Consider the following 47,781-nt stretch of genomic DNA (forward strand, 5'->3'; position numbering starts at 1 on the left):
GCGCGAATCCGACCTGATCTGTGCGCTTGAGGCAGGCCGGTTTGGCCTGTCGATCGACAAACGCCAACGCGCGGATCTGGAAGCCACGTTGCAACTGGCCGCCCGCCTTCAAGCCACGGTCAGCGAACCGATTTCGCTGGAACAGACACGCGTCCTGCTGTCGTCCTGCATTGGCTTCGCATTGCCCGGACGCGCACCCGGGGCAAGCGGCGATGCGCTTCTGGCCGCTGCCGAAAGCGCGCTGTCCGTCGCAACGCAGGCTGGGCCGGGGTCGATTCGCGCCTATTCCAACGGCATGGCGCCACGTGTCGGGCGCGTCGAACACAATCGCGAAGCGTTGCTTCGCGCTTTGGATGAAGGCCAGATAGCACCCTGGTTTCAGCCCCAGGTCTGCGTGAAAACCGGTCGCCTTACCGGGTGCGAAGCGCTGGCTCGCTGGCAGCACCCGACAATGGGATTGATCGCCCCCGGTGCATTTCTGCCAGCGATCGCCAAGGCGGGTCTGTTGGAGCGACTGGGTGAAGTCGTACTGTACGGCGCGCTGTCCGCCCTGCGTGACTGGGATCGGGAAGGGCTGACCGTTCCAACCGTGGCAATCAATGTCTCGGCCGAAGAACTGAACAATCCCTGCCTGAGCGACAAGATCAGGTGGGAACTGGATCGATTCGACATCGCCTCATCGCGTCTAGTGGTCGAGATTCTCGAGGATGTGATCACCCAAACCGAAGACGATATCGCGATCCACAACGTCAACGCCCTGGCCGAGATTGGATGCAAGATAGACCTCGACGATTTTGGCACCGGCAACGCCGCCATCGCCAGCATCGCCCGGTTCAACGTGCACCGGATCAAGATCGACCGCTCGTTCGTGACCCATATCGACAGCGATGCTGACCAGCAGAACATGTTTTCGGCCATCCTGACCATTGCGAACCAATTGAAGGTCGGCACGGTGGCCGAAGGCGTCGAAACACATGCCGAGCACGCGATGCTGGTCAAACTGGGTTGCGATCACGCGCAAGGTTATTCGATTGCCAAGCCGATGCCGGCCGCCGCGTTTCCGGAATGGGTACTTGGGCGGGGCCAAAACCAGGCGACAGAACAGGACATCCCCAAACTTGCCTGAGGCAGCGATCCTCAAGATTGCGCGCGCCCTGCGCCCTAAAACTGCTTGACCTTTTGCGCCCTGCCCTGTTGAACCACTCTGACCGAAATTGATGAGTGGTAGGCCCCGATGGACGACCAGAACAAGAACCTGATCCTCGCAACAGTGCTGAGTTTTCTCGTCATCACTGGATGGATGATCATGTTTCCACCGGCGGATCCCATCGAAAGCCCCGCACCGACCGAACAAACATCCGCCGAAGGTCAGGTCGTCCCGACATTGCCCGACAGCGACGGCGCATCGGCCCCGGCGGCGACCACCGCTGATGTTTCCGCCGAACAGGCCAATGTCGGTCGTGTCGAGATTGACACGCCGGAACTGTCCGGGTCGATTTCGCTTCTGGGTGGGCGACTGGATGATCTGAAGCTGAAGGATTACCACGTCGAACTGTCGAAAGAGAGCGATATCGTCAAACTGCTGCGCCCCACCGGCGAGGCGGAAGCCTACTATGCGCTTTATGGCTGGACGCCCGGCGGACAGACCGCTTTGGAAGACGTGCCGGGTCCGACGACGGTCTGGTCGGTTGAAACCGGCAACACGCTGACCCCCGAAACCCCGGTGACCCTGCGCTGGGACAATGGCAAAGGCCTGATCTTCCGCCGCACCATATCGGTTGACGAGAACTTCATGTTCACCATCAACCAGTCTGTCGAAAATACAAGCTCCACCCCCCACCGCATGGCCCCTTATGGCGTGCTTGCGCGTCATGGCGAACCCTCGAACCTCAAGGGGTTCTTCATCCTGCACGAAGGCGTCATACGCCAGGTCGACAAAGAGCTTGAGGAAACCGACTATTCCGACGTCGCCGACCTGTCCTTCGACGAGCGCGAAGGCGCAAAAGCCGATGTGGCACAGGTCGAGGAAAACGGCTGGATCGGGTTTACCGACCATTACTGGATGACCACGCTGATCCCCGAACCCGGCCAGGGGTTTACATCGGTGGTGCGCTATGCCGAGAAATCGGACATCTATCAGACCCAGATCAGGATGCCGACACAGGATGTTGTCCCCGGTGCGACAGCCAGCGTCGAAACCCGGCTATTTGCCGGTGCCAAGGAATGGGAGACCATTCGCGCCTATCAGAACGAGGATGGCATCCATCGCTTCATCGACTCGATCGACTGGGGCTGGTTCTTCTTCCTGACCAAACCTATTTTCGCGGTGCTGCATTGGTTGAACGCCGTGATCGGCAATATGGGCTGGGCCATCATCGGCCTGACCCTCGTGATCAAGGCGATCCTGTTCCCGCTGGCGTACAAATCCTATGTCTCGATGGCGAAGATGAAAGAACTTCAGCCCGAGATGGAAAAACTGAAGGATCGTGCCGGTGACGACCGTGCTAAGCTTCAGCAGGAAATGATGGAGCTTTACAAGAAGGAAAAGGTCAATCCGGCCTCGGGCTGTCTGCCGATCCTGCTGCAAATCCCGATCTTCTTCTCGCTCTACAAAGTGATTTTTGTCACGCTGGAGTTGCGGCACGCGCCCTGGATCGGTTGGATCAAGGATTTGTCGGCGCCCGATCCAAGCTCGATCCTGAACCTGTTCGGTCTGTTGCCCTATGCCGCGCCCAGCCCCGACAGCCTGTTGGCCATCGTGTCACTGGGTGTGTTGCCGATCATCCTTGGTATCTCGATGTGGCTGCAACAGAAGCTGAACCCGGCGCCCACCGATCCGACGCAGGCGATGATCTTTGCATGGATGCCATGGGTGTTCATGTTCATGCTGGGCCAGTTTGCCTCGGGTTTGGTGATCTACTGGATTGCGAACAACACGATCACCTTCGTGCAGCAATACACGATTATGCGCAGTCACGGTCACAAACCCGATGTGCTGGGTAACGTGCTGAAAACCTTCAAGCGCAAGTCGAAGGATGCGGGCTGATGGCGTATGTCGCCGAAATCTGGCGACATCCGATCAAGTCGCACGGGCGTGAGGCGCTGTTGAACGTAACCCTGAGGGCAGGCGAATGCCTGCCCTTTGATCGTCACTGGGCTGTCGCCCATGATGCCGCACGGATCGAAGACCCCGATCAATGGGCATCCTGTTCAAATTTCTCGCGCGGGGCAAAAGCACCGTTGCTGATGGCGCTTGACGCACAGTTTGACCGTGCAAGCAACACGATCACGCTGACCCACCCGGCCAAACCTGGCATCACTTTCAACCCCGACCGCTTGGAAGACCACCCGCGCTTTATCGAGTGGATCACACCGCTTTGTCCGACAAATCGCGCCGCACCCGCACGTATCGTCAAGGCCGACCGGGGGATGACGGATACCGGTTTTCCTTCAGTCTCGTTGATCAACCTGGCCTCGCACGCCGCCGTTGAGGCCCAGATTGGGCAGGCATTGTCGCCGTTGCGTTGGCGCGGGAACCTGTGTCTTGCCGGGTTGAGCGCATGGGACGAGAAAGGCTGGATCGGCAAGCGCATCCGCGTGGGCGAGATTGAAATGGACATCCGCGAGGAAATCACCCGCTGTCTTGCCACCACCGCCAATCCGAACACCGGGGAGCGTGATGCCGATACACTGGGCGCGCTCGAACAAGGTTGGGGCCATCAAGAATTTGGCGTTTACGGCTACGTGACCAAGCCGGGTGCCATTCACATCGACAGCCCGGTTGAGGTTATCAAATGAACCAACTTCCCTTCCCCCTTGCAGAAGACCCTGATCCGCAGGAACGCGAGGCCGGGCGCCTGCTGTTTGCCGCGGAAACCGACTTTCTGAAAGGCGTCGTGGCGATGGACGGGTTGCCCGCGCCCGACCGGGTCGAGGTTTGCTTTGCTGGCCGGTCAAATGTAGGTAAATCCAGCCTTATCAATGCCTTGACCGGGCGAAAAGGGTTGGCGCGTGCGTCCAACACCCCAGGCCGCACGCAAGAGATCAACTTTTTCACCACCACCAACGGACCCTATCTTGTGGACCTTCCGGGCTATGGCTATGCCAACGCCCCCGTGAAGGTGGTCGAGAAATGGCAGCGGCTTCTGAAGTCCTATCTTTCAGGTCGCCAGAACCTGCGCCGCGCCTTCGTTCTGATCGACGCGCGTCATGGTGTTAAAACCGTGGACGAAGACATCATGACCCTGCTGGACAAGTCCGCCGTGACCTTCCAGGCGGTGCTGACAAAGGCCGACAAGGTGAAAGAGAAAGACCGCGAGAAGGTGCTGGCGCAGGTGCGCAAGGCCTTGTCGAAGCACCCGGCAGCCTTTCCCGAACTTGTGCTGACCTCGTCTGACAAAGGCGACGGGATCGAAACCTTGCGGGCCATTATCGCAACGCTGGACTGATCCGACGGTCAGACGTGTTGCGCGCCGTTCACCTCAATCTCGGCGCCCGATATATACGAGCTTTCCGGCGAGCACAGGAAATAGATCGCGGCGGCAACCTCTTCCGGTTGGCCAAGGCGCTGCAGCGGCAGTTTGCGCACAATCTTGTCGGTGCCGGGTGACAGGATCGAGGTTTCGACCTCACCGGGCGCAATCGCGTTCACCCGCACGCCCATGGGGCCGAAATCATGCGCCATCTCGCGGGTCAGGGCCGCCAGCGCCGCTTTGGATGTGGCATAGGCCGCGCCGGCAAAAGGGTGCACCCGCGACCCCGCGATCGAGGTGACATTGACGACCGCCCCTTTCGCCGCGGCCAGTTCGTCTTTCAGGCCCCGGGCCAACACGACCGAGGCGAAGAAGTTTACATGGAAGACTTTGCCCCAATCCATCAGGTCGGTGTTCAACGTGTTCAGCCGCGATCCGTTTGGCCCCTTGGGGGACACGCCCGCATTGTTGACCAGCGCATCCAGCTTTCCATCCAGCTTTTCCTGAATGACCCCAACCGCGTTGATCGTATCGGCAGGGTCGGACAGGTCCAGTTGCACATGATCCTTGCCGGTTCCGCCCCAGGGGCATTCTTCGGGGATGGCATGGCGTGAACAGGTGATGACCCGCCAACCTTCGCGGTTGAACCGGCGCACAGTGGCGTGGCCGATGCCCCGGCTGGCCCCGGTCAGCAAAAGGGTTTTTTGTCGCTCGGCCATGGTGGGTATCCCGTTGGTTGGTTTCGCCGCAACCCTATCAGCCCACGGGCAGCGTGCAATGGGCCTTGGCATGGGATGGGCAACACTCTAACACGGTGGGGCACGAGGAACTAGGAATGAAGACCCAGAACATGAACCGCGATTGGATCGCCACCGCCCGCACTCTGTCTCAGGCTCTGCCCTATTTGCAGCGCTATACCGGCGCAACCGTCGTCATCAAGTTCGGCGGAAATGCCATGGGCGACGACGAAGAGATGGCCAGTTTCGCCCGCGACATCGTGCTGATGCGACAGGTGGGTGTGAAGCCCGTGGTGGTGCATGGTGGCGGGCCGATGATCAACAGGATGCTGGATCGTCTGCAGATCAAAAGCGAGTTCGTGAACGGCAAGCGCGTGACGGATGCAGCCACGGTCGAAGTGGTTGAAATGGTCTTGTCCGGTGCCGTCAACAAGCGGATCGTCCAGGCCATCAACGCCGAGGGCGGCAAGGCCGTTGGTCTGTCCGGCAAAGACGCCCGCCTGGTCACATGCGACCAGACCAACCCAGACCTCGGGTTCGTCGGAACCCCTGCCGAGGTCGACGTGTCCATTCTTCATGACCTGGCGGCGACGGAAACCATCCCGGTGATCGCCCCCTTGGGTGTGGGCCGTAACGGCGAGACCTATAATATCAACGGCGACACAATGGCGGGCGCGATCGCCGCTGGCCTGAAGGCGGATCGCCTGCTTCTGCTGACGGATGTCGAAGGGGTGAAAAACGCCGAAGGCGCGGTTTTGACCCAGCTGACCCCGACGCAAATTCGCGAGATGACCGCTTCGGGCGTGATCGCGGGCGGGATGATCCCGAAAACCGAGACCGCTCTGGCAGCGATCGAGGGCGGCGTGCGCGCCGTGGTCATTCTGGACGGGCGCGCGCCCAATGCCTGTTTGCTGGAACTTTACACAGATCACGGTGCCGGATCGTTGATCCGCGCCTGAACGCGGACCCGTGGCGTGGGGCCATGTCGCGCGAATGTGTCTTGCGCTTGGCGGGACAGACCATAAATTCACCGCATGGAATACGAGCTTCTTCTTCGGCTGGGCAGTTTTCTGGGCCTGTTTGCCCTGTTCGCAATCATCGAGGCCAAAGCGCCCCGTCGCGCCCGCACCCAGCCCCGCCAGACGCGCTGGTTCACCAACCTGTCGATCATCGTGATCGACAGCCTGACCCTGCGTCTGATGGCGCTGGTGATGCCGCTGCTGGCGGTTGGTGCCGCACTGGACGCCGAGGCGCAGGGATGGGGCTGGTTCAACAATGTCGACCTGCCCGTCTGGGTCGAGGTGATCGCCGCTATCCTGATCCTTGATCTGGCGATCTGGGCGCAGCATGTGATGTTTCACAAGGTGCCCATCCTGTGGCGCCTGCACCGGGTGCATCATGCTGACCGTGATTTCGACGTGACCACCGCGCTCAGGTTTCACCCGGTCGAGATCGCAGCCTCGATGTTCATCAAGATTGGCATGGTCTATCTGCTGGGCGCACCTGCGCTGGGGGTGATCCTGTTCGAAGTGATCCTGAACGGATCAGCCATGTTCAACCATGCCAATATGCGTTTGCCACTGGGATTGGACAAATGGCTTCGTCTTGTGTTGGTCACGCCCGACATGCACCGGGTGCACCATTCCATTCACAGAGATGAAACAGACAGCAACTATGGCTTCTGCTTGTCGGTCTGGGATCGTATGTTCAGAACCTATACGGCACAACCCCGCGACGGGCATGACGACATGGTGATCGGGCTGCAATGGCAAGACGACAATCCATCGAAACTGGGCTGGAGCCTGATGCTGCCGTTTCGACGGAGATGACCCTTGCGCACCTGACACAAGAGGCACGGGCACGCCAGTTGGACGTGTTCGGCGCTTTGCATGACGGGTCGGATACCGTGATCCTTCTCGGGCCGTTTGAACCGGGGTTCTGGGCACGATTCACCGATAGCGCAGAATTTGGCGACGGTTTGCCGGACCCGATGGATCGCTGGTCAAAATCCGTGATCTCGGACCTGGCCGCGCGTTGGGGGGGACAGCCGGTCTTTCCCTCGGACGGGCCGCCTTATCCTCCGTTCTTCGATTGGGCCTTGCGGTCAGGTCGCGCGTGGCGATCGCCGGTGACATTGCTGGTTCATGACACCGCCGGTCTGTGGGTCAGCTTTCGTGGCGCTGTGCGCCTGCCGGGGCGGCTGGCCCTGCCCCCCGCGCCGAACTGCCCCTGCGACACGTGCGAAGCCCCCTGCAAAACCGCCTGCCCCGTCGATGCGCTGAGCGACGCTGGCTATCACACCGAAAAATGCATCGACCATTTGAACAGTGCGGACCGCGCCGGTTGCATGGGGTCGGGTTGTGCTGCGCGTCGCGCTTGCCCCGTCAGCCGAAACTATGGCAGGTTGGCCGCTCAGTCTGCATTTCACATGAAAGCGTTTAACCCAAGATGACACTGACCCTGATCCTGACCCGACATGCCAAATCCAGCTGGGGGGATGCCGATCTGGATGACCATGCCCGGCCGCTGAACAAGCGCGGGCGCGCTTCGGCGAAGGCAATCGGGCGCTGGTTGGCCGAGCGTGGATATGTACCCGACACCGTCCTGTGTTCGGACGCAGAACGCACCCGCGAAACCTGGGCGTTGATCGCGGACAAGTTCGTCAAGGCGCCGAAGGCTACATACTCGCGTGCGCTGTATCTAGCCAACCCCGACACGATGCTCGGGGCGTTGAAAGCGTCTGAAACCGAGACTGTGATGATAATCGCCCACAACCCCGGTTCGGCCTTTCTGGCCCGGCGGTTGGCGGTAGAACCCCATCCGCACCCAAGGTTCAACCATTACCCGACCGCTGCAACCAGTGTCATCAGGTTCGAGGCTGACCGCTGGGCAGATGTGGATTGGGGCACCGGACAGGTCATTGATTTCGTCGTGCCGCGCGAACTGATCTGAGCGCAGAGTAAAAAGGGGCCAGCCCCTCGCGGCATAGCCGCTCACCCCGGGATATTTCTCGCCAGAAGAAACGCGGGAAATGCAAAACCCCGCACGCGCCGGTGCGGGGTTTTGGTCGTGGTGTGCAGGCAGATCAAAGGATCTGGCTGAGGAACAGTTTGGTGCGTTCATTCTGAGGGTTGTTGAAGAACTCTTCCGGTTCGTTCTGTTCCACGATCTGGCCGGCATCCATGAAGATCACACGGTTGGCGACCTCTTTCGCGAAGCCCATTTCGTGGGTCACGCAGAGCATGGTCATGCCTTCTTCGGCCAGTTCCACCATGGTTTCCAGCACCTCTTTGATCATCTCGGGATCAAGCGCCGAGGTGGGTTCGTCAAACAGCATGATGCGCGGACGCATGCACAGCGAACGCGCGATGGCCACACGCTGTTGCTGACCACCCGACAACATGCCCGGATACTTGTGGGCCTGTTCGGGGATCTTGACCTTTTCAAGGAAGTGCATCGCAATCTCTTCCGCCTCTTTTCGGGGCGTTTTGCGCACCCAGATGGGGGCGAGCGTGCAGTTTTCCAGGATGGTCAGGTGCGGGAAGAGGTTGAAGTGCTGAAACACCATCCCCACTTCGGAGCGCACCTTGTCGACGTTTTTCAGGTCCGAGGTCAGCTCGGTTCCGTCAACGATGATCTGGCCTTCCTGGTGCTCCTCAAGCCGGTTGATGCAGCGGATCAGGGTGGATTTGCCCGAGCCCGACGGCCCCGCAATGACGATCCGCTCGCCTTGATAGACGGTCAGGTCGATGTCGCGGAGCACGTGGAAGGCCCCGTACCATTTGTTCATGCCCCGGATTTCGATGGCAACCTCGTCCGACACTTCCATTTTCGAGCGGTCGGCGTGGGTTTCGAGAGTAATAGACGACATAGGTCTCTCCTTTAACGGTGGTCCGTGCGAAGCCGGCGTTCGAGATACATCGAATAGCGCGACATCGAGAAACAGAAGATGAAGAACAACAGCGCGATGAAGCCGTAAAGCTCCCACACGACACCGTTCCACGCCTGGTCTGCACGGATGGCATTTGAAAGACCCAGAGGGTCCAGAAGCCCGATGATCGACACCAGCACCGTGTCCTTGAACACGCCGATGAAGGTCGACACGATGCCCGGAATCGAGATTTTCAGGGCTTGCGGCATGATGATCAGGCGTTGGGCTTTCCAGTAGTCCAGCCCGAGCGCGTCGGCCGCTTCATACTGGCCTCGCGGCAAGGCGGCCAGACCGCCCCGGATCACCTCGGCCATATAGGCTGCGGCAAACAGCGTCACCATGATCAGCACCCGAAGGATGATGTCAAAGTTCGTCCCCGGCGGCATGAAGATGTTCAGAAGCGTCGAGGCGACGAACAGAAGCGTGATCAGCGGTACGCCGCGGATGAACTCGATGAAGCCGACGCAGAGTGCCTTGACGATCAAGAGGTCCGACTGGCGGCCCAGCGCCAGCACGATGCCGATGGGCAGCGAACAGGCGATGGCGACGACACCGATGGTGATCGACAGCATGAAGCCCCCGAAATCGCGGCTTTCGACGGGTTCAAGACCAATGGGGATGATGCTTTGCATGAGGTCTGCAAAGCCGACCGTCAAAAGCAGCCACCAAACCAGCGCCACAAGGACCGCGACGATCATTCCCACAAGGCTTCCGGCGATCGGAGCCAGAAAGCGGAAGACGAAGTAGCCGATGACGAATCCCAGCGCCGCCCCTATGGGCAACCACAGCGATCCGCCCCACAACAGCCACGGGGCAATGAACGGGTAGATCGCCGAGAAGATCAGCGGGTTTGGCAGGCGTTTTGCCCCGGCTTCAATCTCGGCCGCGCGGGCTGTTTTGTCCGCTGTGAGGGCTTTGTAACCGATTGCCGCTCCGGCAGCGATCAGGGCCAAGCCGACAACGATCCCCAAGGCACCGCCAAGATAGAGGCTGGTCAGACCCAGAACGGCACACAACAAGACCCAGTTCATCCGGCGCGATATCATGTTGAACAGCACCGGTGTCACCGCCACGAAAAGCAGCAGAAAGGCCAGTATTGGGCGCCAGCGCAGGTCCGAAGTGCCTTCCTCCGACCCATTGGGATAAAAGCCGAACAGAAGCTGCTGCCAGCGGTCGTTGATGACCCCCCAGCACGCGGCGTGGTGGCCGCTTTCAGCGCCGAAGATCTCGCGGCATTCGCTGAGTGACGCGCTGTTCCAGGTGGGCGAGAATGCCCAGGACAGCAGGAACGATACGACATACCAGATGAAAATCAGCGACAGCACTGTCAGGATCGAGTTTCCGACCCCGTTGAACAGGTTTTGACGCGCCCAGCCGACGAACCCGACCTGCGATGCAGGTGGTGCGCGTTCAGGCAGCATTTCGGCGCGGACATAGGACAGATCGGACATATCAGCGCTCCTTCAGCTTCACGGATTCGTTGTACCAGTTCATCACCGCCGAGATGGTCAGCGAGATGGTCAGGTACACCAGCATCAAGAGCAGAACCGTTTCCAGCTCGCGCCCGGTCTGGTTCATGGTGATGCCACCCAAGGTGCCCGTGATGTCCATGTAGCCCACGGCAATGGCCAGCGAGCTGTTCTTGGTCAGGTTCAGATAATTCGAGATCAGCGGCGGAATGATGACCCGCAATGCCTGTGGCAGGATCACAAGGCTCATCGTGCGTTTGGGGCGCAGACCCAGGGCGCTTGCCGCTTCGGTCTGGCCTTTTGACACGGCCAGGATGCCGGCACGGACGATTTCGGCGATGAAAGCCCCGGTATAAAGCGACAGGGCAAGCCACAGGGCGATCAGTGAATTCCGCAGGTGAATGCCGTTTCGGAAGTTGAAACCCTTCAGTTCGGGATAACCCAGATGGAACCCGAGGATGGCAAGCACCAGAACAACCGGCACCACAACAACCCCAAGGCGCCAATGCCACGTGCGCGGGCGCACGCCTGTGGCCTCTTGCAAAATGTCGGCGCGGCGTTTGATCAGCACCGAAGTCAGGATGCCCCCGATCAACACCGCCAGAAGCGCCAGCAGGTCAAGGCTGACATCAAAGCGAAGGCTGGAATTGCCAAGAAGGTGAATATCCCCAAGGCTGCGTGAAAACAGCGGTTCGGGAATATAGATCCCGCGGTTGGTGACGGCCACGCTGTCCCAGAGGGACATGCTGGCCTCGCCTTTTCGAAAGGCGCTTGGCTGTGGAAGAGTCTCGATCAGGACCGCCATGGTGAACACGATCCACAACAGGACCGGAACGTTCCGGAAGCCTTCGACATAAACGGCAGACAGGCGGGATATGATCCAGTTAGGCGACAGGCGCAAAACGCCGATGATCACGCCAAGCACGGTGGCAGTGATACAGCCCATGACCGCAACAAGCAGGGTGTTGAGAAGCCCCATGAACGATGCGCGCAGGTGGGTATCTTGCGAGTTGTAGTCAAGAAGGCGCTGGTTGATGTCGTACCCCGCAGGCTCCATCATAAAGCTGAAACTGGGTTCTTTTCCCAGCTCCGCGAGGTTCTGCGCGGTGTTTGACAGAAGCCAGCCGATAAGCATCAGAAAGCCGATCAACGCGACAATCTGAATGGTCAGCGAGCGGTACCGGCTGTCATAGAGCAGCATGGATAGCCGGAACTGGCCCTGATGAGGGTCGGTTATAGTTGTCATTGATGACGTCCCCGTTGCCCTTGGCTTTGTTTGTTAGTTGCGGATCGTGCCGCGGTGCCAAGGTGCGTTCTGTTAGAAACGAAAAGGGCGTGGCAGCACCACGCCCTTTCCAAAGATATGTTTACCGGAACGGTGGCGAATAGATCAGACCGCCATCTTTCCACTGAGCGTTCAGGCCACGGGCCAGAGCGATCGGTGTGCTTTCACCAATATTCTTGGCGAAGACTTCACCATAGTTTCCGCCCGCCATGATGGCGCGCTTGGCCCAGTCGGCATCAAGGCCGAGCATTTCGCCCAGGTTGCCCTCGGTGCCCAGCAACCGGTTGATTTCCGGGTTGTCGCCAGGTGCGGCCGACAGTTCGCCGATATTGGTCGACGTGATACCCAGCTCTTCTGCCGAAATCAGGGCATTCAGCGTCCAGCGGACGATGTCAGCCCACTCGTTGTCGCCGTGACGGACCAGCGGTCCCAGCGGCTCTTTCGAGATGATTTCCGGCAGAACGACGTGATCCTGCGGGTTCTCAAACGTGGCGCGCGTTGCGGCCAGACCCGAAGCGTCGGTTGTATAGGTATCGCACGCACCGGCAAGATACTGCTGTTGACCTTCGGCGTTGGTTTCGATCGGCACCGGTTCATAGCTGATGTTGTTTGCGCGGAAGAAATCCGCCAGGTTCAGCTCGGTGGTGGTGCCGGTCTGGATGCAGACGGTCGCGCCGTCCAGATCCTTGGCCGAGCTTACACCCATCTCTTTCGAGACAAGGAAACCCTGACCGTCATAATAGTTCACGCCGACGAAGTCGAACTTCAGATCGACATCGCGCGACAGTGTCCATGTCGTGTTCCGTGCCAGCATATCAACTTCGCCCGACGCAAGGGCGGTGAAGCGTGTTTTGCCTGTGGTCGGAACGAATTCGACCGCGTTGGCATCGCCCAAGACAGCAGCGGCTACAGCACGGCAAAAGTCGACGTCGAAACCTTCCCACTTGCCGTTTGCGTCCGGCGCGGCAAAGCCGACAAGACCGGTGGTCACACCGCAGTTCAGCTTGCCGCGGGCCTTGACGTCATCAAGGGTCGCAGCCGCCGAAGCGCCAGCAGCCATGCCGGCGACAGTCAGTGCGCCAAGAAAAACGGTTTTTTTCATGTTTACCTCTTCCTGATAGTTGCCCGTAGTTTCGGGCTATTTCGCAGCCCTATCGGCCACAACCATGTTTGCGAAAGGAATGACCCCTCTCAACATGGGTGAGAGTTTGAAAGAATTGATCAGTTATCGTCAAGGGCAACATCGCCATTTGCGATGCTTAACCTAGGGGAAAGCAAGAATATTATCGTGGCTAACGCATTGGTTGCATTATGTTTCGCGGCGGCTTGCGTGAAAGAACCAGGCGGCGTTCACAATGTCGATACGTTTTTTCTCTGCAAGTTCCGAGGCTTCTTCGTCAATGCCCCATTGCTCTTCCTGCCAGGTCTCGTCGACGCGCGACAAGGCCCAGGCTTCGTCCACGGATATCCTTTCGACGGTAACGGCAAGTGCCAGAACCAGCGATCCGCTGATCGCCACCAGATCGTGAAAGCCGGCAAGTTCGAATTCTGACATCCCGTGCACCCGTTCCGACAGCAGGGCAAGCGCCGCACCATCCTGCGGTTGATGCATGATTCCCGACACCGGGCGCAACCGTGCGCCCAGCGCGTCGGCGGCCCAGTCCAACAGCGGATCCCACATCCCAGATTGCCGTGCGACCAGTTCTTGCGGGTGTGTCGCGCGATAGCATAACAGATCGCTGTCGCCATACGCCGCCAGCATATCCGCAACCTCGGTGAACTGGTGTGCGACCTTGTCCAGGGCAGAGTTTGCCGTGCGGGTGACAGGCATGGTCGCGGGGTCGATCGTGTCGGCCTGTGCGTCCCATTCCCCGGCAATCGCTTCGGCAAGCGCGAGGGTCGGAACCCGCAGCAGCGTCTTGGCGGGGGTCTTGATCGCACGGCCGTCAAGCTGGACGGTGTATCCGCCATCGCAGGCCACCGGCCTGGCCTCTTTCCAGAACCGCTTTGCCACCCAACCGCTCATGCCGTCCTCCATAAATCATCCAGCGCCGGGATCACATCGGCAAAGGAGTCGATCAGCAAATCTGCCCCCGCAGCAATCAAGCTGTCGCGCGGGTGATACCCCCAGGTCACGCCGATGGTACGAAAGCCCGCCGCGCGCCCCATTTCCATATCAAAACTCGTGTCGCCGATCATGACCGCCTGCGCAGCCTCCGCACCCGTTTCCGCCAAAGCGGCCCGCAACATCGAAGGGTGCGGCTTCGACGGATGATTGTCCGCCGTCTGGCTGGTGACAAAGAAATGGCGCAGATCATGCGCGTCATAGGCGTGGTCCAGTCCGCGCCGCGCCTTGCCGGTGGCCACCCCCAGCAACACTTCGTCACGGGTGTGCAGATGCTCAAGTGCCGCGCGTGCACCGGGATAAAGTGGTGCCGTCGCCTCGCCGCCCTTCTCGGCCCGCAGTTTGATGAACATATCCTTGTATTTTTCCGATGCCTCGGCAACCTCGGACCCGCTCAACGCGGGCACCAGGCGCTGGATCGCGTCGTGCAGCGACAATCCGACGATCGACAAAACCTCGTCGCGGCTCGGCAGCGACACGCCCATCGCCCCGAAGGCACGGTTCATCGCTTCGACGATGAAATCCTGACTGTCGATCAGAGTGCCATCAACATCGAAAACGGCAAGGCGCAGACCCGTCATTGCAACGCCTCGAACGGATCATCGGCGGCCAGATCCTCGGTCCAGCCGAAGGTCTTGAACGTATCGGCCATATGGTCAGACAGCGGCGCGGTGACGGTCACGGGCTTCCGTGTCACCGGGTGCAGGAAGGTCATCGAACGGGCATGCAGATGCAGCTTGCGCGACACCTCGCCGCCAATCATGGCACCCCAGCCATCGCCCATGTTTTCCTGACCAGACCCGCCATATTTGCCGTCACCGATAATCGGGTGACCGATTTCGGCCATATGGGCACGCAACTGATGGGTGCGCCCGGTAATCGGCTCCATCGCGACCCACGCTGCGCGCGAGGCCACGCGATACAAGGTGGCATAAAGTGTGTGGGCGCGTTTCGCGCCGGGGGTCTGGTTCATCTCGCGCGGGTGTACGCAGATCATCTTTTCGCCGGCCCCTTTGCCGCCGCCTTGCGCCTTGACAAGACCGAAACGAATTTCCCCAAGATAGGGCGTCGGCACACCGGCCACCACGGCCCAGTAAATCTTGCGCATTTCCTTATGACGGATCGCCGCCGTCAACGCCGAGGCCACCGCCTGCGTCCGCGCCAGAAGCAACACGCCCGACGTGTCCTTGTCCAGCCGATGCACCAACCGGGGCTTTTCATCGCGGTCGAACTTCAATGCCTCGGCCAGCCCGTCAACGTGACGCGTCTGCTTCGATCCGCCCTGCGTCGGCAGGCCCGGGGGCTTGTTCAGGGCAATGATGTGGTCGTCCTGATAGATGATACACGACTTGATCAGTTTCGCATCCGCATCCGACACGCGCGGCTGGGGTTTTGGCCGATCCTGCCCCTGATCGGGCACCGGAAGCGGTGGCACGCGCACCTCGTCCCCCGGCCCCACCCGGGTCGAGGTTTTGACCTTCGCGCCATTCACCCGAAATTCGCCCTTGCGGCAGCCTTTCTCGATCCGGCCCTGCCCAACATGCGGGAAATGGCGCTTGACCCAGCGGTCAAGCCGTTGCTCGGCCTCGTCCGGGCCAATGGTAATGACCTGAACGCCGCTCATGCCAGCACCATACGGGTCAGCATGACCCCAGCAATCAGGGCCAGGATGGACAGGACGACCGTCCCGACAGCATAGAGTGCCGCAGACCCCATCTGACCGCGCTCAAAAAGCGTATACGCTTCCAGCGAATAGGCCGAGAAGGTCGTGAACCCGCCCAGAAATCCGGTCATAAGCAACGGCGATATATGCGTGAGTTCCTTGCGCGCCAGAAATACCACAACGATACCGATAAGAAATGAGCCAAGCACGTTTACGATCATCGTGCCCGCCGGGAAACCTGTGCCAAAGGCGCGAATGTAAGCGTTCACGCTCAGATAGCGGGCCGAGGCGCCGATCGCGCCCCCAAGGGCAACTTGCAAAAGGGGTGTCATCATGCGGCCTGACTGCGGCCACAGGCGGCGCTTGTCAAGCGTCGGGATCGTCTTTGCGGCCCGCGGATCGAAAAGGTCACCTTATTCGACCCGCTTGGAGCGCAGGCGCGCGAAATAGTCGACCCGCTTTTTCAACTCGCGTTCAAAGCCACGTTCGACCGGTACATAATAGACACCGCGCTTGACCCCATCGGGGAAGTAGTTCTGCCCCGAGAACCCGTCGGGCGCGTCGTGGTCATAGGCATAGCCGTCGCCATAGCCCTGATCTTTCATTAGGCTCGTCGGCGCGTTCAGGATGTGTTTGGGCGGCGGTTCCGACCCGGTTTTCTTCGCCGCCGACATCGCTGCCTTATAGGCCACATAGGCCGCGTTGGATTTCGGCGCCAGCGCAAGATAGGTCACGGCCTGCGCCAGTGCCAGTTCGCCTTCCGGGCTGCCCAACCGTTCATATGTTTCCCACGCGTCCAGACAGACGCGGTGGGCCTGCGGATCGGCCAGCCCGATATCCTCGACCGCCATACGTGTGATGCGGCGGGCCAGATACCGCGGGTCTTCCCCACCGGTCAGCATCCGCGCCAGCCAATACAGGGCGGCATCCGGGTCCGACCCGCGCACTGATTTATGCAGGGCCGAGATCAGGTTGTAATGCTCGTCACCCGACTTGTCATAGATTGCGGCGCGTTTCATCAGACGGGTGGACAAACCGTCGACATCCAGCTTGCCTTCAATCTTCCATGCAAACACCTGTTCGATCAGGTTCAGAAGCGCCCGCCCGTCGCCATCTGCCATCTCCAGCAACGCATCGCGGGCGTCGCCGGTCAGGGGCAAGGGGCGGCCCAGTTCTTTCTCGGCCCTCTGGGCCAGCCGCTCCAGATCAGCGAGTGACAGGCGGGTCAAGACCAACACCTGCGAGCGCGACAGCACAGCGGCGTTCAGTTCAAACGACGGATTTTCAGTGGTCGCCCCGACCAGAAGGATGGTGCCGTCTTCCATATGCGGCAAAAACCCGTCCTGCTGGGCCTTGTTGAAGCGATGGATTTCGTCCACGAACAACAATGTTCCCTGCCCGTTCGACCGCCGATGCCGCGCGGCCTCGAACACTTTGCGCAGTTCGGGCACGCCGGTGAAGATCGCACTGATCTGGACGAAATGCAGGTCGGTTTCCCGTGCCAAAAGGCGCGCGATGGTGGTTTTACCGACGCCCGGCGGCCCCCAGAAGATCAGCGAGCCCAGACTGCCTGCTGCAAGCATCGTGCCAAGCGGTGCGTCCGGGCCAAGCACCTGCTCCTGCCCGATCACCTCGGACAGGGACTGCGGCCTGAGCCGATCGGCCAAGGGGCGCGGCGCATCCTTCCCGCCATCAGATGACTTGGACGCAGGATCATGATCGAACAGGTCTGCCATGATCCAAATCTAGGACTGCGGCCCGCCAGTTGAAAGGCGAAAACGGCCTGTCTGGGCAGGTTACAGAAGGTTATATTCCTGCGCGCGCTGAATCGCTTCGGCAGTCGTCCGCACAAACAGGCGCTCGCGCGCACTGCGCAACCGGGCCTTCAACGCACTTTCCGAAATACCAAGAAGCGCCGCGGCTTCGGCGTGACGACTGCCCTTGGCAATCAACCGCAAGGCCATGCGCTGCGCCGAGGTCAATTGCTCGGGCGGGGTCGATTTCTCATGCAGTTCAACCACCAGCGCATGGATTTCCGCAATCTCATCATCTGCAAACTCGCGATCTTCCCGCGCAAAACCGCCGATGGTGCGCGATGCGGTCGACCCATGCGACACGGCCACACCGTATTTCAGCCCGAACCCGCCAGCCTGTGACAGAATCCCGTGCGGGTCGGGCAGGTTCAGATCGCTCCACCGGATGGTGCCTTCGTTACCGAACCCCCAGAACACCATCGGATCCGCCAGCATATAGCCCTTTTCGGTGTAAATCTGGCTCCAGCGTGGGTCGTACGTCTGGATCATGATATGCGCCGAAGCATAGCGAATATGCAGCCCCAGCGCGTATCCTTTCGGCGCCAGGTCCGACAACTTGGCCAGTCCTTGATCAAGGCCAAAATCTTCGACCATGGTTTTCATCCCCAATCCCCGCACCTATCCTTTTAGACAGTTGCGCCGAAGTCAAACAACCATGAATTGTTTAGGCTGTTTTTTTGTAACTTCGAGGATATTTCTTATAAAAAAGAGGTGACCCGCAACGAAAAACCCCGCGCATGATGCACGGGGTTTCTGTTTTCCCGGAATGGGAAGGGTCATTATTCGTCGGCAGCGTCAGCAGCTTCTTCTGCTTCCAGACGGGCACGATCGGCCGCGCCTTTGGCATCGGCGTCGCGGTCGACAAATTCGATGATGGCCATGGGGGCCATATCACCATAGCGGAAGCCGGCTTTCAGAACGCGCACGTAACCGCCCTTGCGTTCGGCAAAACGGGGGCCAAGCACGTCAAACAGCTTGGCGACATGCTGGTCCTGCTTCAGACGCGCAGCGGCCTGGCGACGGGCGTGAATGTCACCGCGTTTGGCCAGCGTGATCATCTTTTCGATGATCGGACGCAGTTCCTTGGCTTTCGGTAGGGTCGTTTTGATCTGTTCGTGTTCGATCAGCGAACCAGCCATGTTGGCGAACATCGCCTTGCGGTGTTCATGGGTGCGATTCAGGCGGCGGTAACCACGAGCGTGACGCATTTTCTTAATCCTTCTTTGGTGCTCTTGAGTGAGCGGTGCTTTGTCTGTGAACCGATGCGTGTCGGTCCCTCTCCTTGGGGCAGGATTGCCCAGCTGTTCCCCGCACCAGGCGGGCATTAAGGGGCCACCGAAGCAGCCCCTGAATACTTAGAACTGGTCTTCGAATTTCTTCGCCAGCTCTTCGATGTTCTCAGGCGGCCATTCCTCGACATCCATGCCAAGGTGCAGACCCATGCCCGAAAGCACTTCCTTGATCTCGTTCAGCGACTTGCGGCCGAAGTTCGGGGTGCGCAGCATCTCTGCTTCGGTCTTCTGGATCAGATCGCCGATATAGACGATGTTGTCGTTTTTCAGGCAGTTTGCCGAACGGACGGACAGTTCCAGCTCGTCCACTTTCTTCAGAAGCAGCGGGTTGAACTCCAGCCCATCGTCTTCGTCCTGGCGACCAGCCGCTTCCGGCTCGTCGAAGTTCACGAAGATCGACAGTTGGTCCTGCACGATGCGCGCGGCAAACGCCACGGCATCTTCCGGCGTGACGGAGCCATCGGTTTCCAGCTTCAAGGTCAGCTTGTCATAGTCCAGCACCTGACCTTCACGGGTCGGCTGAACGTCATACGACACTTTCTTGACCGGCGAATAGATCGCATCAACCGGGATCAGGCCGATCGGCGCATCTTCCGGTTTGTTCTTGTCCGACGCGACATAGCCCTTGCCGGTGTTGACGGTCAGTTCCATGAACAGGTCAGCGCCATCGTCCAGGTGGCAGATCACGTGATCCTTGTTCAGAATCTCGATCCCGGCAGTTTCGGTGATGTCACCGGCGGTCACGACCATCGGCCCTTTGGCCGAAATCGACAGGCGCTTGGGGCCTTCGACTTCCATATTGATCGCGACGCCCTTCAGGTTCAGGACGATATCGGTGACGTCTTCACGCACACCCGCGACCGAGCTGAACTCGTGCAGCACGTTGTCGATCTGCACCGACGTGATGGCCGCGCCTTGCAGGCTGCTCATCAGCACGCGGCGCAGGGCGTTGCCCAGGGTCAGACCAAAGCCGCGTTCCAGCGGCTCGGCCACGACGGTTGCCTGACGTGCGGGGTCGTTGCCCGGCTTGACGTCCAGCTGCGTCGGCTTGATCAGTTCGGCCCAATTTTTGTGGATCATGCGTCCCTCCATACCAGTCCTGTCCCCATGTCCAAAGGGCAGGACGCCCGAGGTTAAAATGACGGAAACCGGGCCGCGACAACCGCAGCCCGGCGAAATAATACTGCTTAGACGCGGCGGCGTTTCGGCGGGCGGCAGCCGTTGTGGGCAATCGGGGTCACATCACGGATCGAGGTGATGTTGAACCCGATGGCCGCCAGCGCGCGCAGGGCCGATTCACGACCCGAACCGGGGCCTTGCACTTCGACTTCCAGCGTTTTCACGCCGTGCTCTTGCGCTTTTTTACCAGCATCTTCTGCTGCCATCTGGGCGGCATAAGGTGTCGACTTGCGCGACCCTTTGAAGCCCATGGTGCCAGCCGACGACCACGAGATGGCGTTGCCTTGCACGTCCGAGATCAGGATCTTGGTGTTGTTGAACGAAGAGTTAACGTGAGCAACACCGGATGCGATGTTCTTACGCTCTTTACGCTTCATGCGAGTCTTATCACGAGCCATTCGTCAAACCCTCCCTTATTTCTTCTTACCGGCAATGGCCTTTGCGGGGCCTTTGCGGGTGCGAGCGTTGGTGTGGGTGCGCTGACCGCGAACGGGCAGGTTACGACGGTGACGAAGACCACGATAGGCCCCCAGATCCATTAGGCGCTTGATGTTCATCTGAACTTCACGACGCAGATCACCTTCGACGGTATAGGTTGCGTCGATGTGCTCGCGGATGGCCAGAACTTCGGCGTCCGACAGTTCATTCACACGACGGGTCGGGTCGATGTTGACGGCTTCGCAGATGGCCTTGGCCGAAGTGTGACCAATTCCGGTGATGTATGTCAGGGCGATCGGGACCCGCTTGTGGGTCGGGATGTTTACGCCAGCAATACGTGCCACGTAGTCTTTCCTTTCGTTGCGGTTCCGTAATACCGGAACCTTTTTTCACAACGGAAGCCCGCCGGATTTTTCCTGCGGGCCGCGCTGAATTCTATGGTCTGATGCAGCGAAGGAGCGACCTTGTTTGCATCGTGATTCCCATCAGGGATGGGGTGACTTAGATGGGATTTCCGCAGGCGTCAACCCGTCTTTGTCCACAGGTCTGGATTTCCGAACCATTCGCATCACCAGGCACCGTGAAAACGGCTCATGCGTCCAGAATACCCGCGATCTCGGCCTGCACTTCGTCAATCGTGCCCAATCCGTTCACCGACCGCAGATCCCCCTTGGCATAGTAGTAACCAATCAAGGGCGAGGTCTTCTTGTAATACTCCATCAGGCGGATCTTCAGGCTTTCCTCGTTGTCGTCGGCGCGTACGGGTTGGCCCGCCTTGCGTGCCTCTTCCGCGCGACCGACGATGCGACCGACCAGCACTTCGTCATCAACCTGCATCTCGATCACCGCATCCAGCGATTGGCCGTGCTTCTCAAGCAATGCGCCCAAGGCATCGGCCTGTGCCAGCGTTCGGGGGAAGCCATCAAAGATGAACCCGCCGCCGTTATCGCCTTCCAGCTTTTCTTCGATCAGGCCGATGACGATCTCGTCAGTGACAAGTTCGCCCGCATCCATGATCGCGGCAACCTTCTTGCCCATCTCGCTGCCCGAGGCTTTCGCTTCGCGCAGCATGTCGCCGGTGGACAGTTGGATCATGCCACGTGCTTCAACGAGCTTCGCGGCCTGCGTGCCTTTGCCAGCGCCGGGCGGTCCAAGCAGAATGATGTTCATCGACGCGACGGAGCCTTCTTCGAACGCTTCTTGCCGCGCAGCTGCGACTTCTCGATCAGACCTTCATACTGGTGGGCCAGAAGATGCGACTGAACCTGTTGGATCGTGTCCATCGTCACCGACACAACGATCAGAACCGAGGTGCCGCCGAAATAGAACGGGATCGCCAACTGGCTGCGCAGGATTTCCGGCAGAAGACAAACGGCGGCCAGATAGGCCGAACCAAGGACCAACAGGCGGGTGACCACGTAATCCAGATACTCGGCGGTTTTCTTGCCGGGACGAATGCCGGGCACAAAGCCGTTCTGGTTCTTCAGGTTGTCGGCAACTTCATCCGTCTTGAACGCCACTTCTTTCGTATAGAAGAAGGTGAAGAACACGATCATTGCCGTGAAGAACAGCAGGTAAAGCGGCTGACCCGGCCCGAAATAGGCCAGGATGACCGACATCACCGGCCCCGCCTGCCCCGACGAGAAAGTCGAGATCGTGGTTGGCAAAAGCAGCAGGGCCGAGGCGAAGATCGCCGGGATGACGCCCGCCGGGTTCACCTTGACCGGCAGGTGCGACGACCCGCCGTCATAGACCTTCATGCCGACCTGGCGGCGGGGGTATTGAATGTGGATCTTGCGCAGCGCGCGTTCCATGAACACGACGAAGGCAATCACCGCAACCACCATCACCAAGACACCGATGATCACCGCAGGGCTGATCGCACCAGACCGGCCCGAAGCCAGGAACTGCGCCAAGGCGGCGGGGATCTCGGCCACGATGCCGACGAAGATGATCAGCGAAATACCGTTGCCGATGCCGCGCGCTGTGATCTGTTCACCCAGCCACATCAGGAACATGGTGCCGCCAACAAGGGTGATCACACAGGCGGCGATAAAGAACATGCCGGGGTTGGTGACAAGATCACCGGCTTGCAGGCTGTTGGCCAGCGCGAAAGCCTGCCCGGTGGCCAGCAGAACGGTGCCATAGCGGGTGTATTGGTTGATCTTCTTGCGACCTTGTTCGCCCTCTTTCTTCAGCTGCTTCAATGGTTCCCACATGGAAGACAGAAGCTGCACGATGATCGAGGCCGAGATATAGGGCATGATGCCCAAAGCAAACACGCCCATACGGCTCAGTGCGCCACCAGTGAACATGCCCAGTACGCCCGCGATGCCGGATTGCGCCTGATCCATGAATTCGCGCAGGGCGGTGCCGTCAATCCCCGGAATGGGGATATAGGTGCCAAGGCGATAGATGATCAGAAGCCCGATCGTGAAGAAAATCCGCTGACGCAGCTCGGTCGCCTTACCAAAGGCGCCCCAGCTCATGTTCGCGGCCATTTGTTCTGCTGCAGATGCCATAAGGCCCCCTCGATCCATGTAAAACACCGCCGGACCGTTCCCGGCTCCGGCGGCGCTTGAAAACGTGAGTAGACATGTAAGGGGCGGCGGCGCCCCTCACAAGGTCTTATTCAGCCGCAGCCGGAGCAGCGACGGTCAGTTTGCCGCCCGCTTTTTCGACAGCTTCAACAGCCGATTTCGACGCGCCGGTCACGGTGATGTTGGCTTTGGCGGTCAGTTCGCCTTTTCCCAGCACACGGACACCGTCCAGCTTGCGGCGCACCAGACCCGAGGCAACCAGCGTGTCCTCGGTGATCTCTTTGGCGTCCAGCTTCTTCTCGTCGATGAATTTCTGGATCAGGCCCAGGTTCACAACAGCGAACTTCTTGCGGTTCGGCTTGTTGAAACCACGCTTGGGAAGGCGCTGATAGATGGGCATTTGCCCGCCTTCAAACCCCTTGATGGCCACGCCCGAACGGGATTTCTGACCTTTGATACCACGACCACCGGTCTTGCCCATGCCCGAACCGGGACCACGGCCAACGCGTTTGCGGGGTTTGGTTGCGCCTGGATTGTCGCGCAGTTCATTCAATTTCATGTCGCTTCTCCTTGCCGGAACTGACCCACGAAGCGGAAGGGGCCAAACACGGCTTTTCTTGGTTTTGATTCTGTGGCGCAAGACGCCACCGGGGGCGTATAGACCCTTGCCGCGCTTCGCGCAAGTCTGGCGACCATCGCAATGCGCTGATGGCGGTCGTTACTTGTTGCAGCCGCGCAGATACTCGGTCCAGGTCGGAACGCAGTCCGAGGTCAGGAAACGATGTGCGGCCGATTGGACGGCGGTGATCACCTCGGCGATGGCATTGGCCAGCGGGGCGACGGGGATAACAAGGGCGTTCATGGTATTGGTCCTAATCGGGATTGATATGTTCGCGCCCTGATAGGAGGGAAGTGATCAGACAACCACCGATGAATCCGAAAGGCCGGGTTGCGGGGCGTGCATGGGTAGGGGAGGAAACGCTATCTGGTTTTGGGTGAAAATCATAGAAGCGTACACTTTGTCTATTTTTTGAGAACCTTAGTGATCTTTTCAAGCTCCCTCCATATCTTCGTGATCGGGGGACTCGACGCAGACCGAGCCGAGAACTCAACCACGTTTAGACCGTGTTGGGACTCATAGGAGTTACCTTCGATATCTTGATAAGTTAGATTGACCTTAAATGGTTCTAGTGGGTCTTCACCCAACAGTTGATGACCGACCCCCAAGGAATAAGCCACGCTCCCCCCCTGAAGTATCACCTTGAGCGGTATCTGCCCTTGAAGTACCTCTGCCTCGAATGGCCGAGATATTAGCCTTGATGGGTCTGCGTTGTTTGGACGTTCAGTTTCGACAAATACATTCATCGCCGCTCCCGCACCAACGTTCGAGACACGCATTTCAATTAACATTGGCTCATCCGGGTGTTGATCCAAATGTGCAATCAACACTGGATCTGTTCCCGCCTGACGCATTCTCGATTGTTCCCTCAACGCCAGAAAGGAAATCACTAACGATACCGCAGCTATCAGTACCGCAGCAACAGCGGGAACCGCTTCTGAAGCCTTCAAATCTGAGATCCGAATTTCCCTGAGGTCACTGGCCAACCAAACACATAACGCGATTATGAGGCCGATGGTTATCCCTAGTGCGAGACGCCCGTCCGTCAGCCAACCATCTGACTTCAAACTCTTGGTGTGCCGAAACTCTGGCCTAAGCTGGCTCATATCGACTCCGCTCTTTCGCATACAATCGCAGATTGATATTCATGTTGTGCCGAATGGACTCTTTAGGCAACCGTCATCTAACAGATAACAAAAACACCCCGGCCATTTCTGACCGGGGTGCTGCAAATCTTCAAGAGGTGGTCCAAGCCGGGGCTCAGCCTTTCTCTTCGATGATCTCCACCATGTGTGGGATCGACGCAACCATGCCGCGGACGGCGGGGGTGTCTTCCAGCTCACGGGTCTTGTGCATCTTGTTCAGGCCCAGGCCGATCAGCGTCTGGCGCTGTTTGGCGGGGCGGCGGATCGGGGAACCGATCTGCTTGACGACGATGGTTTTAGCCATGGATCAGTCTCCTTACGCGTCTGCAGCTTCGGCGTCTGCCGGAGCTTCAGATTTTGCGCCCAGAATGTCGGCAACTTTCTTGCCGCGACGTTGGGCGATCATGCGCGGGCTGGCTTCTTTTTGCAGCCCGTCGATGGTGGCGCGGATCATGTTATAGGGGTTTTGCGACCCGATCGACTTCGACACCACGTCCTTGATGCCCAGCATCTCGAACACGGCACGCATCGGACCACCGGCAATGATCCCGGTACCTTCCGGAGCGGTCCGCATCACGACCTTACCGGCACCGTGACGACCTTCGATGTCGTGGTGCAGGGTGCGGCCTTCGCGCAGCGGCACGCGGATCATTTGGCGCTTGGCTTGTTCGGTGGCTTTGCGAATGGCCTCGGGGACCTCTTTCGCTTTACCTTTACCAAAGCCGACGCGGCCCTTCTGGTCGCCGACAACCACGAGAGCTGCAAAGCCAAAGCGCTTACCACCCTTCACGGTTTTCGACACACGATTGATCGCAACCAGGCGATCTGCAAATTCCGGGGTTTCGTCGCGGTCGCGACGGTTCCGGCGGTTCTCACGTTCTGCCATCAGAACATCCTTTCATGGTGGCGCACTTGGTCTGCGCCGTTCAACTCGATCCCAGTGGGCAGGTTGCCCCCGGATCATCGGAGGGGCGTTGCCGCCCCCCACAGGTTTCTTAGAACTTCAGCCCGCCTTCACGCGCGGCGTCGGCCAGAGCCTTCACCTTGCCGTGATACAGGAAGCCGCCGCGGTCGAAATAGCATTCTTCCACACCGGCCTTCTTGGCGCGTTCCGCGATTGCGGCCCCCACCTTGGCGGCTGCGTCGATATTGTTCTTGCCAACCACGCCCAGATCCTTCTCGAGCGAAGAAGCTGAAGCCAGGGTGACACCGTTCACATCGTCGATCAGCTGTGCGCTGATGTTCTTGTTCGAGCGATGCACCGACAGGCGCATCTTGCCCACGTTGTGCTTGCGCAGGCTGTTCCGGACGCGCAGGCGGCGCTTGAGGAACAGGGTCCGTTTGCTGTTTGCCATCTGTCTGGTCCTTACTTCTTCTTACCTTCCTTGCGGAAGATGTACTCGTCTTTGTATTTGATACCTTTGCCTTTATAGGGCTCGGGCTTACGCCATGCGCGGATGTTGGCCGCAACCTGGCCGACGAGTTGTGGGTCGATACCTTCGACAACGATTTCGGTCTGCTTCGGCGCCGTTACGGTGACACCCTCAGGGGCAACGTAATCGACGTCGTGCGACAGGCCGAGGTTCAGCTTCAGGACATTGCCCTGCATCTGGGCGCGGTAACCAACACCGTTGATTTCCAGCTCTTTCTTGAAGCCGTCGGTGACGCCCGTGACCATGTTGGCAACCATCGTGCGGCTCATACCCCACTGCTGACGGGCACGCTTGGACTTGCCGCGCGGCTCGACATTGATCTGGCTGTCCTCGACGGTGATGGTGACATCGTCGGTGGCGGTGAAGCTCAACGTGCCTTTCGGCCCTTTCACTTCAACGGTCTGACCCGACTGCGTCACAGAAACGCCGCTGGGCAGTTCGACCGGTTTTTTCCCAATACGAGACATACAAAGGCCTCCTTAGAAGACGGTGCAAAGCACTTCGCCACCAACATTCTGGTTGCGAGCGTTTGCATCGGACATGACGCCTTTGGGGGTCGAGACAATCGAAACGCCAAGGCCCTGACGGACCTGCGGGATGTCTTTCACGCCCATATAGACGCGACGGCCGGGGGTCGAAACCCGTTTCAGTTCGCGGATAACCGGAACGCCGTCAACGTATTTCAGGCTGATTTCAAGGGTGGGGTGCCCACGCTCGTCAGTGCCTTTTTCGTAGCCGCGGATGTAGCCTTCGTCAGCCAAAACATCCAGAACCCAAGCACGCAGCTTCGACGCCGGGGTCGAAACAACCGACTTGCCGCGCAGTTGCGAGTTGCGGATACGGGTGAGCATATCGCCGATAGGATCGTTCATATCTGTCTCTCCCTTACCAGCTTGATTTCACCAGGCCGGGGATCTGGCCGTTCGAGCCAAGTTCCCGCAGCGCGATCCGCGACACCTTCAGCTTACGATAGTAAGCGTGCGGACGACCGGTCAGCTGGCAACGGTTGTGCAGCCGGGTCGCCGAGCTGTTGCGCGGCAGTTTTGCAAGCTTCAGGCGCGCCTTGAAACGCTCTTCCATCGACTTGCTTTCGTCGTTTGCGATTTCTTTCAGCGCGGCACGTTTGGCGGCGTATTTTTCCACCAGACGCTGACGCTTCTTCTCGCGTTCGATCATTGCTTTTTTAGCCATGTCTATTCCTTCCCGCGGATCAGCTGTTGAAGGGCATGTTGAAATGCTTCAGCATGCTCTTTGCTTCCGCGTCGGTTTTCGCGGTGGTGGCAATCACGATGTCCATGCCCCAGTTCTCATCAACTTTATCAAAGTCGATTTCCGGGAACACGATGTGCTCTTTCAGGCCCATGGCATAGTTGCCACGACCGTCGAAAGAGGTGCCCGAAACGCCGCGGAAGTCGCGGATACGGGGCATCGCAATGGTGATCAGACGATCCAGGAATTCATACATCCGGTCGCCGCGCAGGGTCACTTTCGCACCCAGCGGCATGTCCTCGCGGACACGGAAACCAGCGATGGATTTCTTGGCTTTCGTCGTCAGGGCCTGTTGACCTGCGATGATCGTCAGGTCAGCAACCGCCGACTTGGCTTTCTTCGAGTCCTTCACGGCTTCGGCGCCACAACCAATGTTCAGAACGATTTTTTCCAGACGCGGGATCTGCATGTCGTTCTTGTAACCGAACTCCTCTTTCAGGGCGGCACGGATGCTGTCCTTGTAAAGGGCTTTCAGACGGGGGGTGTAGTTTGCGGTATCAAGCATCAGACAGTCTCCCCGGTGGTTTTGGCGTAACGCACTTTCTTGCCGTCTTCCTCGCGGAAGCCGACGCGCGTTGCCTTGCCGTTCTTGTCCAGCAGGGCCAGGTTCGACAGCTGGATCGGCATCGCTTGCGGGATGCGACCACCTTGGCTGTTCTGGCTTTGGCGGGTGTGGCGGATGGCGATGTTCACGCCGTCAACGACAGCTTTGCCGGCCTTCGGGTCAACCGAGGTGATTTCACCTTGCTTGCCCTTGTCCTTGCCGGCCAGAACGACGACCTTGTCGCCTTTTCTCAACTTGGCAGCCATCTTACAGCACCTCCGGAGCCAGCGAGATGATCTTCATGAAGTTCTTCGCGCGAAGTTCGCGAACAACCGGGCCGAAGATACGGGTGCCGACAGGCTCGTTGTTGTTGTTCAGAATAACGGCCGCATTGCGGTCGAAGCGGATGGCGGTGCCGTCTTCACGACGGACTTCCTTGGCGGTGCGCACGACGACGGCCTTGCGGACGTCCCCTTTTTTCACGCGACCGCGCGGGATGGCTTCCTTGACCGAGACAACAATGATGTCGCCAACGGATGCGTATTTACGCTTGGAACCACCCAGAACCTTGATGCACTGAACCCGGCGAGCGCCAGAGTTGTCAGCAACATCCAGATTTGTTTGCATCTGGATCATGTGGTTTCTCCCGACCTTTGGGGCGCCGATGCGTGGCGTAACCCCCAGGGTTTCGACTTATGTCAAGTCGTCCGGGAAGGCAGAACTTAGCCTTCCAGAACTTCCCAACGCTTGGTTTTCGACTTCGGCGCGCATTCGATGATGCGGACGGTGTCGCCTGCCTTGTAGGCATTCTTTTCGTCGTGAGCGCGATATTTCTTCGACTTACGAACGGTTTTCTGAAGCAGCGGGTGCTTGAAGCGGCGTTCAACCGAAACCGTGACGGTTTGTTCGTTGGCGGCCGAGGTGACAACACCTTTCAGGATACGTTTGGGCATTCGTCTGGCTCCTCTTACTCAGCCGCAGCGCGGGCTTGTTCGTTCAGAATGGTTTTCACGCGGGCCGCATCGCGGCGCACTTTACGCATCTGAGCGGTGTTTTCGAGGGCGCCGGTGGCCTGCTGAAAACGCAGGTTGAAGGCCTCTTTCTTCAGCTCTGCCAGCTTTTCACGCAGCTGGTCAGGAGACTGATCACGCAGTTCCTTGGCGTTCATTCGCCTGTTCCTTTCCTTGCACCAGAAGGCTCTGCCCGGTTTGTGGCAGGTCACCCTGTGTCTGGTGGGTGAATGTCAAAACACACGAATCCCGTCGCCGGAATCCGTGAGATGTGGGTCTATATGAGACAACGGCGCTTATGGCAACAGCAAAGCGCCTGTTTTGTTCAGATAGTGCCTACGCTTCTTCCTCGCTGCCGCCACTGACGAATTTCGAGGCATAACGCTGCTCGCCGATCCGCTCGATCAGGCTAAGCTGAAGCTCAAGCCATCCGCGATGCCCGACTTCGTCGATCGCGATCTCTTCGAACAGGGCTTTCGTCGCAAGATCGTCTGCTTCATATGCGGCCTTGGACGCTTGTGTATAGAACACGATTGCTTCCTTCTCGTCCTTCAGGTCGGACTCGAACATCTCTTTCAACGTCTTGGCAGTTTTCGGCGTGGCGGCAAAGGAAATCTCGGGCTCGCCGCCCAGTTCAAGGATGCGCGTCATGAAGCGGCTGGAATGGCACAGTTCCTCCTGGAACTCGCCACGCATGGTTTCGGCCAGCTTGTCCAGCCCCCAGTCATCCAGCACATGGGCGTGCAGCTGGTATTGATGCGCCGCGGTCATTTCCATTTGAAGGGCCGTGTTCAGGTGTTTGCAAATCGTTTCGTTAGACATGTCCCAACTCCTTTTCTTCCGTGTTCGTCCTCAACGTAAGCATCTGCAAAATGCCTTCAACCAGCGTGCAAATATGTCGCATTAAGGCTCGCCCCTTTTTTACAAGTGTTCTACAACGTCCCCATGCCCAATATCTCCTCCCTCTTCGTGACCCGCCTATACCACGCTCAACTGTCCGAGTTTGACCCGAAGGTCAGCCAGGACGAGCTTTATGACAGCTGCTATTCCATCGCCGAGGATGACGAGGCCGGGCAGGAATGGTGCGAGGCCGAGGGCTATCCCGGCTACACCTCTTATGCCTCCCTGACCGACCTGCCCTGGCGTTTCCCGATCTTCAAGGATCTGGTCGACAGCTTGGACAAGCATGTCGCGGCCTTTGCCGAGGATCTGGAGTTCAATCTGGATGATCGCGAGTTGGTGCTGGAAGACATCTGGATCAACATCCTGCCCCCCGGCGGTTATCACTCGGCGCATATCCATCCGCATTCGGTCATTTCCGGCACCACTTATCTGGCCCTGCCCGAAGGTGCTGGCGCGCTGCGCTACGAAGACCCGCGCCACGCCCGCATGATGGCCGCCCCGCCCCGCCGCAAGAATGCCCGGGAAGAACTGCAAGGTTTCATCACGAAACGCCCCGCCGAGGGCGATGTGCTGCTCTGGGAAAGCTGGCTGCGGCACGAGGTGATGCAGAACACCGGCGAGGAAGAGCGGCTGTCGGTCAGCTTCAACTACAAATGGGGCGAATAGACTCGCCGGTCGGTGCGTCTCCGCCTGATGCAGACGACAACCGGGCGAAAAGCCGCGAAGCCAGCGGCAATCCCGGCGTGTGATATTGCATATCAACCCTGCCCCCGGCAGTTTCGCTTCGATTGGAACCCAGACGTTCGCAGGGTGTTTACCTAAAAGCCCAAACGAACAACGGATGGAGTGATTGATGAAAACCGCAACCAACACCGCCCTGGCGCTCGTGCTGATACCGCTGCTCGCAACCGCCGGTTTTGCCGGAAACGGCAATGGCAAGGCAAAGGGGCATGGTCAGGCAAAGCGGATGCACGGTGGCGCGATTGTCCAGAACTGCCCGCCCGGACTGGCCAAGAAAAACCCGCCCTGCGTCCCACCCGGCCTTGCGAAACCACGGGTTGGCGACCATCTGGATGACTACGATTATTATCGTTTCACTGACTATGACCGCGATCGGCTTGATCCGAACTATCGCTACTACCGCGTCGGGGAAATGATCTATCGCGCCGACCCGACCACCTTCAAGGTGATTGAAGTGATCGGATTGATGGACGATCTGTTGCGCTAAGCCCGTTGCAGGACTGCAAACCGACGACACCCCATGTCGGGAAACAGATGCCAGGCTGCACAGGTCTCGGCCCGCGCCGAACCCTGTGCTAGTCGTCATAGACACCGTTGAACAATGATGGTCGGACTGGTGGCAGCGACGAAGAAGTGCCGTAGCGAGAAATCCAGCGACAAGGCCGCGCCAAGTCTGCCCTCCGCCACATCCACAACGCCATCCATGCCGGTCATTTGACGGCCGATCACCAGGTCACCACATCGTCGACTTGGCGCGCGCAGGCCAGTCCCTGTCATAGGCCGCGCCGTCGAATGCGCCCGAAGTCAGGTCGGTCATCATCTGACCGATTGTCGGCAACCCCGCACTGTCATCCCCGCAGGACCACAGGTTTGATCGCACGATCGCGCGCGCGCACTGGGGATAGACCTCGTGAATGCGGATCACGATCACAACGCGGGGCTGCTTGCCGCCCTTGTCGAACCTCGCCCGCAGGTCGGCATCAGTTGTCAGGCGCGCCTGTCCATTCACGCGCATCACGTTCTTTGATCCCGGCACCATGAACATCAGCGACACGCGCGGGTCGCGGACGATGTTGCGAAGGCTGTCGATCCGTTCGTTTCCACGCCAATCCGGCAGGGCGAGCGTCCGCGGATCAAGCACTGTCACCACAGACCCGTCATCCCCGCGCGGGCTGCCATCGGTGCCTTCCGGTCCCACTGTGGTCAACACGCAAAACCGCGAGGCTTCGATCCAGGTCCGATACGCCGATGTCAGGTGATCCGTCACTTTCCGGAGCGCCATCTCGACCGGGGTGCCATACAGCGCTTCAAGCTCTTCAACCGTCTCCAGAAAATCCATCATGCACTCACTTCCATCCCAGCTTCCCGCATCAGCGCATTTGATCCGGTCTCGATCGTGTCTTCGAGCTGTTTCATGAAATCACTCAATTCAAGCCCCGGCTCGATGCGGGGATGGAACTCCACCACAGCAAGGCCGGGATAGCGCATAATGCCGTGGCGCTTCCAGAACACGCCCACATTGGTCGAGGCCGGCACGCAGGGTTGCCCGGTTTCGCGATACAGAACCCCCGTGCCGATCTTGTAGGGCTTGGTCTCGCCCGCCCCGACGCGTGTGCCTTGCGGAAAGATGATCAATTGCCCCGGCAGGGCAGCCCCCGATTTCACGTCCGCCAGCATCTGTTTGATCGCGGCCCCACGTTTGCCCCGGTCAACGGCAACGCAGCCGATACGATAGGCATAGTAGCCGAGGATCGGGGCCCATTTCAGTTGTTTCTTCATGATGAACTTCGGGCGCGGCACGGCCGAGGTGATCATGATGATGTCCAGAAAACTCTGGTGCTTGGAAGCGATCACCACCTCATCCGTCGGCGCCTCGCCACGAATTTCGGTCTGCAAACCCACCATCCAGCCTGCTGTCCAACGGACCCAGCGGCAATAGGTGTGGATCGCCGAAAACGCATAGTCACGCTTCAGGATCGCCAGCGGCGTGAAAAACACGGCCAGCACCGCCATCATCAGATACATCTGCACAATGAACACAAGTGACCGCAGCCATTGGAATGCGTGGCGCATCAGCGTTTCTCCTGCAACACGGTCCGGGCAGTCTGCCGCGTGGCGGCAAATGCCACAAGGGCAGCAAGTGGCGGGATCAGCAACGGCCACAACCACTGCCAGCCTTCAAACCCCAGATCTGTCAGGAAATTTCCCTGCTCGCCCGACGAGGGCATCAGAAACACGGCCAACGCCCCCAGAACCGTCCCGACAGACGCGCCGCCCAGCGCGCGCAGGGTATAGCGACGCACGAATGCATTTGCGATATAGCTGTCCTGCGCCCCCACGAGGCGCAACACGCGGATCACCTGCTCATTGGCAGCCAGCGCCGCCGACGCCGCCAGCGTGATCACCACGCCTGCTAGGGCGCCAATCAGGACGATGGACACAAAGCCCAGCGCGCGCAGGCGCTTGGCGGCCCTGACCAGCGGTTCACGCCAGCGGGTATGATCGTCAAGGATCGCCCCGGGCGCCTCGCCCGCCAATCGGGCGCGCAGCCCTTCAGCATCGAATCCATCGCCCTCTTCGATCACTTCGATCAGCCGGGGAATGGGCAACTGATCCAGTGGCAGATCAGGACCGAACCACGGGGCAAGCAGGGCGCGCTGCTCGTCATCGCTCAGGGGGCGGGCATTCCCGATCCCCGGTGTGGTGGCCAGGATGTCCATCACGGTCAGAACCTGCGCGTCCATCTGGTCAACCGGCGCGTTGATGCGGATGGTCGAGCTTTTGGCCAGCGCCTCGCCCCACCGATCCGCCACCCGGCCCGTCGCGAGCGACAAGGCCAGTGCAAAGACGGCCAGAAACGCCATCGACGCGGCGGCGAACACCGTCAGGCGGGCGGTATAGCCGGTCGGGGGCACAAGCCGGTCCGCCTGTGCGTCCCCGGCAAGAAAACGCAGGAAAGAGCCAAGCCGCGCGTTCATAGATCCGCCCCCGCCTGATGAAGCTGCTTGTTCGATATGCGCAGCACCCGGGCCTGTATCTGCGCCTTGGCAGATCGGATCAGGTTCATGTCGTGGGTGGCAATCAGTACCGTCTTGCCCATCTTGTTCAACTCGACCAGCAGGCGCAGAAGGCGCAGCGACATATCCCAGTCGACGTTTCCGGTGGGCTCATCGGCCAGGATGACATCGGGCGACATCACCACCGCACGGGCCAGCGCCGCCCTTTGCCGTTCACCACCCGACAACTCCGGCGGTTTCGCATCGCGCTGCGGGGTCAATCCGACCCAGGCCAGCAGGTCGTCCAGTTCGGACGGGTGTTCCAAGCTGCGTCCGGACACGGTCAGCGGAAGAGAGACGTTTTCGGCGACGTTCAGATGATCCAGAAACTGGCAATCCTGATGCACCACACCAATCCGCCGTCGCGCCCTGGCAACATCGTCGCGCGACATCTGTTGCGTGTCCTGATCAAACAGCGATACACGCCCCCGTGTGGCGGTCAGTTCGGCATAGCACAGCTTGATCAGAGTCGTTTTCCCGGCCCCTGACGGACCTGTCAGAAAGTGGAACGACCCCGGTGCAAGTTTCATGGAAATGTCGGATAAAAGAGTGCTGCCCCCATATCCGTAGGACACTTGTTCCAGTTCGATCACACGATGCCCTCGCCTCTGTTTGGCGACAGTTTTGCCTCAGCCATGCGTTTGTTTCAATGCACTGCTTGCAATGATTTGATTTTCGCCGGGAAACTGGCATATTTAGGTCGAAGTGGCAGGAAAAACCCGGGTCGAATGCCGGGGATCGAGGAAAGCATATGCGTCTGGTTTGCCCAAGTTGCGGCGCGCAGTACGAAGTTGATGACCGTGTGATGCCCGAAACCGGGCGCGACGTTCAATGTTCAAATTGCGGACATGGTTGGTTTCAATTGCCGCCCAGCGCAGAAAAAGCGGCTGCGGAAAAGGCCAGCGCGCCTTCCCCATTCGACGACATCGACGAACTGGACGACGTGGCGGAAGAAACGCCAACCGCACCAATCAGCGAAGTCGCGAATGCGCGCCCGGCAGACACAGCAGACGCGCCCAAGGACACGCCATCCGAAGGCAGCGTCGCCGATACCCCGCCCGCACGGCAGTTGGACGACGGCGTCCGCTCGATCCTGCAAGAAGAGGCCGAGCGGGAACGCAAAGCCCGCGAAAGTGAACGCGAGGGTCTGGAAACCCAGCCCGATCTAGGGCTGGACGATGCCCCGGCGACCACCTCCGACAACATCGACAAGATGATGGCGGATGAACAAGCAGCGGTCGAGGACGACGTTGCAACCACATCTGACGACATCAAGGCCCGCAACGTCCTTCCCGATATCGAGGAAATCAACTCGACCCTCGATGCCCCCGCGGACGATCCGTCCGAGGTCGCCACAGCCCCCGCGGACAGGGCCGAAGCGGCAAGTGGCGGGTTCCGTCGCGGCTTTATCCTTGTCGTGGCCCTGGCCTGTCTGCTGGCCATCCTTTACATCTTTGCGCCGGTCATCGGGGAGCGTATTCCCGCCATCCGGCCCGCGATGGATCAGTACGTCGCCCTCGCGGACACGGTGCGCATCGGATTGGAAAAACTCATGCGCTCGGCGATCGGCAAGATGCAGGGCCTGATCGACAAACCTGAAGCCAGCTGAGCTGACCACATCGGAAGTGTTGCATTCACGCGGCGCGACAGGTGCCGCCAAGCTCAGTTGCTGCGAAAAATTCGTGATTCCCCGATCATCTCTTCAAGGGCCGTGATCCGGTCCGTGCTGTCGCTGCGGCTTTGGATTTCGGCCACCAATGCCTCGATCAGGAAGTTGATGGCCAGCGTCGAATCCCAGCTTGACGGGACCTCGACCATGCTGCGGAAACAGAAGGTGGCATAGCGTTCGATCGGGGATCCCCACTGATCGGTGAACAACACCACATTTGCCCCCTGGTCGACCACCAGCTTCGCCAGACGCTCCAGTTCCTTTTCATAGCGGCGAATGTCGAACACGATCAGCGTTGCGTTTTCGTCCATATCCAGCAGCGATTGCGGCCAGACGCTGGGCGAAAAATCCAACTGCGCGACACCGGGGCGAATGATCTGAAGGTGGTTGAAGAAATAATGCGCGTTTGACCGGGTGATCCGCCCCCCCAGCAAATAGAGCCGCCGGTTTGGGTCAGACAACAGTGCCGCCGCCTTGTCAAATTCGTCCAGATCCAGCCTTTCAAGGCTGCGGTTGATGTTGCGGGAAACGGCTTCGGCAAAGCGGCTGACGATATGGTCCTTGCCCGCCGACAGTTCCGCGGTTTCCAACTTGGCCAGCGGCTCTTTCATCCGGGCGGCGATTTCTTCGCGGATGGCGTCTTGCAGGTCAGGAAAACCCTGATAGCCCAGCTTCCGCGCCAGCCGGATGATCGTGGGCGTCGACACCTCGGCGCTTTCAGCCAGCTTCGTGATCGACTGCAACCCCGCCACCAAACTGTCATCCAGAAGTGTTGCGGTCAGGCGCCGTTCAGCCGCCGTCAATTCGTCCTGCTTTTCCCGGATCAGATCTTTGACGAGGGGTTTCTTTCCCATTTGTTATCATTCCAATCATAGATCTCGGCGCTGTAGCAATAACTACAGAATACATCTTGACACAAGCAGACTCGGTGTAGTGATAATTACATAACGGCAAACAGGGGGGCAAGGAGAATGCTCGGAACAGCTTGGCCGGCGGCCGCGCTGATCGGTGCTGCGGGCATGGCGCCCATAGTTCTGGTCTGCGAGCACGCATCCCATTTCATTCCGCCCGAATACGGCGCGCTCGGGCTGGAGGGCGATGCTCTGCTGTCACACGCCGCCTGGGATATCGGGGCGCTGGACGTGGCCAAGTGCCTGAGCACCCGGCTGGATGCCCCCCTTGTCGCCGGTCAGGTCTCGCGCCTGGTTTACGACTGCAATCGACCGTTGGAAGCCCCCGATTGCATCCCCGCTCGAAGCGAATTGATCGACATTCCGGGAAATGCCGGCCTTAGCGATACCCAAAAGCAGCAACGTTTCGACACCGTCCACACCCCGTTTCATGCGGTGGCCGATCAGGCGATCGACCGACAGCTTGCGCGATCCGATGCACCGTTCCTGCTGGTCACGGTGCACAGTTTCACCCCCGTTTATCATGGGCAACGCAGGACGCTGGACATCGGCTATCTGCACGACAGGAACAGCCGCGCAGCCGAAGCGGCTCTGAAAATCGAACAAGAACTCGGCGTCTTTCAGACCGCGATCAACGAACCCTATGCGGCGCGCGACGGCGTGACCTATTCGCTGGCCAAACATGCCGAATCGCGTGGGCTGGACAATGTCATGATCGAAATCCGCAACGATTTGATTGACACACCTGCAACCGCCGAAACCATGGCTGATCATCTCGCCAAGACGCTGAAACAGGTCATGGAAAACCTCACCTCATCGGAAGCTGTCAAAACATGACTGCACTTCGCAAATTCATCAGCTTTGTTGACCAGATCAACTATCGTATCGGACGGGTGACCATGTATGGCATCTTCGTCATGATGGCGATCCTGCTGTGGTCCTCGATCTCGAAGACCTTTTTCAACCCGTCGCTCTGGACACTGGAAATGGCGCAGTTTGCGATGGTCGCCTATTACATTCTGGGCGGACCATACTCGATCCAGATGGGGTCGAACGTGCGGATGGACCTTCTGTATGGCGGCTGGAGCACACGACGAAAGGCCGCGGTGGATTGCGTCACGGTCCTGTTCCTGATCTTCTATCTGGCGATCCTGTTATGGGGCGGGATCGACAGCACCGCCTATTCTTTCAAATACGGAGGCGAACGCAGCCCGACCGCGTGGCGCCCGTATCTCTGGCCCATCAAGGTGATCATGTGCATCGGCATCACGCTGATGCTGCTGCAAGCAATATCCGAACTGTTCAAAGACATTCTGCGCCTGCGCGGCGAGGAGATCGACAATGTCGTATGAGATGATTGCGATCTTCATGTTCGCAACCATGATGGCGATGCTTCTGACCGGGCAGCGCGTGTTTGGTGCCATCGGCTTTGTTGCCGTGATTGCGGCGCTGGTGCTCTGGGGCGACCGGGGCGGGTATGACATCGCGTTTTCGTCCGCGATGAAGCTGATGAAATGGTATCCGCTTCTGACCCTTCCGATGTTCATCTTCATGGGCTATGTGCTGTCGGAATCAAAGATCGCCGATGACCTTTACAAAATGTTCCATGTCTGGATGGGCGGGCTGAAAGGCGGGCTGGCGATCGGCACGATTGGCCTGATGGTGCTGATCTCGGCGATGAACGGGCTGAGCGTCGCGGGCATGGCCATCGGCGCGACGATTGCCCTGCCCGAGCTACTGAAACGGAACTATGACAAGCGAATGGTGACGGGGGTCATTCAGGCCGGATCATCGCTGGGCATTCTGGTGCCGCCATCGGTGGTGCTGGTGCTCTATGCGATGATCGCCCGCCAGCCTGTTGGGCAATTGTGGCTGGCCGGTGTCGTTCCGGGCCTGATGATGGCCGCGATGTTCATCATCTACATCGCCGTGCGTTGCCACCTGAACCCGACCCTTGGCCCTGCCCTACCGAAAGAGGACCGCGACATTCCGATGTCCGAGAAACTGGCGCTTCTGCGCGCCGGGATGCTGCCGCTTGTGATCTTTGCCGCGATGATGGTGCCTTTTGTCAACGGCTGGACCTCGCTTGTCGAAAGCTCGGCCATTGGTGCGCTGACGGCCTTTCTGGCGGCGGTCGTGAAGGGACGGATGACCCGCGAGGTATTTGAAACCTCGGTCCGCATGACCCTGGGTATCAGTTGCATGTTCATGTGGATCATCCTGGCCGCGCTGGCCTTTGGTGCAGTTTTCGACGGGCTGGGCGCCGTGAAAGCGATCGAAACCCTATTCACCGAACGGCTGGGCCTGAACCCGTGGGTCATCCTGATCCTGATGCAGCTGAGCTTCATCCTGATGGGCACGTTTCTGGACGATACCGCGATGCTGGTCATCGTGGCGCCCCTTTATGTGCCGCTGGTCGCCGCGTTGGGTTTCGACCTGATCTGGTATGGTGTGCTTTATACGATCACGACTCAGATTGCCTATATGACGCCGCCCTTCGGCTATAACCTGTTTTTGATGCGTGCCATGGCACCGCCGGAAATCACGCTGCGCGATATCTACGGCTCGATCCTGCCGTTCGTGCTGGTGATGGTGCTGGCGCTGACGCTGGTCATCCTGTTCCCCGACATCGCGCTGTGGCTGCCGGGGTGGGTTTATGGAAACTAGAGGAAAGAGCCTGACGAAACAGGCCGCAACATTGCAACAAGGAGAGAAAGAAATGACGACAAGACGTAAGTTTATCGCCGGAGCCGGTGCAGGTGCGCTGGCCGCCCCGCTGGCGACCCCCGCATTGGCGCAATCCACGATCAAGTGGCGGATGCAGACCTATGCCGGCCCTGCACTGGCCGAACACGTGGTCAAACCCGCCATCGACATGTTCAACCAGATCGCGGGCGACAAGATGCAGATCGAGCTGTTCTTTGCCGACCAGCTTGTGCCCACGGGCGAACTGTTTCAGGCCATGCAGCGCGGCACGATCGACGCGGTGCAATCTGACGATGACTCGATGGCCTCGCCCACAGAAGTGACCGTGTTCGGCGGCTATTTCCCGTTTGCCTCGCGCTATTCATTGGACGTGCCGGTTCTGTTCAACCAATACGGCCTGAACGAGATCTGGGACGCAGAATACTCCGCAGTCGGGGTGAAACATATCAGCGCGGGCGCATGGGATCCGTGCCACTTTGCCACCAAGGACCCGATCAACTCGCTTGAGGATCTGAAGGGCAAACGCGTTTTCACCTTCCCGACCGCTGGTCGGTTCCTGGCACAGTTCGGTGTCGTGCCCGTGACGCTGCCGTGGGAGGACATTGAAGTCGCCGTTCAAACCGGCGAGCTGGATGGCATCGCCTGGTCCGGCATCACCGAGGACTACACCGTCGGTTGGGCGGATGTGACCAACTATTTCCTGACCAACAATATCTCCGGTGCCTGGGCCGGGTCGTTCTTTGCGAACATGGATCGCTGGAACGAATTGCCGGACGATCTGAAAACCCTGTTCCGGGTCTGCTGTGACCAATCACACTATTATCGCCAGTGGTGGTATTGGGGCGGCGAAGCCAGCCTGCGGGTGAACGGGCCGAAGATGGAACTGACCACCATCCCCGACGCCGAATGGGCACAGGTCGAAGAGGCCGCAGTGAAGTTCTGGGACGAGATTGCCGCGGAAAGCGAAACCAAAGCGAAGGTCGTGGACATTATCAAGAAATACAACGCAGATATGCAGAAGGCTGGCCGTCCGTATCGCTACGGATAAGCGCTGCATTAGCATTTTGCCGGGCGGCTCGCCGCCCGGTACCGCTTCAAAAGGTTTATGAAAAATGTCGTCCACACTTTCGTTTGATGATCTGAAATCTCGTGTTGCCACCGGCGAGGTCGACACCGTTCTGGTGTGCTTTGTCGATATGCAGGGCCGGCTGATGGGCAAACGATTTCACGCAGGCCACTTTGTTGCAGGCGCATGGGAGGAAACCCATTGCTGCAACTACCTTCTGGCTACGGATCTGGAGATGGGAACGCCGGATGGCTATGCCTCGACCAGTTGGGAACGCGGCTATGGCGACTATGTCATGAAACCCGATCTGGACACGCTGCGCCCGGTGCCGTGGCTTGAGGGCACGGTGATGGTGCTGTGCGACGTTCTGGATCACCACACACACGAAGACGTGCCCCATTCTCCGCGCGCCATCCTGAAACGTCAGGTCGCGCGTCTGACCGAGATGGGCTTTGACGCGATGTGCGCCACTGAACTGGAGTTTTTCCTGTTCGAGAAGAGCTTTGACGAAATCCGCAAAGAGGGGTTCCGCAACCTCGCCCCGATCTCGGGTTACAACGAAGATTACCACATCCTGCAAACCACCAAGGAAGAACACGTGATGCGGCCGATCCGCAATCACCTGTGGAACGCCGGGCTGCCGATCGAGAACTCGAAAGGCGAGGCCGAGTGCGGGCAGGAAGAGTTGAACATCAAATACGCGCCTGCGATGGACACGGCGGCGTATCACACGATTGCCAAACACGCGGTGAAGGAAATCGCATGGCAACAGGGCCACGCCGCCAGTTTCCTGCCGAAATGGCATCACGAAAAGGTGGGCTCTTCCAGCCATGTGCACATGTCATTGTGGACAGATGGCCAGCCCGCCTTTGCCGATCCGGACGACACGCTGGGCATGTCGGCGCTGATGAAGAACTACATGGCCGGGCTTTTGAAATACGCGCCGGACTACACTTACTTCATGGCGCCATACATCAACAGCTACAAGCGGTTCATGAAGGGCACCTTTGCGCCAACGCGGATCATATGGTCGGTGGACAACCGCACCGCGGGCTTCCGGCTGTGTGGCGAGGGCACCAAGGCGGTGCGTGTGGAATGCCGCATCCCCGGGTCTGACATGAACCCCTATCTGGCCATCGCCGGGATGTTGGCCGCTGCCATTGCGGGGATCGAGGAAGGGCTGGAGCTTCAGGCGCCGACCGTCGGCGATGTCTATCAGGGCGACAGTGGCATGATCCCGGGCAATCTTCAGGCTGCGCGCGACTCGTTGTACGGGTCAGCCATGCTGAGGTCGGCGATGGGGGATGACGTCGTGGATCATTATGCCCGCGCCGCCGAGGTCGAGATCGAAGAGTTTGAACGCGTGGTGACCGATTGGGAGATCGCGCGTGGGTTTGAGAGGGCGTAAGCAAGGATTTCTTGCCTCCGGCGGGGATATTTTCGGCCAGAAGAAACATGAAGGATTGGCGCATGGGCCAGGAATTGAAATGTGTGTCACCGATTGATGGATCGGTTTTTGCAACGCGCGAGACATTGTCTCGCGACGATGCGTTTGCTGCCGCCAAACGCGCGCGTGAGGCACAGGTCGCGTGGGCGGCACGACCGCTTCAGGAGCGGATCGACCTTGTGATGGCAGGGGTTGCCGCGGTGGGCGCAATGAATGACGAAATCGTGCCGGAACTGGCCCATATGATGGGGCGGCCTGTGCGCTATGGCGGTGAGTTCGGCGGGTTCAACGAGCGTGCCAGCCATATGGCCGACATCGCGGCCGAGGCTTTGGCCGACATCGAGGTCGGCGAGGATGCGTCGTTCAAACGCTATATCAAGCGGGTGCCGCATGGCGTGGTGTTCGTGGTGGCACCGTGGAACTATCCCTACATGACCGCGATCAATACGGTGGCGCCCGCGCTGATCGCGGGCAACAGCGTCGTTTTGAAACACGCGACCCAGACGCTTTTGGTCGGCGAGCGGATGGCAGCGGCGTTTCATTCCGCCGGAATACCGGAGGACGTGTTCCAGAACGTCTTCCTGTCGCATGACGTGACCAACGACCTGATCGCAGGAAATGCGTTCGACTTCGTGAATTTCACAGGCTCGGTCGGTGGCGGACAGGCGATGGAGCGCGCCGCGGCTGGCACCTTCACTGGTGTCGGCACCGAACTGGGCGGCAAGGACCCCGGCTATGTGATGGACGACGCCGATCTGGACGCAGCGGTGGACACCCTGATCGACGGGGCGATGTTCAATGCCGGGCAATGCTGCTGCGGGATTGAGCGGATCTATGTTCACGAAAGCCTGTTTGACGCGTTTGTCGCCAAGGCAGTCGAGATCGTGAAGGGCTACAAGCTGGGCAACCCGCTGGACCCGGACACCACGCTTGGCCCGATGGCCAATGTTCGCTTTGCCGCCGAGGTGCGCGCCCAGATCGACGAGGCGCTGGCGGATGGGGCAACCGCCCATATCGACACTTTCCCCGAAGATGATGGCGGCGCCTATCTGACGCCGCAGATCCTGACCAATGTCACCCATGACATGCGGGTGATGCGGGACGAAAGCTTCGGCCCCGTTGTCGGGATCATGCCCGTCAAGGACGATGCCGAAGCGATCCGCCTGATGAATGACAGCGAGTTTGGTTTGACCGCGTCACTGTGGACGCGCGACCTTGAACGTGCGCAAGCCGTCGGTGATCAGGTCGAGACCGGCACGGTCTTCATGAACCGCGCCGATTATCTTGACCCGGGCCTGTGCTGGACGGGCTGCAAGAATACCGGGCGCGGTGGGGGGTTGTCGGTGATCGGCTATCAGAACCTGACCCGCCCCAAATCCTATCATCTGAAAAAGGTAACATCATGAGCCTTCAAGGTAACTGGTCTTATCCGACCGCGATCAAGTTTGGCGCAGGCCGTATCAAGGAACTTCCCGAAGCCTGTGCGCAGGCGGGCATCAAACGCCCTCTTCTGGTGACAGACAAGGGATTGGCCGACCTGCCGATCACCCGCGACACGCTGGACATCCTGGATGCGGCCGGGTTGGGTCAGTGTCTGTTCTCGGACGTGGATCCGAACCCGAACGAGGTGAACCTTACCGCCGGCGTTGAAGCCTACAAGGCGGGCGGACATGATGGTGTGATCGCGTTTGGCGGCGGGTCTGGGCTGGATCTGGGCAAGATGGTGGCCTTCATGGCCGGGCAAACCCGTCCGGTCTGGGATTTCGAAGACATCGGCGATTGGTGGACGCGGGCCGATGCCGATGCCATTGCACCCATCGTCGCCGTGCCAACGACTGCTGGCACCGGGTCCGAGGTGGGGCGCGCCAGCATCATCACCAATTCGCAAACACACGAAAAGAAGATCATCTTCCATCCGAAAGTCCTGCCCAGCGTCGTCATTTGCGACCCCGAACTGACCGTCGGAATGCCGAAATTCATCACCGCGGGCACCGGGCTGGATGCGTTCGCCCATTGCGTCGAGGCCTATTCAAGCCCGCATTACCACCCGATGAGCCAGGGCATCGCGCTTGAGGGGATGAAGCTGGTGATCGACAACCTGCCCCGCGCTTATGCCGATGGCAGCGACATTGATGCGCGCGCCAACATGATGAGTGCGGCGGCGATGGGCGCGACGGCCTTTCAGAAAGGGTTGGGCGCGATCCATGCATTAAGCCACCCGATCGGCGCCATGTATCACACCCATCACGGCACCACGAACGCGATCTGTATGCCCGCCGTGCTGCGGCTCAACGCGCCCGCGATCAAGGATCGTTTCGATCTGGCCGCAGGATACCTTGGCATCAAGGATGGTTTCGAAGGGTTCCAGAGCTTCGTGCAGGAGTTCAATGACAGCCTTGGCATTCCGAAACGCATCAGCGATCTGGGGGTGAGCGATCCGGATATCGACAGTTTGGTCAAGGGCGCGCTGATCGACCCGTCATGTGCGGGCAACCCCATCGAACTGACCAAAGACAACCTGACCAAGCTGTTCCACGAGGTTCTGTAGCCTGTGCTGCAAAGACAGCGACCCGCACCATTTCGTGCGGGTCCTATCGTGGGGCACAAGCGCCAGGTGGATCAATCGCGCGAACGCTGGACGTGCACCGCACAGAGGCAATGGCGCACGACACGCGCCGCGGTCGAGCCGAGGAAGAAATCGCTCAGCCCCGGTTTGTGCGACCCGATCACGACGCAGTCGATGTCATGTTCACGCGCGTATTCCACGATGGTCTGCGCGGTGTGTCCTTTCAGAAGGACAGGTGTCACCCCTTTCAGGCCCTCGGTCTTTTTCTCAAGCGCGTTGCGGGCGTGTTCAAAGCCTGCGCGCACGATGTCCTCGTTCAGATAGGCGCTGACTGACCCTTGCGGCACTTCGTGCACATGGAGGGCAGTGATTGACCCGCCTTCGCCCAACAGGCTGCGCGCGATTTCCAGTGTTTCGGACGAGATGCCATGATCCAACGCCATCGGGACAAGAATTTTCTTATACATAAGAACCTCATTCAGTGGTGTTTTGCCGTCAGTATAGCGAATCAATCTCGTCCGCCCCAACTGTACAGGTTGCGGCGTTCCTGCGCCCTTCAAGCTCTTCACGCATTGATGCACATCATGCCCGCCCGCTTTTGGGTACTATCGGGTCAGAACGCCATCAAGGTCCGTCGCCATGCGCGACAACCGAGGCGTCAGGGGATAAAGGCAGGCTTGCACCGCATGGTAGATGTCGGGTTTGCCAGAAAATTGGGTGGCGGTCGGTTGCCCCTTTTCATCAACCTCGGGATACCATCCGCCGCGCTGATGGTCGATGAAACTGGTGTCCGCAAAGCGCCACAGGCGAGAGTACCATTCGCTTTGCTCCTCGGTCCCGCCCAGCTTCAGAAAGCTGGCAAGCACACCGATGGCTTCGGTGACAGGCCACCAGTATCGGTCCCGGATCGCGGGTGCGCCGTCAAAACCCAGCGTGTAATATACGCCGCCCCTGTCGGCATCCCATCCGTCCATCAACGCACGTTCGGTCAGCGCCCAGGCCGCGTCGCGCGATCCGTCATCGGGACGTCCGCGCAGATCCCAGTATTGCAAAAGCAGCCGGGCAAGTTCGAAAGAATGGCCCGGTGTCGTGCCCGCCGGACGAAACATCGGGTTGCCGCTATAGGTCCGGTCCACCTGCCAGTCCGCGGTATAGTGTTCTGGCAGCCGCCACCCCTCGGACGGAGCAATCCTGCCGATAAAGAACGCCAGAATGCGCCCGGCCTTCGCAAGATACTGATCCCGCCCGGTGGCTTCATATGCGGTCAGCAATGCCTCGACAGCATGCATGTTGGCGTTCATCCCGCGATAGGTTGAAAAGGGCGACCAGTCGCGGTTCCATTCGTCCGCGAACAGGCCGGCATCGTCCTCCCAAAACCGGCGCTCCAACGTTTCGGTCACATCGTGGATCAGGCGATCAGCATCAGGATGCCCGGCCAGCTTGGCGCTGGCCCCGGCAAGCAGCACGAAAACATGCCCATAGGCCAGCTTGCGCATATCATGCGCCTTGCCGCCCTTCACGGCCCAAAGATAGCCACCATGGTCAGGGTCGCGATGATGGTGCCAAAGATAGTCCATCCCGGCCTCAATCACCGCCTCGCATCCCGCCGCCCCGGCCAGTTTTCCCAGCGCATAGCTGTGCGTCAGACGTGTGGTCGTGTGCAGTTCCTGCACATTGCTGCCCAGTGGGGTGCCATCATGCCCCAACACATAAAACCCACCCTCAGGCCGCAAGCTGGCTTTGAAGAACAAGAACTGACGCCGCGCATCTTCAATCAGAAGGTCGCGATGCTCTGGCGTGCCGAAGCGGTGCTGCAGGGCGGAAGGGGGGATATCTGATCTCATACGCAACCTCGGTAAGTTGCCGCGCTGCGCATGTCCAGCCAAACTCTGCCTTTGATCCGCGCTGCCTGAAAGTGGCAACCGGGAAAAAGCAAACCCCCCGCGGCGGAGCCTGCGGGGGTTTTGCTTTTTGATTGGTTGCGGGAGCAGGATTTGAACCTGCGACCTTCAGGTTATGAGCCTGACGAGCTACCGGGCTGCTCCATCCCGCGCCAATGCGGTGTATATAGGCCGGTGATTTCAGGACTACAAGCGCATTCGGCAAAAAAACCCGAACAAATGCGGTCGCACCGTCACCTGCGTGACATCGACGCTGCAAAAGGGTAACTGTCTGAGAACACGAAAGGAAGTATCATGGACGGCACGCTCGCGGTCTTGTTTCTGCTGACCGGGCTGATTGATATGTGGGTCAATCACTGCCACACCGGCTGCATGAAACCCGCAGCCACCGTGGCGCGTCACGTCATATCGGCGGGTGACCTGATTTTTGAAGCCGATTCCATTGGAGCCGAGGTCTATTATCGTCACGACCTTCCCGTTAGCATTGGCCCGTTCCAACCGACAATCGGCATGTCCGTGGATACGCTGGGCGATGTCTGGGTCGGGTTGGGCGCGGTGAACGCGTTTCATCTTTGGGGCGGACGGTCCTTTGCTCAACTGTCGTTCATGCCCGGCCTGTGGCTGCGCGGTGATGGCCCCGTCATGGGCCACCCGGTCGAGTTCCGGTCGGGTGTCGACGCGGGATATGAGCGGCCGGACGGTCTGCGATATAGCGTTTCGCTGGATCATCGCTCGAACGGCGACATTGTGCCCGTCAATCCGGGGTTGGAGACATTGCAACTGCGCTTTTCCCTCCCGTCCAACTAAATCCGCTCGCGCGAGCCGGAGTTTCCGATTGTCGTGGTGTTCCTCTCACTTGCCGGCGTTCAGGATTTGCCCAAACCCCGCAAGGGGCGCATAGTTGAGGGGTGAAAACCCTGTGCGCCCTGTTCCTTTCCGGCCTCATCACGCTCGTCCAAAGTTTGCCCTTGGACGCAGCCGATTATGATGCGCTGCTGACCACCCCGAAAATGGACCCCTGTCACCTGTTCACTGCCGATGCGGACACGGTGGTGCTGTATCTTGACATGGGCGCCGAAGGCGAGGTGCAGCTGGCCCTGCCGCGTACCTATCTGGAAGATCGCGCCGATCAGCAAAGCGGGCTGCGGCACGGGTCGCTTCTTTTGCGCATGATGCTGGAAAGCTTCCTGCCAGTCAGCCGGGCACAGGCGCTGCGGCTGTCCGCCACCCGGCAAGACCGAACCCTGCAGGGCGCCTTTGTCACCATGCTGATCAGCGACCTTCCGAACCTCGAAGCAAGGATGGGTGAACTGACCCGGACACCGATGGACCCTGCCCCGAATGAGGTTGACCTGATCCCCCTTTCTACGACCGATCCGGCACGCCGTATGGCCTTTGCCGCCCTGCGCCCCGATGGCACCTTGCGCGCCGTCATAGAATGTGCAGCCTCTGAAACCGCACAACGGCAAGCCTGCACGCACCAACTGCGCAGCAGCGGTGTGGACGTGGTGCTGGATTACAAAGCCGACCTGTTGCCAGGATGGAAAGACATCCAATCACGGGCAGAGCGGTTTCTGAAATGCGCGGCGGATGGCTGAGAGGGCTTGAAACCGATCAGGGCAGCAGGACGTAAGTTCATACAAAAAAGGGCGTCCCGAGGGACGCCCTTTCCGGTCAAGAACGTGAGGCGTTCTTACTCGATGATTTTCGACACAACGCCCGAACCGACGGTGCGGCCGCCTTCGCGGATGGCGAAGCGCAGTTTTTCTTCCATCGCAATCGGGGCGATCAGTTCGACGTTGAACTTCAGGTTGTCGCCCGGCATCACCATCTCGGTGCCCGACGGCAGT

General features: G+C 59.4%; 60 protein-coding genes and 1 tRNA gene (1 of these 61 cut by a window edge). 20 read left to right on the forward strand and 41 right to left on the reverse strand.

Features of this window, described 5'->3' with window-relative positions:
- The 4 genes from IE188_RS11315 to yihA all read left to right on the forward strand — a co-directional run.
- Nucleotides 1-1,126: the 3' portion of a putative bifunctional diguanylate cyclase/phosphodiesterase gene (locus tag IE188_RS11315; protein ID WP_191286593.1), read on the forward strand. 407 nt of this gene lie to the left of the window's left edge; 1,126 of the gene's 1,533 nt are visible here — the last part of the coding sequence; its start codon lies beyond the left edge, outside the window; the stop codon is at nucleotides 1,124-1,126.
- Nucleotides 1,127-1,234: 108 nt separating this feature from the next.
- Entirely contained in the window at nucleotides 1,235-3,046 is a 1,812-nt protein-coding gene (gene yidC / locus IE188_RS11320) for a membrane protein insertase YidC (protein WP_191286594.1), read from the forward strand.
- Entirely contained in the window at nucleotides 3,046-3,798 is a 753-nt protein-coding gene (locus tag IE188_RS11325; protein WP_191286595.1) for an MOSC domain-containing protein, read from the forward strand. Before yidC ends, IE188_RS11325 begins: the two co-directional genes overlap by 1 nt.
- Nucleotides 3,795-4,448, forward strand: coding sequence for a ribosome biogenesis GTP-binding protein YihA/YsxC (gene yihA / locus IE188_RS11330; RefSeq protein ID WP_191286596.1), 654 nt, complete (start codon nucleotides 3,795-3,797; stop codon nucleotides 4,446-4,448). The genes IE188_RS11325 and yihA overlap by 4 nt, the downstream gene beginning before the upstream one ends.
- An 8-nt stretch (nucleotides 4,449-4,456) precedes the next feature.
- On the opposite strand, the gene IE188_RS11335 is transcribed toward yihA, so the two are convergent.
- The gene (locus IE188_RS11335) at nucleotides 4,457-5,191 is read right to left on the reverse strand and encodes an SDR family NAD(P)-dependent oxidoreductase (protein WP_191286597.1); all 735 of its coding nucleotides are present in this window, start codon (nucleotides 5,189-5,191) and stop codon (nucleotides 4,457-4,459) included.
- Between the two features lie 116 nt (nucleotides 5,192-5,307).
- Between IE188_RS11335 and argB the strand changes: the two genes are divergently transcribed.
- The 4 genes from argB to IE188_RS11355 all read left to right on the forward strand — a co-directional run bounded on the left by argB (nucleotide 5,308) and on the right by IE188_RS11355 (nucleotide 8,161).
- Nucleotides 5,308-6,168, forward strand: a complete 861-nt coding sequence (argB, locus tag IE188_RS11340; RefSeq protein ID WP_191286598.1) for an acetylglutamate kinase — start codon at nucleotides 5,308-5,310, stop codon at nucleotides 6,166-6,168.
- 75 nt (nucleotides 6,169-6,243) lie between these two features.
- A complete protein-coding gene (locus tag IE188_RS11345; RefSeq protein ID WP_191286599.1) occupies nucleotides 6,244-7,038 on the forward strand; it encodes a sterol desaturase family protein in 795 nt (264 codons plus the stop codon).
- Nucleotides 7,035-7,661, forward strand: coding sequence for a ferredoxin (locus IE188_RS11350; RefSeq protein WP_191286600.1), 627 nt, complete (start codon nucleotides 7,035-7,037; stop codon nucleotides 7,659-7,661). Before IE188_RS11345 ends, IE188_RS11350 begins: the two co-directional genes overlap by 4 nt.
- Nucleotides 7,658-8,161: a SixA phosphatase family protein gene (locus IE188_RS11355; RefSeq protein WP_191286601.1), complete on the forward strand. Its 504-nt coding sequence runs from the start codon at nucleotides 7,658-7,660 to the stop codon at nucleotides 8,159-8,161. The genes IE188_RS11350 and IE188_RS11355 overlap by 4 nt, the downstream gene beginning before the upstream one ends.
- 133 nt (nucleotides 8,162-8,294) lie before the next feature.
- On the opposite strand, the gene IE188_RS11360 is transcribed toward IE188_RS11355, so the two are convergent.
- From IE188_RS11360 to IE188_RS11510, 31 genes are all read right to left on the reverse strand, one after another.
- Nucleotides 8,295-9,080 (reverse strand): amino acid ABC transporter ATP-binding protein, encoded by a 786-nt coding sequence (locus IE188_RS11360; RefSeq protein WP_191286602.1) that lies wholly within the window; start codon nucleotides 9,078-9,080, stop codon nucleotides 8,295-8,297.
- An 11-nt stretch (nucleotides 9,081-9,091) separates the two neighbouring features.
- Nucleotides 9,092-10,591 (reverse strand): amino acid ABC transporter permease, encoded by a 1,500-nt coding sequence (locus IE188_RS11365; protein WP_191286603.1) that lies wholly within the window; start codon nucleotides 10,589-10,591, stop codon nucleotides 9,092-9,094.
- 1 nt (nucleotide 10,592) lies between these two features.
- A complete protein-coding gene (locus IE188_RS11370; protein WP_191286604.1) occupies nucleotides 10,593-11,855 on the reverse strand; it encodes an amino acid ABC transporter permease in 1,263 nt (420 codons plus the stop codon).
- Nucleotides 11,856-11,976: 121 nt separating this feature from the next.
- The gene (locus tag IE188_RS11375) at nucleotides 11,977-12,996 is read right to left on the reverse strand and encodes an amino acid ABC transporter substrate-binding protein (protein WP_191286605.1); all 1,020 of its coding nucleotides are present in this window, start codon (nucleotides 12,994-12,996) and stop codon (nucleotides 11,977-11,979) included.
- Nucleotides 12,997-13,203: 207 nt separating this feature from the next.
- Nucleotides 13,204-13,920 (reverse strand): ATP12 family chaperone protein, encoded by a 717-nt coding sequence (locus IE188_RS11380; protein WP_191286606.1) that lies wholly within the window; start codon nucleotides 13,918-13,920, stop codon nucleotides 13,204-13,206.
- The gene (locus IE188_RS11385; RefSeq protein ID WP_191286607.1) at nucleotides 13,917-14,600 is read right to left on the reverse strand and encodes an HAD-IA family hydrolase; all 684 of its coding nucleotides are present in this window, start codon (nucleotides 14,598-14,600) and stop codon (nucleotides 13,917-13,919) included. The genes IE188_RS11380 and IE188_RS11385 overlap by 4 nt, the downstream gene beginning before the upstream one ends.
- The gene (locus IE188_RS11390) at nucleotides 14,597-15,643 is read right to left on the reverse strand and encodes an RluA family pseudouridine synthase (protein WP_191286608.1); all 1,047 of its coding nucleotides are present in this window, start codon (nucleotides 15,641-15,643) and stop codon (nucleotides 14,597-14,599) included. The genes IE188_RS11385 and IE188_RS11390 overlap by 4 nt, the downstream gene beginning before the upstream one ends.
- Nucleotides 15,640-16,017 (reverse strand): fluoride efflux transporter CrcB, encoded by a 378-nt coding sequence (gene crcB, locus IE188_RS11395; protein ID WP_191286609.1) that lies wholly within the window; start codon nucleotides 16,015-16,017, stop codon nucleotides 15,640-15,642. Before crcB ends, IE188_RS11390 begins: the two co-directional genes overlap by 4 nt.
- Nucleotides 16,018-16,095: 78 nt before the next feature.
- Complete coding sequence (locus tag IE188_RS11400; protein WP_191286610.1) at nucleotides 16,096-17,418, reverse strand: replication-associated recombination protein A; 1,323 nt, start codon at nucleotides 17,416-17,418, stop codon at nucleotides 16,096-16,098.
- Nucleotides 17,419-17,478: 60 nt separating this feature from the next.
- Nucleotides 17,479-18,090 (reverse strand): helix-turn-helix transcriptional regulator, encoded by a 612-nt coding sequence (locus tag IE188_RS11405; protein WP_191286674.1) that lies wholly within the window; start codon nucleotides 18,088-18,090, stop codon nucleotides 17,479-17,481.
- A 185-nt stretch (nucleotides 18,091-18,275) separates the two neighbouring features.
- The gene (gene rplQ / locus IE188_RS11410) at nucleotides 18,276-18,704 is read right to left on the reverse strand and encodes a 50S ribosomal protein L17 (protein ID WP_191286611.1); all 429 of its coding nucleotides are present in this window, start codon (nucleotides 18,702-18,704) and stop codon (nucleotides 18,276-18,278) included.
- A 147-nt stretch (nucleotides 18,705-18,851) separates the two neighbouring features.
- The gene (locus IE188_RS11415; RefSeq protein ID WP_191286612.1) at nucleotides 18,852-19,868 is read right to left on the reverse strand and encodes a DNA-directed RNA polymerase subunit alpha; all 1,017 of its coding nucleotides are present in this window, start codon (nucleotides 19,866-19,868) and stop codon (nucleotides 18,852-18,854) included.
- 107 nt (nucleotides 19,869-19,975) lie between these two features.
- Nucleotides 19,976-20,365, reverse strand: coding sequence for a 30S ribosomal protein S11 (rpsK, locus tag IE188_RS11420; protein WP_133484925.1), 390 nt, complete (start codon nucleotides 20,363-20,365; stop codon nucleotides 19,976-19,978).
- Nucleotides 20,366-20,380: 15 nt separating this feature from the next.
- Nucleotides 20,381-20,749 (reverse strand): 30S ribosomal protein S13, encoded by a 369-nt coding sequence (rpsM, locus tag IE188_RS11425; RefSeq protein WP_191286613.1) that lies wholly within the window; start codon nucleotides 20,747-20,749, stop codon nucleotides 20,381-20,383.
- A gap of 247 nt (nucleotides 20,750-20,996) precedes the next feature.
- Nucleotides 20,997-21,575: an adenylate kinase gene (locus tag IE188_RS11430; RefSeq protein ID WP_191286614.1), complete on the reverse strand. Its 579-nt coding sequence runs from the start codon at nucleotides 21,573-21,575 to the stop codon at nucleotides 20,997-20,999.
- Entirely contained in the window at nucleotides 21,572-22,927 is a 1,356-nt protein-coding gene (secY, locus tag IE188_RS11435; RefSeq protein WP_191286615.1) for a preprotein translocase subunit SecY, read from the reverse strand. The genes IE188_RS11430 and secY overlap by 4 nt, the downstream gene beginning before the upstream one ends.
- A gap of 106 nt (nucleotides 22,928-23,033) precedes the next feature.
- The gene (gene rplO, locus IE188_RS11440; RefSeq protein WP_191286616.1) at nucleotides 23,034-23,504 is read right to left on the reverse strand and encodes a 50S ribosomal protein L15; all 471 of its coding nucleotides are present in this window, start codon (nucleotides 23,502-23,504) and stop codon (nucleotides 23,034-23,036) included.
- A gap of 159 nt (nucleotides 23,505-23,663) precedes the next feature.
- Nucleotides 23,664-23,807 (reverse strand): hypothetical protein, encoded by a 144-nt coding sequence (locus IE188_RS11445; RefSeq protein ID WP_191286617.1) that lies wholly within the window; start codon nucleotides 23,805-23,807, stop codon nucleotides 23,664-23,666.
- 161 nt (nucleotides 23,808-23,968) lie between these two features.
- The gene (locus tag IE188_RS11450) at nucleotides 23,969-24,670 is read right to left on the reverse strand and encodes a hypothetical protein (RefSeq protein ID WP_191286619.1); all 702 of its coding nucleotides are present in this window, start codon (nucleotides 24,668-24,670) and stop codon (nucleotides 23,969-23,971) included.
- A gap of 154 nt (nucleotides 24,671-24,824) precedes the next feature.
- Complete coding sequence (rpmD, locus tag IE188_RS11455; protein WP_191286621.1) at nucleotides 24,825-25,013, reverse strand: 50S ribosomal protein L30; 189 nt, start codon at nucleotides 25,011-25,013, stop codon at nucleotides 24,825-24,827.
- 12 nt (nucleotides 25,014-25,025) lie between these two features.
- On the reverse strand, nucleotides 25,026-25,595 hold the full coding sequence (gene rpsE / locus IE188_RS11460) for a 30S ribosomal protein S5 (RefSeq protein WP_091428170.1): 570 nt from the start codon (nucleotides 25,593-25,595) through the stop codon (nucleotides 25,026-25,028).
- 109 nt (nucleotides 25,596-25,704) lie between these two features.
- Nucleotides 25,705-26,064 carry a 50S ribosomal protein L18 gene (rplR, locus tag IE188_RS11465; RefSeq protein ID WP_091428169.1) on the reverse strand — a complete coding sequence of 120 codons (360 nt, stop codon included), beginning with the start codon at nucleotides 26,062-26,064 and terminating at the stop codon, nucleotides 25,705-25,707.
- A gap of 11 nt (nucleotides 26,065-26,075) precedes the next feature.
- Entirely contained in the window at nucleotides 26,076-26,609 is a 534-nt protein-coding gene (gene rplF, locus IE188_RS11470) for a 50S ribosomal protein L6 (RefSeq protein ID WP_191286623.1), read from the reverse strand.
- A gap of 12 nt (nucleotides 26,610-26,621) precedes the next feature.
- Nucleotides 26,622-27,014: a 30S ribosomal protein S8 gene (gene rpsH, locus IE188_RS11475; protein WP_191286624.1), complete on the reverse strand. Its 393-nt coding sequence runs from the start codon at nucleotides 27,012-27,014 to the stop codon at nucleotides 26,622-26,624.
- A 13-nt stretch (nucleotides 27,015-27,027) separates the two neighbouring features.
- Nucleotides 27,028-27,333 (reverse strand): 30S ribosomal protein S14, encoded by a 306-nt coding sequence (gene rpsN / locus IE188_RS11480; RefSeq protein ID WP_191286628.1) that lies wholly within the window; start codon nucleotides 27,331-27,333, stop codon nucleotides 27,028-27,030.
- A 19-nt stretch (nucleotides 27,334-27,352) separates the two neighbouring features.
- The gene (rplE, locus tag IE188_RS11485) at nucleotides 27,353-27,916 is read right to left on the reverse strand and encodes a 50S ribosomal protein L5 (RefSeq protein WP_191286629.1); all 564 of its coding nucleotides are present in this window, start codon (nucleotides 27,914-27,916) and stop codon (nucleotides 27,353-27,355) included.
- Complete coding sequence (gene rplX, locus IE188_RS11490) at nucleotides 27,916-28,221, reverse strand: 50S ribosomal protein L24 (protein ID WP_133484945.1); 306 nt, start codon at nucleotides 28,219-28,221, stop codon at nucleotides 27,916-27,918. The genes rplE and rplX overlap by 1 nt, the downstream gene beginning before the upstream one ends.
- 1 nt (nucleotide 28,222) lies before the next feature.
- Nucleotides 28,223-28,591: a 50S ribosomal protein L14 gene (rplN, locus tag IE188_RS11495; protein ID WP_005621870.1), complete on the reverse strand. Its 369-nt coding sequence runs from the start codon at nucleotides 28,589-28,591 to the stop codon at nucleotides 28,223-28,225.
- 86 nt (nucleotides 28,592-28,677) lie between these two features.
- A complete protein-coding gene (gene rpsQ / locus IE188_RS11500) occupies nucleotides 28,678-28,908 on the reverse strand; it encodes a 30S ribosomal protein S17 (RefSeq protein WP_191286630.1) in 231 nt (76 codons plus the stop codon).
- A gap of 14 nt (nucleotides 28,909-28,922) precedes the next feature.
- Nucleotides 28,923-29,123, reverse strand: a complete 201-nt coding sequence (gene rpmC / locus IE188_RS11505; RefSeq protein WP_191286631.1) for a 50S ribosomal protein L29 — start codon at nucleotides 29,121-29,123, stop codon at nucleotides 28,923-28,925.
- A gap of 178 nt (nucleotides 29,124-29,301) precedes the next feature.
- Nucleotides 29,302-29,787 carry a bacterioferritin gene (locus tag IE188_RS11510; protein WP_191286632.1) on the reverse strand — a complete coding sequence of 162 codons (486 nt, stop codon included), beginning with the start codon at nucleotides 29,785-29,787 and terminating at the stop codon, nucleotides 29,302-29,304.
- Nucleotides 29,788-29,910: 123 nt separating this feature from the next.
- Between IE188_RS11510 and IE188_RS11515 the strand changes: the two genes are divergently transcribed.
- On the forward strand, nucleotides 29,911-30,534 hold the full coding sequence (locus tag IE188_RS11515; RefSeq protein ID WP_191286633.1) for a TIGR02466 family protein: 624 nt from the start codon (nucleotides 29,911-29,913) through the stop codon (nucleotides 30,532-30,534).
- A gap of 187 nt (nucleotides 30,535-30,721) precedes the next feature.
- Nucleotides 30,722-31,096, forward strand: coding sequence for a hypothetical protein (locus IE188_RS11520; protein WP_191286634.1), 375 nt, complete (start codon nucleotides 30,722-30,724; stop codon nucleotides 31,094-31,096).
- Nucleotides 31,097-31,342: 246 nt separating this feature from the next.
- On the opposite strand, the gene IE188_RS11525 is transcribed toward IE188_RS11520, so the two are convergent.
- The 4 genes from IE188_RS11525 to IE188_RS11540 are packed head-to-tail and all read right to left on the reverse strand — an operon-like array spanning nucleotide 31,343 to nucleotide 34,258.
- Nucleotides 31,343-31,948 carry a pyridoxamine 5'-phosphate oxidase family protein gene (locus IE188_RS11525; protein ID WP_191286675.1) on the reverse strand — a complete coding sequence of 202 codons (606 nt, stop codon included), beginning with the start codon at nucleotides 31,946-31,948 and terminating at the stop codon, nucleotides 31,343-31,345.
- Nucleotides 31,948-32,682, reverse strand: coding sequence for a lysophospholipid acyltransferase family protein (locus tag IE188_RS11530; protein WP_191286635.1), 735 nt, complete (start codon nucleotides 32,680-32,682; stop codon nucleotides 31,948-31,950). Before IE188_RS11530 ends, IE188_RS11525 begins: the two co-directional genes overlap by 1 nt.
- Entirely contained in the window at nucleotides 32,682-33,587 is a 906-nt protein-coding gene (locus tag IE188_RS11535) for a cell division protein FtsX (protein WP_191286636.1), read from the reverse strand. The genes IE188_RS11530 and IE188_RS11535 overlap by 1 nt, the downstream gene beginning before the upstream one ends.
- Nucleotides 33,584-34,258 carry a cell division ATP-binding protein FtsE gene (locus IE188_RS11540; protein WP_191286637.1) on the reverse strand — a complete coding sequence of 225 codons (675 nt, stop codon included), beginning with the start codon at nucleotides 34,256-34,258 and terminating at the stop codon, nucleotides 33,584-33,586. Before IE188_RS11540 ends, IE188_RS11535 begins: the two co-directional genes overlap by 4 nt.
- A gap of 158 nt (nucleotides 34,259-34,416) precedes the next feature.
- On the opposite strand from IE188_RS11540, the gene IE188_RS11545 reads away from it, so the two are divergent.
- Nucleotides 34,417-35,274 carry a zinc-ribbon domain-containing protein gene (locus tag IE188_RS11545; RefSeq protein ID WP_191286638.1) on the forward strand — a complete coding sequence of 286 codons (858 nt, stop codon included), beginning with the start codon at nucleotides 34,417-34,419 and terminating at the stop codon, nucleotides 35,272-35,274.
- Between the two features lie 53 nt (nucleotides 35,275-35,327).
- Here the strand turns inward: IE188_RS11545 and IE188_RS11550 are convergent, their stop codons facing one another.
- On the reverse strand, nucleotides 35,328-36,188 hold the full coding sequence (locus tag IE188_RS11550) for a MurR/RpiR family transcriptional regulator (RefSeq protein WP_191286639.1): 861 nt from the start codon (nucleotides 36,186-36,188) through the stop codon (nucleotides 35,328-35,330).
- A 117-nt stretch (nucleotides 36,189-36,305) separates the two neighbouring features.
- On the opposite strand from IE188_RS11550, the gene IE188_RS11555 reads away from it, so the two are divergent.
- The 7 genes from IE188_RS11555 (at nucleotide 36,306) to IE188_RS11585 (ending at nucleotide 44,012) form a co-directional block, all read left to right on the forward strand.
- A complete protein-coding gene (locus tag IE188_RS11555) occupies nucleotides 36,306-37,082 on the forward strand; it encodes an N-formylglutamate amidohydrolase (protein WP_191286640.1) in 777 nt (258 codons plus the stop codon).
- The gene (locus tag IE188_RS11560; RefSeq protein ID WP_191286641.1) at nucleotides 37,079-37,597 is read left to right on the forward strand and encodes a TRAP transporter small permease subunit; all 519 of its coding nucleotides are present in this window, start codon (nucleotides 37,079-37,081) and stop codon (nucleotides 37,595-37,597) included. The genes IE188_RS11555 and IE188_RS11560 overlap by 4 nt, the downstream gene beginning before the upstream one ends.
- Entirely contained in the window at nucleotides 37,587-38,912 is a 1,326-nt protein-coding gene (locus tag IE188_RS11565) for a TRAP transporter large permease (RefSeq protein ID WP_191286642.1), read from the forward strand. The genes IE188_RS11560 and IE188_RS11565 overlap by 11 nt, the downstream gene beginning before the upstream one ends.
- A 52-nt stretch (nucleotides 38,913-38,964) precedes the next feature.
- Nucleotides 38,965-39,999 carry a TRAP transporter substrate-binding protein gene (locus IE188_RS11570; protein WP_191286643.1) on the forward strand — a complete coding sequence of 345 codons (1,035 nt, stop codon included), beginning with the start codon at nucleotides 38,965-38,967 and terminating at the stop codon, nucleotides 39,997-39,999.
- Between the two features lie 64 nt (nucleotides 40,000-40,063).
- Nucleotides 40,064-41,425: a glutamine synthetase family protein gene (locus tag IE188_RS11575; RefSeq protein WP_191286644.1), complete on the forward strand. Its 1,362-nt coding sequence runs from the start codon at nucleotides 40,064-40,066 to the stop codon at nucleotides 41,423-41,425.
- Nucleotides 41,426-41,487: 62 nt separating this feature from the next.
- The gene (locus IE188_RS11580) at nucleotides 41,488-42,870 is read left to right on the forward strand and encodes an aldehyde dehydrogenase family protein (protein ID WP_191286645.1); all 1,383 of its coding nucleotides are present in this window, start codon (nucleotides 41,488-41,490) and stop codon (nucleotides 42,868-42,870) included.
- The gene (locus IE188_RS11585; RefSeq protein ID WP_191286646.1) at nucleotides 42,867-44,012 is read left to right on the forward strand and encodes an iron-containing alcohol dehydrogenase; all 1,146 of its coding nucleotides are present in this window, start codon (nucleotides 42,867-42,869) and stop codon (nucleotides 44,010-44,012) included. Before IE188_RS11580 ends, IE188_RS11585 begins: the two co-directional genes overlap by 4 nt.
- Before the next feature lie 71 nt (nucleotides 44,013-44,083).
- On the opposite strand, the gene IE188_RS11590 is transcribed toward IE188_RS11585, so the two are convergent.
- The 3 genes from IE188_RS11590 to IE188_RS11600 form a co-directional block, all read right to left on the reverse strand.
- Nucleotides 44,084-44,497 carry a universal stress protein gene (locus IE188_RS11590; RefSeq protein WP_191286647.1) on the reverse strand — a complete coding sequence of 138 codons (414 nt, stop codon included), beginning with the start codon at nucleotides 44,495-44,497 and terminating at the stop codon, nucleotides 44,084-44,086.
- Nucleotides 44,498-44,635: 138 nt separating this feature from the next.
- The gene (locus IE188_RS11595; protein WP_191286648.1) at nucleotides 44,636-45,874 is read right to left on the reverse strand and encodes an AGE family epimerase/isomerase; all 1,239 of its coding nucleotides are present in this window, start codon (nucleotides 45,872-45,874) and stop codon (nucleotides 44,636-44,638) included.
- 132 nt (nucleotides 45,875-46,006) lie between these two features.
- Nucleotides 46,007-46,083, reverse strand: a tRNA-Met gene (locus IE188_RS11600).
- 142 nt (nucleotides 46,084-46,225) lie between these two features.
- Here IE188_RS11600 and IE188_RS11605 point away from each other — a divergent pair.
- Both IE188_RS11605 and IE188_RS11610 read left to right on the forward strand, forming a co-directional pair.
- Nucleotides 46,226-46,738, forward strand: a complete 513-nt coding sequence (locus tag IE188_RS11605; protein ID WP_191286649.1) for an acyloxyacyl hydrolase — start codon at nucleotides 46,226-46,228, stop codon at nucleotides 46,736-46,738.
- A 161-nt stretch (nucleotides 46,739-46,899) separates the two neighbouring features.
- On the forward strand, nucleotides 46,900-47,529 hold the full coding sequence (locus tag IE188_RS11610) for a hypothetical protein (protein ID WP_191286650.1): 630 nt from the start codon (nucleotides 46,900-46,902) through the stop codon (nucleotides 47,527-47,529).
- Between the two features lie 95 nt (nucleotides 47,530-47,624).
- Here IE188_RS11610 and IE188_RS11615 read toward each other — a convergent pair.
- Nucleotides 47,625-47,781, reverse strand: a 157-nt coding sequence (locus tag IE188_RS11615; RefSeq protein ID WP_456057514.1) for an EF-Tu C-terminal domain-related protein, incomplete at its 5' end; no start/stop codon positions are given.

The sequence above is a fragment of the Aliiroseovarius zhejiangensis genome (assembly GCF_014656375.1).
Classification (GTDB): domain Bacteria; phylum Pseudomonadota; class Alphaproteobacteria; order Rhodobacterales; family Rhodobacteraceae; genus Aliiroseovarius; species Aliiroseovarius zhejiangensis.

Coding starts and splice junctions, on each gene's coding strand:
- yidC (WP_191286594.1), top strand. CDS start 1,235: ATGGACGACCAGAACAAGAACCTGATCCTCGCAACAGTGCTGAGTTTT.
- IE188_RS11325 (WP_191286595.1), top strand. CDS start 3,046: ATGGCGTATGTCGCCGAAATCTGGCGACATCCGATCAAGTCGCACGGG.
- yihA (WP_191286596.1), top strand. CDS start 3,795: ATGAACCAACTTCCCTTCCCCCTTGCAGAAGACCCTGATCCGCAGGAA.
- IE188_RS11335 (WP_191286597.1), bottom strand. CDS start 5,191: ATGGCCGAGCGACAAAAAACCCTTTTGCTGACCGGGGCCAGCCGGGGC.
- argB (WP_191286598.1), top strand. CDS start 5,308: ATGAAGACCCAGAACATGAACCGCGATTGGATCGCCACCGCCCGCACT.
- IE188_RS11345 (WP_191286599.1), top strand. CDS start 6,244: ATGGAATACGAGCTTCTTCTTCGGCTGGGCAGTTTTCTGGGCCTGTTT.
- IE188_RS11350 (WP_191286600.1), top strand. CDS start 7,035: ATGACCCTTGCGCACCTGACACAAGAGGCACGGGCACGCCAGTTGGAC.
- IE188_RS11355 (WP_191286601.1), top strand. CDS start 7,658: ATGACACTGACCCTGATCCTGACCCGACATGCCAAATCCAGCTGGGGG.
- IE188_RS11360 (WP_191286602.1), bottom strand. CDS start 9,080: ATGTCGTCTATTACTCTCGAAACCCACGCCGACCGCTCGAAAATGGAA.
- IE188_RS11365 (WP_191286603.1), bottom strand. CDS start 10,591: ATGTCCGATCTGTCCTATGTCCGCGCCGAAATGCTGCCTGAACGCGCA.
- IE188_RS11370 (WP_191286604.1), bottom strand. CDS start 11,855: ATGACAACTATAACCGACCCTCATCAGGGCCAGTTCCGGCTATCCATG.
- IE188_RS11375 (WP_191286605.1), bottom strand. CDS start 12,996: ATGAAAAAAACCGTTTTTCTTGGCGCACTGACTGTCGCCGGCATGGCT.
- IE188_RS11380 (WP_191286606.1), bottom strand. CDS start 13,920: ATGAGCGGTTGGGTGGCAAAGCGGTTCTGGAAAGAGGCCAGGCCGGTG.
- IE188_RS11385 (WP_191286607.1), bottom strand. CDS start 14,600: ATGACGGGTCTGCGCCTTGCCGTTTTCGATGTTGATGGCACTCTGATC.
- IE188_RS11390 (WP_191286608.1), bottom strand. CDS start 15,643: ATGAGCGGCGTTCAGGTCATTACCATTGGCCCGGACGAGGCCGAGCAA.
- crcB (WP_191286609.1), bottom strand. CDS start 16,017: ATGATGACACCCCTTTTGCAAGTTGCCCTTGGGGGCGCGATCGGCGCC.
- IE188_RS11400 (WP_191286610.1), bottom strand. CDS start 17,418: ATGGCAGACCTGTTCGATCATGATCCTGCGTCCAAGTCATCTGATGGC.
- IE188_RS11405 (WP_191286674.1), bottom strand. CDS start 18,090: ATGGTCGAAGATTTTGGCCTTGATCAAGGACTGGCCAAGTTGTCGGAC.
- rplQ (WP_191286611.1), bottom strand. CDS start 18,704: ATGCGTCACGCTCGTGGTTACCGCCGCCTGAATCGCACCCATGAACAC.
- IE188_RS11415 (WP_191286612.1), bottom strand. CDS start 19,868: ATGATCCACAAAAATTGGGCCGAACTGATCAAGCCGACGCAGCTGGAC.
- rpsK (WP_133484925.1), bottom strand. CDS start 20,365: ATGGCTCGTGATAAGACTCGCATGAAGCGTAAAGAGCGTAAGAACATC.
- IE188_RS11430 (WP_191286614.1), bottom strand. CDS start 21,575: ATGAACATCATTCTGCTTGGACCGCCCGGCGCTGGCAAAGGCACGCAG.
- secY (WP_191286615.1), bottom strand. CDS start 22,927: ATGGCATCTGCAGCAGAACAAATGGCCGCGAACATGAGCTGGGGCGCC.
- rplO (WP_191286616.1), bottom strand. CDS start 23,504: ATGAAATTGAATGAACTGCGCGACAATCCAGGCGCAACCAAACCCCGC.
- IE188_RS11445 (WP_191286617.1), bottom strand. CDS start 23,807: ATGAACGCCCTTGTTATCCCCGTCGCCCCGCTGGCCAATGCCATCGCC.
- IE188_RS11450 (WP_191286619.1), bottom strand. CDS start 24,670: ATGAGCCAGCTTAGGCCAGAGTTTCGGCACACCAAGAGTTTGAAGTCA.
- rpmD (WP_191286621.1), bottom strand. CDS start 25,013: ATGGCTAAAACCATCGTCGTCAAGCAGATCGGTTCCCCGATCCGCCGC.
- rpsE (WP_091428170.1), bottom strand. CDS start 25,595: ATGGCAGAACGTGAGAACCGCCGGAACCGTCGCGACCGCGACGAAACC.
- rplR (WP_091428169.1), bottom strand. CDS start 26,064: ATGGCAAACAGCAAACGGACCCTGTTCCTCAAGCGCCGCCTGCGCGTC.
- rplF (WP_191286623.1), bottom strand. CDS start 26,609: ATGTCTCGTATTGGGAAAAAACCGGTCGAACTGCCCAGCGGCGTTTCT.
- rpsH (WP_191286624.1), bottom strand. CDS start 27,014: ATGAACGATCCTATCGGCGATATGCTCACCCGTATCCGCAACTCGCAA.
- rpsN (WP_191286628.1), bottom strand. CDS start 27,333: ATGGCTAAAAAAGCAATGATCGAACGCGAGAAGAAGCGTCAGCGTCTG.
- rplE (WP_191286629.1), bottom strand. CDS start 27,916: ATGCTTGATACCGCAAACTACACCCCCCGTCTGAAAGCCCTTTACAAG.
- rplX (WP_133484945.1), bottom strand. CDS start 28,221: ATGGCTGCCAAGTTGAGAAAAGGCGACAAGGTCGTCGTTCTGGCCGGC.
- rplN (WP_005621870.1), bottom strand. CDS start 28,591: ATGATCCAGATGCAAACAAATCTGGATGTTGCTGACAACTCTGGCGCT.
- rpsQ (WP_191286630.1), bottom strand. CDS start 28,908: ATGCCCAAACGTATCCTGAAAGGTGTTGTCACCTCGGCCGCCAACGAA.
- rpmC (WP_191286631.1), bottom strand. CDS start 29,123: ATGAACGCCAAGGAACTGCGTGATCAGTCTCCTGACCAGCTGCGTGAA.
- IE188_RS11510 (WP_191286632.1), bottom strand. CDS start 29,787: ATGTCTAACGAAACGATTTGCAAACACCTGAACACGGCCCTTCAAATG.
- IE188_RS11515 (WP_191286633.1), top strand. CDS start 29,911: ATGCCCAATATCTCCTCCCTCTTCGTGACCCGCCTATACCACGCTCAA.
- IE188_RS11520 (WP_191286634.1), top strand. CDS start 30,722: ATGAAAACCGCAACCAACACCGCCCTGGCGCTCGTGCTGATACCGCTG.
- IE188_RS11525 (WP_191286675.1), bottom strand. CDS start 31,948: ATGGATTTTCTGGAGACGGTTGAAGAGCTTGAAGCGCTGTATGGCACC.
- IE188_RS11530 (WP_191286635.1), bottom strand. CDS start 32,682: ATGCGCCACGCATTCCAATGGCTGCGGTCACTTGTGTTCATTGTGCAG.
- IE188_RS11535 (WP_191286636.1), bottom strand. CDS start 33,587: ATGAACGCGCGGCTTGGCTCTTTCCTGCGTTTTCTTGCCGGGGACGCA.
- IE188_RS11545 (WP_191286638.1), top strand. CDS start 34,417: ATGCGTCTGGTTTGCCCAAGTTGCGGCGCGCAGTACGAAGTTGATGAC.
- IE188_RS11550 (WP_191286639.1), bottom strand. CDS start 36,188: ATGGGAAAGAAACCCCTCGTCAAAGATCTGATCCGGGAAAAGCAGGAC.
- IE188_RS11555 (WP_191286640.1), top strand. CDS start 36,306: ATGCTCGGAACAGCTTGGCCGGCGGCCGCGCTGATCGGTGCTGCGGGC.
- IE188_RS11560 (WP_191286641.1), top strand. CDS start 37,079: ATGACTGCACTTCGCAAATTCATCAGCTTTGTTGACCAGATCAACTAT.
- IE188_RS11565 (WP_191286642.1), top strand. CDS start 37,587: ATGTCGTATGAGATGATTGCGATCTTCATGTTCGCAACCATGATGGCG.
- IE188_RS11570 (WP_191286643.1), top strand. CDS start 38,965: ATGACGACAAGACGTAAGTTTATCGCCGGAGCCGGTGCAGGTGCGCTG.
- IE188_RS11575 (WP_191286644.1), top strand. CDS start 40,064: ATGTCGTCCACACTTTCGTTTGATGATCTGAAATCTCGTGTTGCCACC.
- IE188_RS11580 (WP_191286645.1), top strand. CDS start 41,488: ATGGGCCAGGAATTGAAATGTGTGTCACCGATTGATGGATCGGTTTTT.
- IE188_RS11585 (WP_191286646.1), top strand. CDS start 42,867: ATGAGCCTTCAAGGTAACTGGTCTTATCCGACCGCGATCAAGTTTGGC.
- IE188_RS11590 (WP_191286647.1), bottom strand. CDS start 44,497: ATGTATAAGAAAATTCTTGTCCCGATGGCGTTGGATCATGGCATCTCG.
- IE188_RS11595 (WP_191286648.1), bottom strand. CDS start 45,874: ATGAGATCAGATATCCCCCCTTCCGCCCTGCAGCACCGCTTCGGCACG.
- IE188_RS11605 (WP_191286649.1), top strand. CDS start 46,226: ATGGACGGCACGCTCGCGGTCTTGTTTCTGCTGACCGGGCTGATTGAT.